The organism is Methylomarinovum tepidoasis (assembly GCF_030294985.1).
Classification (GTDB): domain Bacteria; phylum Pseudomonadota; class Gammaproteobacteria; order Methylococcales; family Methylothermaceae; genus Methylohalobius; species Methylohalobius tepidoasis.
The window spans coordinates 945,001-1,001,023 of the sequence record NZ_AP024718.1; the positions used below are offsets into that span (position 1 = coordinate 945,001).

General features: G+C 63.3%; 52 protein-coding genes, 1 tRNA gene, 2 rRNA genes and 1 pseudogene (2 of these 56 running past the window's edge). 35 read left to right on the forward strand and 21 right to left on the reverse strand.

Translation table 11 applies throughout. The annotated features are described in order from the left end of the window. Positions 1-2,005, forward strand: a 23S ribosomal RNA gene (locus tag MIN45_RS04825) (it extends 900 nt beyond the left edge of the window). Between the two features lie 64 nt (positions 2,006-2,069). Further along, positions 2,070-2,184 (forward strand): 5S ribosomal RNA (rrf, locus tag MIN45_RS04830). 68 nt (positions 2,185-2,252) lie between these two features. Here the strand turns inward: rrf and MIN45_RS04835 are convergent. Beyond that, complete coding sequence (locus tag MIN45_RS04835; RefSeq protein WP_286293716.1) at positions 2,253-3,056, reverse strand: response regulator; 804 nt, start codon at positions 3,054-3,056, stop codon at positions 2,253-2,255. A 683-nt stretch (positions 3,057-3,739) separates the two neighbouring features. On the opposite strand from MIN45_RS04835, the gene ppnN reads away from it, so the two are divergent. Together ppnN and MIN45_RS04845 are read left to right on the forward strand one after the other, a co-directional pair. Further along, positions 3,740-5,113 carry a nucleotide 5'-monophosphate nucleosidase PpnN gene (ppnN, locus tag MIN45_RS04840; protein WP_286293717.1) on the forward strand — a complete coding sequence of 458 codons (1,374 nt, stop codon included), beginning with the start codon at positions 3,740-3,742 and terminating at the stop codon, positions 5,111-5,113. A 1-nt stretch (position 5,114) separates the two neighbouring features. Beyond that, positions 5,115-5,378, forward strand: coding sequence for a WGR domain-containing protein (locus MIN45_RS04845; RefSeq protein WP_286293718.1), 264 nt, complete (start codon positions 5,115-5,117; stop codon positions 5,376-5,378). On the opposite strand, the gene MIN45_RS04850 is transcribed toward MIN45_RS04845, so the two are convergent. Further along, the gene (locus tag MIN45_RS04850; protein WP_286293719.1) at positions 5,357-6,040 is read right to left on the reverse strand and encodes an SOS response-associated peptidase; all 684 of its coding nucleotides are present in this window, start codon (positions 6,038-6,040) and stop codon (positions 5,357-5,359) included. The genes MIN45_RS04845 and MIN45_RS04850 overlap by 22 nt on opposite strands. Positions 6,041-6,057: 17 nt before the next feature. On the opposite strand from MIN45_RS04850, the gene MIN45_RS04855 reads away from it, so the two are divergent. From MIN45_RS04855 to MIN45_RS04920, 14 genes are all read left to right on the forward strand, one after another. Then, complete coding sequence (locus tag MIN45_RS04855; RefSeq protein ID WP_286293720.1) at positions 6,058-6,906, forward strand: EcsC family protein; 849 nt, start codon at positions 6,058-6,060, stop codon at positions 6,904-6,906. 301 nt (positions 6,907-7,207) lie between these two features. After that, on the forward strand, positions 7,208-7,717 hold the full coding sequence (locus MIN45_RS04860; RefSeq protein WP_286293721.1) for a DUF6444 domain-containing protein: 510 nt from the start codon (positions 7,208-7,210) through the stop codon (positions 7,715-7,717). 21 nt (positions 7,718-7,738) lie between these two features. Beyond that, the gene (gene dhaK / locus MIN45_RS04865; RefSeq protein WP_286293722.1) at positions 7,739-8,725 is read left to right on the forward strand and encodes a dihydroxyacetone kinase subunit DhaK; all 987 of its coding nucleotides are present in this window, start codon (positions 7,739-7,741) and stop codon (positions 8,723-8,725) included. 281 nt (positions 8,726-9,006) lie between these two features. Continuing rightward, the gene (locus tag MIN45_RS04870) at positions 9,007-9,996 is read left to right on the forward strand and encodes an IS481 family transposase (RefSeq protein WP_286293723.1); all 990 of its coding nucleotides are present in this window, start codon (positions 9,007-9,009) and stop codon (positions 9,994-9,996) included. Positions 9,997-10,210: 214 nt separating this feature from the next. Beyond that, on the forward strand, positions 10,211-11,548 hold the full coding sequence (locus MIN45_RS04875; protein WP_286293724.1) for a V-type ATP synthase subunit B: 1,338 nt from the start codon (positions 10,211-10,213) through the stop codon (positions 11,546-11,548). 1 nt (position 11,549) lies between these two features. Next, positions 11,550-12,158, forward strand: a complete 609-nt coding sequence (locus tag MIN45_RS04880; protein ID WP_286293725.1) for a V-type ATP synthase subunit D — start codon at positions 11,550-11,552, stop codon at positions 12,156-12,158. Beyond that, the gene (locus tag MIN45_RS04885; protein WP_286293726.1) at positions 12,155-13,921 is read left to right on the forward strand and encodes a V-type ATP synthase subunit I; all 1,767 of its coding nucleotides are present in this window, start codon (positions 12,155-12,157) and stop codon (positions 13,919-13,921) included. The genes MIN45_RS04880 and MIN45_RS04885 overlap by 4 nt, the downstream gene beginning before the upstream one ends. 11 nt (positions 13,922-13,932) lie before the next feature. After that, complete coding sequence (locus MIN45_RS04890; protein ID WP_286293727.1) at positions 13,933-14,379, forward strand: ATP synthase subunit C; 447 nt, start codon at positions 13,933-13,935, stop codon at positions 14,377-14,379. Beyond that, positions 14,376-15,038, forward strand: a complete 663-nt coding sequence (locus MIN45_RS04895; RefSeq protein WP_286293728.1) for a hypothetical protein — start codon at positions 14,376-14,378, stop codon at positions 15,036-15,038. The genes MIN45_RS04890 and MIN45_RS04895 overlap by 4 nt, the downstream gene beginning before the upstream one ends. A gap of 6 nt (positions 15,039-15,044) precedes the next feature. Continuing rightward, on the forward strand, positions 15,045-15,710 hold the full coding sequence (locus MIN45_RS04900) for a DUF2764 family protein (protein WP_286293729.1): 666 nt from the start codon (positions 15,045-15,047) through the stop codon (positions 15,708-15,710). Further along, positions 15,700-17,514, forward strand: coding sequence for a V-type ATP synthase subunit A (locus MIN45_RS04905; RefSeq protein ID WP_286293730.1), 1,815 nt, complete (start codon positions 15,700-15,702; stop codon positions 17,512-17,514). Before MIN45_RS04900 ends, MIN45_RS04905 begins: the two co-directional genes overlap by 11 nt. Beyond that, positions 17,511-18,413, forward strand: coding sequence for a polyphosphate kinase 2 family protein (locus tag MIN45_RS04910; RefSeq protein WP_286293731.1), 903 nt, complete (start codon positions 17,511-17,513; stop codon positions 18,411-18,413). The genes MIN45_RS04905 and MIN45_RS04910 overlap by 4 nt, the downstream gene beginning before the upstream one ends. 21 nt (positions 18,414-18,434) lie before the next feature. Continuing rightward, positions 18,435-20,819, forward strand: coding sequence for a phosphoketolase family protein (locus MIN45_RS04915; protein WP_286293732.1), 2,385 nt, complete (start codon positions 18,435-18,437; stop codon positions 20,817-20,819). A gap of 1 nt (position 20,820) precedes the next feature. Further along, the gene (locus tag MIN45_RS04920; protein ID WP_286293733.1) at positions 20,821-23,286 is read left to right on the forward strand and encodes a glycogen/starch/alpha-glucan phosphorylase; all 2,466 of its coding nucleotides are present in this window, start codon (positions 20,821-20,823) and stop codon (positions 23,284-23,286) included. 13 nt (positions 23,287-23,299) lie between these two features. Here the strand turns inward: MIN45_RS04920 and dhaL are convergent, their stop codons facing one another. Continuing rightward, positions 23,300-23,947, reverse strand: coding sequence for a dihydroxyacetone kinase subunit DhaL (gene dhaL, locus MIN45_RS04925; protein ID WP_286293734.1), 648 nt, complete (start codon positions 23,945-23,947; stop codon positions 23,300-23,302). Positions 23,948-24,024: 77 nt separating this feature from the next. Here dhaL and MIN45_RS04930 point away from each other — a divergent pair, with 77 nt between their 5' ends. From MIN45_RS04930 to MIN45_RS12395, 3 genes and pseudogenes are all read left to right on the forward strand, one after another. Next, positions 24,025-24,246, forward strand: a complete 222-nt coding sequence (locus tag MIN45_RS04930) for a hypothetical protein (RefSeq protein WP_286293735.1) — start codon at positions 24,025-24,027, stop codon at positions 24,244-24,246. Positions 24,247-24,630: 384 nt separating this feature from the next. Further along, positions 24,631-24,738: pseudogene (locus MIN45_RS12390) on the forward strand (C-terminal helicase domain-containing protein); the annotation flags it as partial. A gap of 24 nt (positions 24,739-24,762) precedes the next feature. Next, positions 24,763-24,927: a hypothetical protein gene (locus tag MIN45_RS12395; protein WP_337250358.1), complete on the forward strand. Its 165-nt coding sequence runs from the start codon at positions 24,763-24,765 to the stop codon at positions 24,925-24,927. 1 nt (position 24,928) lies between these two features. Here MIN45_RS12395 and MIN45_RS04940 read toward each other — a convergent pair whose 3' ends face one another. Continuing rightward, the gene (locus tag MIN45_RS04940) at positions 24,929-25,543 is read right to left on the reverse strand and encodes a potassium channel family protein (RefSeq protein WP_286293736.1); all 615 of its coding nucleotides are present in this window, start codon (positions 25,541-25,543) and stop codon (positions 24,929-24,931) included. Positions 25,544-25,698: 155 nt separating this feature from the next. Between MIN45_RS04940 and MIN45_RS04945 the strand changes: the two genes are divergently transcribed. Then, entirely contained in the window at positions 25,699-26,148 is a 450-nt protein-coding gene (locus MIN45_RS04945; RefSeq protein ID WP_286293737.1) for a cysteine rich repeat-containing protein, read from the forward strand. Positions 26,149-26,160: 12 nt separating this feature from the next. Then, entirely contained in the window at positions 26,161-26,577 is a 417-nt protein-coding gene (locus MIN45_RS04950) for a glycine zipper family protein (protein ID WP_286293738.1), read from the forward strand. A gap of 40 nt (positions 26,578-26,617) precedes the next feature. Here MIN45_RS04950 and MIN45_RS04955 read toward each other — a convergent pair whose 3' ends face one another. From MIN45_RS04955 to MIN45_RS04980, 6 genes are all read right to left on the reverse strand, one after another. Continuing rightward, complete coding sequence (locus MIN45_RS04955; protein ID WP_286293739.1) at positions 26,618-28,192, reverse strand: efflux transporter outer membrane subunit; 1,575 nt, start codon at positions 28,190-28,192, stop codon at positions 26,618-26,620. Then, positions 28,189-31,368, reverse strand: coding sequence for an efflux RND transporter permease subunit (locus MIN45_RS04960; protein ID WP_286293740.1), 3,180 nt, complete (start codon positions 31,366-31,368; stop codon positions 28,189-28,191). Before MIN45_RS04960 ends, MIN45_RS04955 begins: the two co-directional genes overlap by 4 nt. Next, positions 31,365-32,519 (reverse strand): efflux RND transporter periplasmic adaptor subunit, encoded by a 1,155-nt coding sequence (locus tag MIN45_RS04965; protein WP_286293741.1) that lies wholly within the window; start codon positions 32,517-32,519, stop codon positions 31,365-31,367. Before MIN45_RS04965 ends, MIN45_RS04960 begins: the two co-directional genes overlap by 4 nt. A gap of 78 nt (positions 32,520-32,597) precedes the next feature. Continuing rightward, entirely contained in the window at positions 32,598-33,170 is a 573-nt protein-coding gene (locus MIN45_RS04970) for a hypothetical protein (RefSeq protein ID WP_286293743.1), read from the reverse strand. Between the two features lie 245 nt (positions 33,171-33,415). Further along, positions 33,416-33,506, reverse strand: a tRNA-Ser gene (locus MIN45_RS04975). Positions 33,507-33,525: 19 nt separating this feature from the next. Further along, on the reverse strand, positions 33,526-34,434 hold the full coding sequence (locus MIN45_RS04980) for a histone deacetylase family protein (protein ID WP_286293744.1): 909 nt from the start codon (positions 34,432-34,434) through the stop codon (positions 33,526-33,528). Between the two features lie 66 nt (positions 34,435-34,500). On the opposite strand from MIN45_RS04980, the gene MIN45_RS04985 reads away from it, so the two are divergent. Genes MIN45_RS04985 through MIN45_RS05000 form a run of 4 tightly spaced genes read left to right on the forward strand, consistent with a single transcriptional unit; the run spans position 34,501 to position 38,449 of the window. After that, positions 34,501-34,995, forward strand: coding sequence for an aminoacyl-tRNA deacylase (locus MIN45_RS04985; RefSeq protein ID WP_286293747.1), 495 nt, complete (start codon positions 34,501-34,503; stop codon positions 34,993-34,995). After that, a complete protein-coding gene (locus MIN45_RS04990) occupies positions 34,992-35,783 on the forward strand; it encodes an RnfABCDGE type electron transport complex subunit D (protein WP_286293749.1) in 792 nt (263 codons plus the stop codon). Before MIN45_RS04985 ends, MIN45_RS04990 begins: the two co-directional genes overlap by 4 nt. Positions 35,784-35,786: 3 nt before the next feature. Beyond that, positions 35,787-37,115, forward strand: a complete 1,329-nt coding sequence (locus MIN45_RS04995; protein WP_286293751.1) for a DUF2330 domain-containing protein — start codon at positions 35,787-35,789, stop codon at positions 37,113-37,115. Beyond that, positions 37,103-38,449: a deoxyguanosinetriphosphate triphosphohydrolase gene (locus MIN45_RS05000; RefSeq protein WP_286293752.1), complete on the forward strand. Its 1,347-nt coding sequence runs from the start codon at positions 37,103-37,105 to the stop codon at positions 38,447-38,449. The genes MIN45_RS04995 and MIN45_RS05000 overlap by 13 nt, the downstream gene beginning before the upstream one ends. A 27-nt stretch (positions 38,450-38,476) precedes the next feature. Here MIN45_RS05000 and MIN45_RS05005 read toward each other — a convergent pair whose 3' ends face one another. From MIN45_RS05005 to MIN45_RS05020, 4 genes are read right to left on the reverse strand one after another with little or no spacing between them, the layout of a single operon-like run. Further along, on the reverse strand, positions 38,477-39,277 hold the full coding sequence (locus MIN45_RS05005; RefSeq protein ID WP_286293754.1) for a retropepsin-like aspartic protease family protein: 801 nt from the start codon (positions 39,275-39,277) through the stop codon (positions 38,477-38,479). 47 nt (positions 39,278-39,324) lie between these two features. Then, on the reverse strand, positions 39,325-41,208 hold the full coding sequence (locus MIN45_RS05010; protein ID WP_286293756.1) for an ATP-binding cassette domain-containing protein: 1,884 nt from the start codon (positions 41,206-41,208) through the stop codon (positions 39,325-39,327). Beyond that, positions 41,205-41,624 carry a type II toxin-antitoxin system VapC family toxin gene (locus tag MIN45_RS05015; RefSeq protein ID WP_286293758.1) on the reverse strand — a complete coding sequence of 140 codons (420 nt, stop codon included), beginning with the start codon at positions 41,622-41,624 and terminating at the stop codon, positions 41,205-41,207. Before MIN45_RS05015 ends, MIN45_RS05010 begins: the two co-directional genes overlap by 4 nt. Beyond that, positions 41,621-41,854 (reverse strand): hypothetical protein, encoded by a 234-nt coding sequence (locus MIN45_RS05020; protein ID WP_286293760.1) that lies wholly within the window; start codon positions 41,852-41,854, stop codon positions 41,621-41,623. Before MIN45_RS05020 ends, MIN45_RS05015 begins: the two co-directional genes overlap by 4 nt. A 129-nt stretch (positions 41,855-41,983) precedes the next feature. Here MIN45_RS05020 and MIN45_RS05025 point away from each other — a divergent pair, with 129 nt between their 5' ends. The 7 genes from MIN45_RS05025 to MIN45_RS05055 all read left to right on the forward strand — a co-directional run bounded on the left by MIN45_RS05025 (position 41,984) and on the right by MIN45_RS05055 (position 47,653). Beyond that, positions 41,984-43,363 (forward strand): cation:proton antiporter domain-containing protein, encoded by a 1,380-nt coding sequence (locus MIN45_RS05025; protein WP_286293778.1) that lies wholly within the window; start codon positions 41,984-41,986, stop codon positions 43,361-43,363. A gap of 29 nt (positions 43,364-43,392) precedes the next feature. Then, positions 43,393-43,953 carry a Uma2 family endonuclease gene (locus MIN45_RS05030; protein ID WP_286293779.1) on the forward strand — a complete coding sequence of 187 codons (561 nt, stop codon included), beginning with the start codon at positions 43,393-43,395 and terminating at the stop codon, positions 43,951-43,953. A gap of 40 nt (positions 43,954-43,993) precedes the next feature. After that, positions 43,994-44,767, forward strand: a complete 774-nt coding sequence (locus tag MIN45_RS05035; RefSeq protein ID WP_286293780.1) for an alkaline phytoceramidase — start codon at positions 43,994-43,996, stop codon at positions 44,765-44,767. A 156-nt stretch (positions 44,768-44,923) separates the two neighbouring features. Next, on the forward strand, positions 44,924-45,937 hold the full coding sequence (gene nagZ, locus MIN45_RS05040) for a beta-N-acetylhexosaminidase (protein WP_286293781.1): 1,014 nt from the start codon (positions 44,924-44,926) through the stop codon (positions 45,935-45,937). Positions 45,938-45,963: 26 nt separating this feature from the next. Further along, a complete protein-coding gene (locus MIN45_RS05045; protein ID WP_286293782.1) occupies positions 45,964-46,371 on the forward strand; it encodes a hypothetical protein in 408 nt (135 codons plus the stop codon). Further along, positions 46,368-46,916 (forward strand): hypoxanthine-guanine phosphoribosyltransferase, encoded by a 549-nt coding sequence (locus tag MIN45_RS05050; protein WP_286293783.1) that lies wholly within the window; start codon positions 46,368-46,370, stop codon positions 46,914-46,916. Before MIN45_RS05045 ends, MIN45_RS05050 begins: the two co-directional genes overlap by 4 nt. A gap of 2 nt (positions 46,917-46,918) precedes the next feature. Continuing rightward, a complete protein-coding gene (locus MIN45_RS05055) occupies positions 46,919-47,653 on the forward strand; it encodes an S-methyl-5'-thioinosine phosphorylase (protein WP_286293784.1) in 735 nt (244 codons plus the stop codon). Between the two features lie 3 nt (positions 47,654-47,656). Here the strand turns inward: MIN45_RS05055 and MIN45_RS05060 are convergent, their stop codons facing one another. The 4 genes from MIN45_RS05060 to MIN45_RS05075 all read right to left on the reverse strand — a co-directional run bounded on the left by MIN45_RS05060 (position 47,657) and on the right by MIN45_RS05075 (position 52,687). Further along, entirely contained in the window at positions 47,657-48,169 is a 513-nt protein-coding gene (locus MIN45_RS05060) for a CsiV family protein (RefSeq protein WP_286293785.1), read from the reverse strand. Positions 48,170-48,174: 5 nt separating this feature from the next. Continuing rightward, a complete protein-coding gene (locus MIN45_RS05065) occupies positions 48,175-48,588 on the reverse strand; it encodes a hypothetical protein (protein WP_286293786.1) in 414 nt (137 codons plus the stop codon). Positions 48,589-48,649: 61 nt separating this feature from the next. Then, complete coding sequence (gene mfd, locus MIN45_RS05070) at positions 48,650-52,105, reverse strand: transcription-repair coupling factor (RefSeq protein WP_286293787.1); 3,456 nt, start codon at positions 52,103-52,105, stop codon at positions 48,650-48,652. Positions 52,106-52,189: 84 nt separating this feature from the next. Next, complete coding sequence (locus tag MIN45_RS05075) at positions 52,190-52,687, reverse strand: hypothetical protein (RefSeq protein WP_286293788.1); 498 nt, start codon at positions 52,685-52,687, stop codon at positions 52,190-52,192. 77 nt (positions 52,688-52,764) lie between these two features. On the opposite strand from MIN45_RS05075, the gene MIN45_RS05080 reads away from it, so the two are divergent. Next, the gene (locus MIN45_RS05080) at positions 52,765-53,112 is read left to right on the forward strand and encodes an H-NS histone family protein (RefSeq protein WP_286293789.1); all 348 of its coding nucleotides are present in this window, start codon (positions 52,765-52,767) and stop codon (positions 53,110-53,112) included. Between the two features lie 6 nt (positions 53,113-53,118). Here the strand turns inward: MIN45_RS05080 and MIN45_RS05085 are convergent, their stop codons facing one another. The 3 genes in view from MIN45_RS05085 to recN are tightly spaced (each overlapping or abutting the next) and all read right to left on the reverse strand, a layout consistent with a single transcriptional unit that may run on beyond the window. Next, positions 53,119-54,006 (reverse strand): carbon-nitrogen hydrolase, encoded by an 888-nt coding sequence (locus tag MIN45_RS05085; protein WP_286293790.1) that lies wholly within the window; start codon positions 54,004-54,006, stop codon positions 53,119-53,121. Beyond that, entirely contained in the window at positions 53,999-55,042 is a 1,044-nt protein-coding gene (locus tag MIN45_RS05090; RefSeq protein WP_286293791.1) for an agmatine deiminase family protein, read from the reverse strand. Before MIN45_RS05090 ends, MIN45_RS05085 begins: the two co-directional genes overlap by 8 nt. Next, positions 55,030-56,023: the 3' portion of a DNA repair protein RecN gene (recN, locus tag MIN45_RS05095; RefSeq protein WP_286293793.1), read on the reverse strand. It continues 674 nt past the right edge of the window; the window shows 994 of its 1,668 coding nt (coding positions 675-1,668); its start codon lies beyond the right edge, outside the window; it ends in the stop codon at positions 55,030-55,032. Before recN ends, MIN45_RS05090 begins: the two co-directional genes overlap by 13 nt.

Below are 56,023 nucleotides of genomic sequence, written 5' to 3' on the forward strand. Positions count from 1 at the left end.
GAGGCAAACTCCGAATACCGGAAAGTGATGCACGGGAGACAGACGGCGGGTGATAAGGTCCGTCGTCGAGAGGGAAACAGCCCAGACCGCCAGCTAAGGTCCCTAAATCACCGCTAAGTGGGAAACGATGTGGGAAGGCCCAGACAGCCAGGAGGTTGGCTTAGAAGCAGCCACCCTTTAAAGAAAGCGTAATAGCTCACTGGTCGAGTCGGCCCGCGCGGAAGATGTAACGGGGCTCAAGCGGTGTACCGAAGCTGCGGATCTGCCCTTCGGGGCAGGTGGTAGGGGAGCGTTCCGTAAGCCTGCGAAGGTGTGTCGAAAGGCATGCTGGAGGTATCGGAAGTGCGAATGCTGACATGAGTAACGTTAAAGGGGGTGAAAAACCCCCTCGCCGAAAGCCCAAGGTTTCCTGCGCAACGCTAATCGGCGCAGGGTTAGTCGGCACCTAAGGCGAGGCCGAAAGGCGTAGTCGATGGAAAACCGGTTAATATTCCGGTACCTGCCGTGACTGCGATGGGGTGACGGAGAAGGCTAGGCGCAGCCGGGTGACGGACGTCCCGGTCCAAGCGTGTAGGGGGTGGCTCCAGGCAAATCCGGAGCCACGTCAACCCCGAGACGTGATGGGGAGCCCCTTTAGGGGCGAACTGGCCGATGCCATGCTTCCAAGAAAACCCTCTAAGCTTCAGGTCACGGGAGGCCGTACCGCAAACCGACACTGGTGGGCGGGGCGAGAAGCCCAAGGCGCTTGAGAGAACCCGGGTGAAGGAACTAGGCAAAATGGCACCGTAACTTCGGGAGAAGGTGTGCCCGCGTCAGGTGTAGGCCCTCGCGGCCGAAGCCGAGGCGGGTTGCAGTGACCAGGGGGCTGCGACTGTTTACCAAAAACACAGCACTCTGCAAACGCGCAAGCGGACGTATAGGGTGTGACGCCTGCCCGGTGCCGGAAGGTTAAGGGATCCGGTCATCCTTCGGGAGAAGCCGGTGAACGAAGCCCCGGTAAACGGCGGCCGTAACTATAACGGTCCTAAGGTAGCGAAATTCCTTGTCGGGTAAGTTCCGACCTGCACGAATGGCGTAACGATGGCCCCACTGTCTCCACCCGGGACTCAGTGAAGTTGAAATCGCTGTGAAGATGCAGTGTACCCGCAGCAAGACGGAAAGACCCCGTGAACCTTTACTACAGCTTTACGCTGGATGCTGGGCTTGCCTGTGTAGGATAGGTGGGAGGCTGTGAAGCCAGGGCGCCAGCCCTGGTGGAGCCGCCCTTGAAATACCACCCTGGCAAGTCTGGTGTTCTAACCCAGGGAAGTCATCCTTCCCGGGGACAGCGTATGGCGGGTAGTTTGACTGGGGCGGTCTCCTCCTAAAGGGTAACGGAGGAGCACGAAGGTACCCTCAGCGCGGTCGGAAATCGCGCGGTGAGTGCAAGGGCACAAGGGTGCTTGACTGCGAGACCGACGGGTCGAGCAGGTGCGAAAGCAGGTCCTAGTGATCCGGTGGTTCTTCGTGGAAGGGCCATCGCTCAACGGATAAAAGGTACTCCGGGGATAACAGGCTGATACCACCCAAGAGTTCATATCGACGGTGGTGTTTGGCACCTCGATGTCGGCTCATCTCATCCTGGGGCTGAAGCCGGTCCCAAGGGTATGGCTGTTCGCCATTTAAAGAGGTACGCGAGCTGGGTTCAGAACGTCGTGAGACAGTTCGGTCCCTATCTGCTGTGGGCGTTGGAGACTTGAGGGGAGCTGCTCCTAGTACGAGAGGACCGGAGTGGACGGACCTCTGGTGGTCCGGTTGTCACGCCAGTGGCACAGCCGGGTAGCTAAGTCCGGACGGGATAACCGCTGAAAGCATCTAAGCGGGAAGCCTCCCCCAAGATGAGGTCTCCCAGGACCCTTTGAGGTCCCTGAAGGGCCGTTCAAGACCAGGACGTTGATAGGCCGGGTGTGGAAGCCCAGCAATGGGTGAAGCTGACCGGTACTAATTGCCCGTGAGGCTTGACCCTATAACACCAAAGGGGTCTGGGACGTCGATCCAAAACACGTGTACAGTTTTGCCAACCCGTTTTGCCTGGCGGCCATAGAGCGCTGGAACCACCCGATCCCATCCCGAACTCGGCAGTGAAACAGCGCTTCGCCGATGATAGTGGAGCAACCGCTCCGTGAAAGTAGGACACCGCCAGGCCCCAAACACCAAAAACCCCCATCCAATACCCTGGATGGGGGTTTTGTTTTTTGTTCTGTCCCTCCCTGTCATACCTGGGCTTCCAGACAGCGGTACAGGATTTCCTTGACGTTTGCCGGCTCGAACGGTTTATCGCAGATGGCGGATACACCTGCCTGTTGTACTGCGCCCAGGCGGGTCTGGTTCTGCTCGCTGGTGACCATGATGATCGGTAGGAACGGATTGTCGAGCTGTTCGCGGATGAACTGGGTCAGTGCCATGCCATCCATATGGGGCATGTTGTAATCGGTCACCACCAAATCGAATTCCTGCTCTGCCAGCAGTTGCACCGCCTGCCGGCCGTCTTCGGCTTCGGTGATGTTGTCCAGTCCCATGTCGTTGAGTACGCGCACAATGTGGCGGCGTGCCAGACGACTGTCGTCAACCACCAGTACCCGCAGCTGTTCGACGTCGTAATTCTCCAGCTCGATTTCGGACGGTTCCAGATACTGCAGCGTCGCCATCAGCGCCCGGTGAAGGTCATTGCGGTCGAAGGGCTTGGGTAAAATGGCGACCACGCCAGCCTGACGGATTGGATCGAGTTCGCTTAACCGGGTCTCGCTGGAAACCAGCATGAACGGAAGGTTCTGATAACGGGGCTCGGTGCGCAGCCGAGTGAGCAGTTCCACAGCGGTCATGTCCGGCAAATACATACTGCTGACCACCAGGTCCGGCGTGTAATGCTCCAGCTGGGCCATGGCATCGTTGCCGCTGGCCACCCAGTCCACCTTCTCCACCCCCTCGTCATGCAGTTGGTCACGAATGATCTTGGCCTGGGTGTTCGAGGGTTCGATCAACAACAGGGTGAGGTCTTCGATCGCCAGGGATTCCACGTTTCGCTCCTTTTCGATGGTCCGATTCTTCTAAGCATAGCCGCCTGTGATGAATTTGCCTCCTGCCCCACTCGCTGTGAACCAGCAACCGGAATGGCTGTGGGGTGGTATCGGTTCGCGTAAAATACTCTGAGAAACAACGTTGGGCTGGGTCGGGATGGGGGCTCCTCGGTCCGCTTCTCATCTCACTAGGGGGCAAAAGTATGACCGTTGGGAATATCTGCAACCGCGAAGTGGGGAATGCTGGGTGACCTGGCCCGACTCGTGAAGCGGGAACAGCGGTGCGAAATCCGCACACCGTGAAAATTATGCACAGCTCGCCGGAAGTGCCTATCCTGCGTTTGTCAAGCCTGGACCGGACACCGGATGTCTTCCGTAACTTATTGATATGAAAGCGACTATCTGAGCTGGTCAAATTTTTTACAATTTGAAGAAAGGCAAGGAAATACGAGGTCTGGCGGCGATTTTCAGCAACTTGTTCACAAAGTTATCCACAGATTCTGTGGAAAATCATGTGGCCTTCGGTGCTGACCTCATCATCCCGTTATCCACAACCCAGATTTCAGCGAACATCAACCCTATTGTTTTATATGTTTTTGATTTAAAAAGATAATTCAATCTTGCACACCGTTTGCCGACAATTTCCTCCCCGATTTTCCACAAAGTTATCCACAGGTTGTTCCATGTCCGACATCGTCAACGGCCCCATTCAGATCACTCCCGACGGCGCCCTTGAAATCCTGTCCAAAAAGGAAGTGTCGCTGCTGCTCGACAGCGCTCACAGCGAATTGTTCGAAACCTTCCGCAAATGCGCCCTGGCGGTGCTCAACTGCGGTACCCATCTCGACGATTCCAAGGCGGTGTTCGAGCGTTACCGCGATTTCGCCATCCATATCCGCCAGCAAGAGCGCGGCATCAAGCTGGAGCTGGTCAACGCGCCGGCATCGGCATTCGTGGACGGCCAGATGATTCGCGGGATCCGCGAACATCTGTTCGCTGTGTTGCGCGACATCGTCTATACCAGTCAGCAGATCGTCGAAAGCGGGGCGTTCGATCTGAATTGTCCCGGTGACATCACCGATGCGGTGTTCCACATTCTCCGCAACGCCCAGGTGCTCATTCCCCACCGCCCGCCTGATCTGGTGGTGTGTTGGGGCGGTCATGCCATCAGTCCGGCGGAGTACGACTACAGCAAGCAGGTAGGTTACGAACTGGGCCTGCGTGGGATGCACATCTGTACCGGCTGCGGTCCGGGAGCGATGAAGGGGCCGATGAAGGGGGCGACCATCGGTCATGCCAAGCAGCGTCTCTACGACGGCCGTTATCTGGGGATTTCAGAGCCGGGCATCATCGCCGCCGAGCCGCCCAATCCTATCGTCAACCAGCTGGTCATCATGCCCGATATCGAAAAACGCCTGGAGGCCTTCGTCCGGGTTGGGCATGGGATCGTGGTCTTCCCAGGCGGTGTCGGCACGTTCGAGGAAATCCTCTATCTGCTCGGTATCTTGCTGCATCCGGCCAACGACGATCTCCCCTTTCCTCTGTTGTTCACCGGACCGGAAACCAGCCGGGCCTATTTCGAGCGTATCGACGCCTTTCTGGTCCAGGTGTTGGGTGAGAGGGTGCGGACACGTTACCGCATCGTGGTCGGGGATCCGGTCGCTGTGGCCCGGGAGATGCGCGAAGGACTACAGGCGGTGCACCGCTACCGGCTCAAGGTGCACGATGCCTATTACTTCAATTGGCGCCTGGTGATCGACCCGGCTTTCCAGAAACCCTTCCTCCCTACCCATGAAAACGTGGCCAAGTTGCGCCTGAGCCTGGATTTGCCGCCCCACGAGCTGGCTGCCGAGCTGCGCCGGGCCTTCTCCGCCATCGTCGCCGCCAATGTCAAGGAACTCGGCATCATCGAGGTGGAACGCCACGGTCCATTCGAGATTCGCGGTGACCGCCGCATCCTGGGGCCGCTTCAGCGGCTGCTGGATGATCTGGTGGCACAGAGGCGCATGAAGCTGGCCGAGCACTACGAGCCCACCTACCGCCTGATTCCCTTGTGAAATGGACACCGACGCCTGGGTCAAGCTGCGCTGGGAAAAGGAAAGTCGTTATTACGAAGCCCATTTGCACCAGGACCTGTGGGGCGAATGGATCGTGACCCGGGTCTGGGGTCGGCGCGGTGGCCGTTTGGGCCGTGTCCTGCATGTGCCCTGTCTGTCCCGGGCCGATGGCATGAAACTGCTGCGGCAGATCGACCGCACCCGTCAGCGCCACGGTTACCGCTGCGTGCGTATCGACGGGCCTTATTCGGTAAACAGCGGCTGAGTCGGCTCCTGCGGCGCCAGACAGCGAGGATCGTCGTGGCGGGGATTGTTGACGTAGGTGCTGACGGGATAGGCGCGCAACAGCCCGTCCCGGCAGGGTTTCAGCAGCGTCTGGGGATCAGGGTGGGACGGATCGAGCCAAGCGTCCCAGTGTTCGGGTTCCAGTACCACCGGCATGCGGTGGTGCAGCGGCTTGAGGGTTTCGTTGGCGTCGGTGGTGATGATGACACAGGAGCGCACGCTTTCTTCCGTTTCCGGATTGTGCCAATCCTCCCACAGGCCGGCGAAAGCGATCAGGCGACTATCGCGGGGGACGACGGCGTAAGGCTGTTTGCGCCGGCCGCTTCGGGCCCATTCGTAGAAGCCGCTGGCCGGAATCAGGCAGCGCCGCCGCCTCAGAGCGGCCCGGAAGGCGGGACGCTCGTGGAGATTCTCGGCGCGGGCGTTGATGAGCCGCTGGCCGATCTGGGCATCCTTGGCCCAGAAGGGGATCAGCCCCCAGCGTGCCAGTTCGGCGAGGCGTCCGGGTGCGTCACGGCGCACCTGGGGAATCGGCTGCGACGGGGCGATATTGTAACGCGGCTGCCAATCGATGGTATTGGCAGTGGCGAAAGTCCGGCGTATTTCCTCGCCGGAAGCGGTCAAAAAGAAACGGCCACACATCGATGTAACAAGACCTGATGAAAGCGTTGATCGTTGCACCTGACGACACCGCCCTGCAATGGCAGCGGGCGCCCTTGGCCGCGGCTGATTACCAGCGGCTGCTCACCGCCGTGCGCCGACTGGAAAGCCCGGGGTTGGCGGCACGCCTGTCCAATTATATCGGCATGCCCGTGGAAAAGGCGCTGGCGAGCCTGCCCGAAACCTGGGTCAAGCCGGTCACGCGCCTGACCCAGGAGGCCCTGGGAAAAGCCCTGGATGCCGCCCTGTTGACCCTGCCCGCAGGGGCGGTGCCGCGGCCGGCTCCCAAACTGAGCCACAGGTTACTGGCCGGTCTCAGCGGCGCGGTGGGTGGCAGCTTCGGTATCGCCAGCCTGGCCGTGGAGTTGCCGGTATCGGCCACGCTGATGCTTCGTGCCATCGCCGCGACTGCCCACGAGCATGGGGAAGACCTGGACGATCCCCGGGTCCGCCTGGCCTGCCTCGAAGTGTTCGCCCTGGGCGGAAGCAGCCGCAGCGACGACAATGCCGAAATCGGGTATTACGCAGTCCGGGCCTTCCTCTCCAAAACCCTGGAGGAATCGGCCAAACATATCGTCAAGAAAGGTCTGGCCAAAGAGGGGGCGCCGGCGTTGGTAAAGTTCATGAGCGCGGTCGCCCAGCGTTTCAGCGTTCAGGTTTCACAGAAACTGGCGGTACAGTCCCTGCCGTTGCTGGGAGCGGCGAGCGGTGCGACGGTCAACGTCATCTTCATGGAGCACTTCCAGAAAACCGCCCAGGCCCACTTTACTCTCCGTCGTCTGGAGCGTATCTACGGACGGGAACGGATTCAAGTGGCATACCGGCAGGTAGCGTCCACCATTCAGTGAAGCCGTTTCGTTACCATTCGTTGCACCAGGCCAAGTCTGGCCACCGGCTGGAACCGGGTGTTGCGCGGTCGAGGAGCGATTCTGCTTGCAAAGCATAAACAAGGGGTATGCAGCAGGCCGCGTGATGAAGTCTCGAAAGTACGGAATGCGGAGCCAAGGCGATCGAGCGATAGGAACCTGCTCTGAGGGACCCGATGGAGGGAAACGGCAGGTCGGAGCATGGGGCTGTCAAAGGGGCAGATGCCTGGGATACCTGTTCTCGGTCTTGCCAAGTGACTGAAGATCCAAGAGAATGCCGGGTATGGAAGGAGTTGACCTAGACCTGAGCCGCCCACCTCCCTTGCCCGAGACGGTGGAAGAATGCCGCCGGGTGATCGAAGCCCTTTGGCGGACGCTGGGAGAATTTCAGCAGCTCAAGGCGCGGGTGGACGAATTGGAGGAACAGCTGGCCTTGGAGGCAGACAATTTCTCCCGGCCCCTCTCGCAAGACAGTCCCAAACAGCACGCCGAGCGTAAGGGCAGGGCGCAAGAAAGGGCCCCAGGCGGGGCGCTCCAGGCACGAATGGGCCCCGCCTCCCTATGTCATCTGGTGCAGCTCTGCTTCTTCAGCCAGTCACATTGCGGCGACCGCTTCCGCCCCATGATCCTGTCGCTGGTCGAAACTTGCAAGCGGCTCAAGATCGGCGTCTATCAGAGGCTGCGGACCATCTGCGCCCAAGGCATGGCTAAAGATGAGGCCACGTTCCGCCTTCCCCTTCCGAAAAATCGGCTGCTGGCGGGGGCAGATTCGTGGACGGTAACCTTTGAATAAACCTAAGGGAGGCGACGCAATATGAAAAAATTCATCAACCACGTCGATACCCTGCTCGACGAGAGCTTGCGGGGCTTCGCCAAGGCCCATGCCGATCTGGTGGAAGTCAGCTTCAATCCGCGTTTCGTGCGCCGCAGGGCGGTGACGCCGGGCAAGGTGGCGCTGATCTCCGGAGGTGGCGCCGGCCACGAACCGCTCCACACCGGCTTCGTCGGCAAGGGGATGCTCGATGCCGCCTGTCCAGGGCAGATCTTCACCTCGCCCACCCCGGACCAGATGCTCGCCGCCGCCGGGGCGGTCGCCGGTGACCAGGGGGTGCTGTTCATCGTCAAGAACTATGCCGGCGACGTGATGAACTTCGAGATGGCGGCGGAAATGCTCGACTGTCCCACCCGCACGGTGCTGGTGCAGGACGACATCGCTCTACCCAAGGAACACGACATCGGCCGCCGCGGCGTGGCCGGCACCACCATTGTCGAGAAGATCGTCGGCGCCGCCGCCGAGGAAGGCCGCTCCCTCGACGATCTCAAGGCCCTGGGCGACCGGGTGGCGGAAAACACCGCCAGCATCGGTGTGGCCCTAAGCGGCTGTCACGTACCGGCCCTGGGCGGCCCCACCTTCGAGCTGCCGCCGGACAAAATCGAATTCGGCGTCGGCATCCACGGCGAGCATGGCCGCGAGATTACCGAATTCGCCAGCGCCACCGAGATCGTCAAGCGCATGGCGGAGGCCATCGACGAGGAACTGCAGCCGAAGCGGGGCGACAGGGTCCTGCTCCACGTCAATGGTCTCGGCGCCACCACCCTGATGGAGCTGTACCTGGTCTATGAAGTGGCCCACGAGTTCTGGTGCCAGGAAGGCGTGGAAATCACCCGCTCCCTGGTAGGCAACTATACCACCGCCCTGGACATGGCCGGTTGTTCCATCACCCTCACCCGCCTTGACGACGAGATGATCCGCCTGTGGGATGCGCCGGTGCACACCGCAGCGCTGCGCTGGGGGTGCTGAAGCAAGCGAGAATGTGGCTATACTTCCAATGGCGACTTTCGGGATCGTGTGGGATGTCCGCTTGGATGGCGTGCTTTGAAATATAGGAATAGGCAGAATGATAGGGTAGATTCTGTCTATTTCACTGTTAGAAGCAATATGTGGCTAAGATGTTGGGTCCCGTGTGATCATATTCCCAAGAGGAGCTATCCTTTGTTCCGTGCTTGGGATGTTCTGAGCGAGCTGATGGCAGAGTCCCAGGCCGGAAAGACGACTCAAGCTTGACGGACGAGGAGGAAGTCATGGTCATCCGTCTCCACAAGAAAGCCCGCACCACGCCCGAGATCCGCCGGGAGATCCAGAACTCCAAGCTGCCGGCCACGGTTCTGGCCAGGAAATACGAGGTTCATCGTCATACCATCCGCAAGTGGCGCCAGCGCGATTCGGTCGAGGACGCCTCGCACCGGCCCCATCGCATCCATGCCACCCTGACCCCGCAGCAGGAAGCGATCGTCGTCTGTCTGCGCGAAACCCTGCTGTTGCCCCTGGATGACCTGCTGGCGGTCGTTCATCGCTTCATCTATCCCGAGATGTCCCGCTCGGCCCTGGACCGGCTGCTGCGTCGCCATGGCCTCTCCAATCTCAAAGAACTGATCGCTGCCAAGGAAGGAGAGAACGCCCCCTCCAAGGGCAAAAAGAAGGGTTTCAAGGACTACGAGCCCGGGTTTGTCCACATCGACATCAAGTACCTGCCCAAGATGCCCGACGAGAGCCGGGGTCGTTATCTTTTCGTCGCCATCGACCGGGCCACCCGCTGGGTCTACCTGGAAATCCATCCCACCAAGGAAGCCAGGGTCGCCGCCGCCTTCCTCGAGCGCCTGATCGCCAAGGCCCCCTTCACAATCACCAAGGTCCTGACCGACAACGGCAAGGAGTTCACCGACCGCTTCTGCGCCACCGGGGAGCGCGAACCGACCGGCCGACACCTTTTCGACCAGGTCTGCCAACGCCATGGCATCGAGCACCGCCTCATCCCGCCCAAACACCCCCAGACCAACGGCATGGTAGAACGCTTCAACGGTCGGATCGCCGAAATCCTCAAAACCACTCGCTTCCAAAGCAGCCAGGATCTGGATCGGGCCCTGATGCAGTATGCCAGCGTCTACAACCATCAGATCCCCCAGAAGGCCCTGGGACACATCTCACCAGTACAGGCCCTCAAAGACTGGCAGAAGAAGCGGCCGGAGCTCTTCAAAAAACGTGTATATAATCTCACGGGGCTTGACATCTAACAATAGCGTAAACTCGGACTGGCAAAAGCTGCGCCGCTTCGCTATGCAGCTTTTGCCATCCGGTTACGCTTGGCGTAAGCGGAGCTGAGCGGCGGGGAGGAAGGTGGTAGGTTGAGAAGCACTTGCCCTTGGCGGGGATCCCCCCATTCTGGACACTGAGTTTTAAGTCTAGTAGATTTGGCCGCAACGCCATTGCTACCCCGAGGCTCAAAGCATGACCGAAGCCCTCCGCACGCTGCTGCGCAGCACCCGGGTCGTCGAGATCGTCGGCGACATCATCCGTGTCAAGGCCCAAGGGGTCGCCTTCGGTGAGATGGCGGTGGTGGAGAACGTCGATGGCGAAAAATCCCTGGCCCGGGTGGTGGACCTGGAAGGCGATCTGGTCAGCTTGCAGGTCTACGCCGGTGGCAAGGGATTGTCTACCGACGCCAGCGTCAGTTTCCTCGGTCACCCGCCGGACGTGGTCTATTCCGAGCACATCCTCGGCCGCATCTTCCGCGGCTCCGGCGAACCGATCGACAAAGGGCCCGACCTCTCCATGGAGCCGCGCATCCCCCTGGAGGGGCCGACGGTCAACCCGGTCATGCGGGTGCTCCCCACCAGGATGATCGAAACCCAGGTGCCGATGATCGACCTGTTCAACTGCCTGGTGGAGAGCCAGAAAATCCCCATCTTCTCGGTCGCCGGCGAGCCCTACAACGAGCTGCTGGCCCGGATCGGTTTCCAGGCCGATGCCGACGTGGTGGTGTTCGGCGGTATGGGGCTGGTGTTCGACGACTTCCATTTCTTCCGCACCGCCTTCGAGAATCACGGGATCTTCCACCGCACGGTGATGTTCGTCAACCAGGCTTCCGATCCGTTGGTGGAACGGCTGACGATCCCTGACATGGCGTTGGCGGTGGCGGAAAAAATGGCGGTGGAGGAGAACAAGCGGGTGCTGGTGCTGCTCACCGACATGACCGCTTACGCCGATGCCATGAAGGAGTTGGGTATCGCCCAGGAACGCATTCCGGCGATCCGTGGCTACATGGGCGACCTCTACACCCAACTGGCGCGCCGCTACGAAAAGGCCTGCGACTTCAAAGGCGCCGGCTCGGTCACCATCCTCTCGGTCACCACCATGCCCGGTGGCGACGTCACCCATCCGGTGCCCGACAATACCGGCTACATCACCGAAGGTCAGTTCTACCTTCACGATCAGGTCATCGACCCTTTCGGTTCCCTGTCGCGCCTCAAGCAGCACGTGATCGGCAAGGCCACCCGCGAGGACCACGGCCAGATCATGAACACCATGATCCGCCTCTACGCCGGTGCGGTGGAGGCGGAGAAGAAACAGTCGATGGCCTTCGAGCTGTCGTCCTTCGACGAGAAACTGCTCAAGTTCGGCACACTGTTCCGTAAACGGTTCATGGATATCCGCGTTTCCCTGCCTCTGATCGAAGCCCTCGATCTATGTTGGCAGACCCTGGCGGAATGCTTCGAACCCGACGAGCTGGTGATGAAACGCGATCTGATCGACAAATATTACCCCCGCACCGAGGAAAACGCCTGAAATGGCCGAGCTCAAGCTCAGCAAACAGGCCCTGACCCAGCAGCAGGAACAGCTCAAGCTCTACCATCGCCTGCTCCCTTCCCTCGACCTCAAACGCCGTCAGCTCAGCATCGAGGTGAAAAAGGCCGAAGCCGAGCACGCCGCCATCCATCAGGAGCTGGAGGCTTTGCAACGCCACATCGGCGAGGAGCTGCCCATGCTGGCCCATCCCGACTTCAAGTTGCAGGCGCTGGTCACCCTGGCGGGCTTCGAGGTGGGGGAGCAGAACATCGTCGGGGTCCGCCTGCCGGTGCTCGAGCGCCTTGAATGCCGGGTGGCCGACTATTCGCGCCTGGCCACCCCACCGTGGGTGGACGTGCTGGTGGAACGCCTGAAGCAGGCGGTGGAACTGCAGCTGAAGCTCGACATCGCCGCCCGCCGCCTCGACATCCTGCGCCGGCAGGTGCGCAAGGTGACCCAGCGGGTCAACCTGTTCGAAAAGATCCTGATCCCCACCGCCAAGGAGAACATCAAGCGCATCCGTCTCTATCTCGACGAAGCCGACCGTTCGGCGGTCATCATCTCCAAACTCGCCAAACGCAAGCAACTGGCCAGGAGGGAAACCTTGTGAGCATCGTCGCCCTCAACAAAGTGACGCTTCTGGGGTTGAGCGACGACAAAATGCCCCTGCTCACCGATCTCCAGGCCATGGGCTGTGTCGAAATCATCCCCCTGCGCCCCGGCGAAGAGAACGGCGAAACCGGCCATCCCGCCCCCCACATGGCCGAAGCGCTACAGTTTCTGCGCGACTGTCCCAACCGCCGCCGCCAGGTGCGCGAGGCCGCCGACTTCGACCCCGAGGAGGTGGTGCGGCGGGTGCTGGAAGTGCGCCGGCGCCTTCACGACCTGGAAACCGAACGCGATGACCTCATCAAACGTCTGCAACTATGGGAGCCCTGGGGTGACTTCGAGTTCGCCCCGCTGGAGGAGATGGACGGCTGGCGTCTGTGGTTCTATGTGGTACCCCATGCCGACCTGCCCAGGATCCAGGCGCTGCCGTACCCTCAGGAAGTGGTGCGCCGCGATCAGCGTTTCAGTTACGTAGTGCTGATCGCCAGGGAGGCGCCGCAAATGCCGGTTCCCCGGGTGCGTCTGGGGAACCGCTCCCGCCGCCAGCTGCTCTCCCGTCTCGACGAAGTGGAGCTGGCCATCGAGGATACCCAGGCGGAGCGCGCCTGGCTGACCCGGTGGTACGAGTTGTTGCGTCGCAGCGTCGCCCGTCTGCAGGACCGGGCCGCCCTGGAGACTGCCAGTGCCCGCCTGCTGGAAAACCGCCCGGTCGTCGCCTTGCAGGGCTGGATGCCTGCGGAACGCTCGCCGGACCTGCGCAGCTACGCCCGTAAGCGCCGCCTCGCCCTGGGGCTGGAAGAACCGGCACCGGACGACGCTCCCCCGACCTTGCTGCGCAATCCCCCTTGGCTGCGGGTGGGTGAGGATCTGGTCAACTTCTACATGACCCCCGGTTACCGTACCTGGGATCCTTCGGCCGTGGTGTTTTTTTCCTTCGCGGTCTTTTTCGCCATGATCCTGGCCGATGCCGGCTATGCCGCCCTGCTGGGGCTGGGACTGTGGCTCTGGTGGAAACGTCTGGGCTCCAGCGCCACGGGCCGCCGATACCGCCCGTTGGGCCTGACCATCGTGATTTTCTCCCTGGCCTATGGGGTGTTGGTGGGCAGCTACTTCGGCCTGTCGCCGCCGCCCGCTTCCCTGCCCGCCAGGCTCCATCTGCTGGACATGAGCGATACCGGCCTGATGATGGCGATCTCGATACTCATCGGCTGCCTGCACATCGTCTTCGCCAGCACCATGGACGCCCTGCGCCATCCCCGGCTGGTGGACGGTCTGGCGTCGGTGGGTTGGGCGCTGGTGGTGAGCGGCGGTCTGGTGCTGGTGTTGGGACGGGGGTTCGGCCTGCCGCTGCCGCCGCCGCTGGCCGGGGTGCTGGCCGCCGCCGGTCTGGTATTGGTGATGCTCTACTCGGCGCCCCACGATCCCTTTCCTGGTCGCCTGCTGTCAGGCTTGAAGGGGCTGACCGCCGTCACCGCCGCCTTCGGCGACGTCCTGAGTTACCTGCGCCTGTTCGCTTTGGGGTTGGCGAGCGGCTCCCTGGCGGCTCAGTTCAACCAGATGGCGCATGGCTTGATCGAGTCCATGCCCGGTACCGGCCTGGTGATCGCGCTGCTGGTGGTGTTGCTGGGGCACGGGGTGAATTTGGCTCTGGGGCTGGCGAGCGGCTTGATTCACGGGTTGCGCCTCAACGTCATCGAATTCTTCAAATGGGGCTTGAAGGAGGAAGGCCGTCTGTTCCAGCCCCTGAAACGAACCGAAACCTAAGAGGTGGATTTATGGATTCATTGATCGTCACCCTCGGCTGGGTCGGCATGTACGCCCCCCTGGCTCTGGGGGCCATCGGCAGCATGGTGGGCTGCGCCCGTGCCGGCATGAGCGCTTGCGGCGCTCTGCTGGAAGTGGAGGGGGGGTACGGCCGTTACATCGGCGTCGCCGCCATGCCCTCGTCCCAGAGCATCTACGGCATCGTCGTCACCATGGCGCTGCGCCGCGAGCTCACGGTGGACAATTCCCCCGGCATCTTCGGCCTCGGCCTGCTGGTGGGGCTGGCGCTGATGTTGAGCGCCTTCGCCCAGGGGGACGCCTGCGCCGCCTCCATCAACGCTTCCAAGAACAAGCTGGAGATTTTCGGCATCTCCCTGGCGCCGGCAGCCCTGGTGGAGGGCTTCGCCGTGTTCGCCTTCGTGTTCGCCCTGGTTCTTTCCGCCGGAATTCCGACATGAGCAGCGCAACGACACCGAAACCCCAGGGGGTTCAGGACCTCATCGACCGCATTCGTGACGAAGGCGTCCGGGCTGCCCGCGAGGAAGCCGAGCGCATCGTCAAAGAAGCGGAACGCAAAGCCGCCACCCTGGTGGCCGAAGCCCGCAGGGAAGCCGACGAGCTGCGCGCCAAGGCCCACGAGGACATCGAGGCCGAACGGGCCGCCGCCCAGGAGGCTCTGAAGCTGTCGGCCCGCGATACCATCCTGCAGCTGGAGCGCGAAGTCGTCAGCGCCTTCGAACGCTTCGTCCGCCGCCTGGTTACCCGGGCTACCTGCGATGAGTGTTTCATCCGCGACCTGGTGCTGGTGCTCGCCGGGAGAGCGGTGGAGGAATTCATCCACGACAAGGAGATCCAGATCTTCATCTCCGAAGCGATCCTCACCGGCAAATCCGACGAAAAACTGCGGGAAATCGGCAAACAGACCATCCTCAGCCTCTCCAGCGACATGCTCCGGGAAGGGGTGGAGCTGATTCCTGCCTCCGACATACAAGCTGGCGCCCGGGTGCGGCTGGTGGACGAGCAGTTGGAAATCGACCTGAGCGACGAGGCGGTGGCCCGCCTGCTGGGGGAGCGGCTGTTGCCGCGCTTCCGCAACATCCTGGAAGGGATCGAATAGTTTCCGATGGCGACGGCGTACCACACCGTTCTTGGCAGTCTCCCCCATCTGCCCCATTTCCAGCGGGCCGAACGCCTGCCTCTTACCCGCTTGCGGCTGGAACAGCGTGTCGGCATGTTGCCGGAGGCGCAGGCCCGCCAGATCTGGCAGGCGGAAGCCCTGGTCAGTCTGCGCCAGGCCGTCGCCCGCCACGCCTCCGGCGGCGACTGGCTGCGGCGCTGGCGTCGGACCCTGCCGGCCATCACCGAGCCCCGGCTGCGGGAGTACGTCGAATACCGCCGCGATCAACAATTGATTCTCGCCGCCCTGCGGCTGCGTCACCAGGGCTTGGGCCCGGAAACCGAGGCGGAAATATGGTCCATCAGCCCCCGGGGGCGCAAAATCCAGGACCACTGGCACGACGGCGATTTCCGCCTGGCCGCCCTGTATCCGTGGCTGGTGGAGGCCCGCAGCCTGCTGGAACGACAGGACGCCCGGGAACTGGAGCGTCTGCTCATGGATGCCTGCTGGCAGAAACTGAACCGCATCGGTGACTCTCAGCCGCTGGGATTCGGCAAAGTGGTCGCCTTCGTTTTTCAATGGGACATCGTCAACGCCTGGCTGGCGCATGATCCCGTCCAGGCCAGCGAGCGTTTCAAGCAATTGATGGGAGAGATCCAACATGCCCAATAATCCCTCTTCCGGGCGTGTCGCCCGTATCGTCGGGGTGCGTGAGAGTCTGGTGCTGATCGAGGTGGACGAGGACACTCCGATCGTCAAAAACGAAATGGGCCACATCTGCGTCGGCGACGAACGCCTCAAGGCCGAGGTGCTCAGGGTGCGCGGCCGCATCGCCGACATGCAGGTGTTCGAGGATACCCGTGGGGTGCGTGTCGGCGACCGGGTGGAACTGAGCGGGGAAATGCTGTCGGCGACCCTCGGTCCCGGCCTGCTCGGGCAGGTATTCGACGGCCTGCTCAATCCCCTGCACGAACTGGCCGAAAAATACGGTTTCTTCCTGCCCCGCGGGGTGACCGTGCCAGCTCTCGATCCCGACAAAAAATGGGCCTTCACGCCCGTGGTGGAGACCGGCCGGCGGGTGTCGCCCGGGGGCATCATCGGCACCATTCCCGAAGGCCCGTTCCAGCACCGCATCATGATTCCCTTCAACGAACCGGAACCGGTGGAAATCACCTGGATCCGCGGGGGAACCTTTCCCGTCGATACCCCCATCGCCCGCTATCGCCGTCGCGGCGACGGCAAGGAAATCGAGTTGACGATGACGCAGCGCTGGCCGGTACGCCGTCCCATTCCGGAGCCGCTGATGCGCCGCGGCTTTTCCGAACGCCTCTATCCCGAGCGACCGCTGACCACCGCCACCCGCATCATCGACACGTTCTTCCCCATCGCCCAGGGGGGCACCGCTTGCATCCCCGGTCCCTTCGGCGCCGGCAAGACCGTGCTCCAGAGCCTCATCGCCCGCTATTCCGACGTGGACATCGTCATCATCGTCGCCTGTGGCGAGCGTGCCGGCGAGGTGGTGGAGACCATCACCGAGTATCCCAACACCAAGGACCCGCGTACCGGCGCCACCCTGATGGACCGCACCATCATCATCTGCAACACTTCGTCGATGCCGGTGGCGGCCCGCGAGGCTTCCATCTATAGCGGACTGTGTCTGGGGGAATACTTCCGCCAGATGGGCTACCGCACCTTGATGATCGCCGATTCCACCTCCCGCTGGGCCCAGGCGATGCGCGAGATCTCCGGGCGCATGGAGGAGATTCCCGGCGAGGAGGGCTTCCCCGCCTACCTGGACTCGGCGATCAAAAGCGTCTACGAACGCGCCGGCGTGATCCGCGGCGCCCACGGCGAGGTCGGTTCCCTCACCATGATCGGCACCGTGTCGCCGGCGGGGGGTAATTTCGAGGAGCCGGTGACCCAGGCCACCCTGGGGACGGTGAAAACCTTCCTGGGATTGTCCGCCGACCGCGCCTACAAGCGTTTCTATCCCGCCATCGATCCGCTGATTTCCTGGTCGCGCTATCTGGATCAACTCGCCGACTGGTACCGCGAGCATCTGGACCCGCTGTGGGTGGAGGACGTCAAACGCCTTCAGGACCTGCTCCGGCAGGGGGACGACATCTATCAGATCATGCAGGTCACCGGCGAAGAGGGCATTTCGCTCGAGGACTTCGTCACCTGGCAGAAAGCGGTGCTGGTGGATATGGTCTATTTGCAGCAGGATGCCTTCGATCCGGTCGATGTCTACATGCCCCGGGAGCGCCAGCTGGAAAGCTTCCGTCTCCTCAAGCGCATCGTCGACACCCAATACGACTTCGCCGACAAGGAAACGGCGCGGGAATGCTTCGTCAAGCTCACCGCCCTGTACAAGAACTGGAACTACAGCCCGGGCGAAAGCCCGGAATATCAGCGCTACCGCCAGGAGATCGAAGATCTGGTCTCCCGCTACGCCCTGGAGGCGAAGGCATCATGATCCGCAAAAAACTCCTGCGGCTGTTCCTGGCCGAACCGGGCGAAAAAATTCGCCTCAAGGACTATCCCACCGGATGGGACCAGATCGAGGGACTCGAACCGTTGGGCAAGGAGGTGGTCAGGGAACGCGCTGCGGAGGTGCTGGAGCGGAACCGCCGGGAGCTGGCGGAAATGCAGGGGCGATTGTACGCCGACAACCGTTATTCCCTCCTGATCATCTTCCAGGCCATGGACGCCGCCGGCAAGGACGGCACCATCAAGCACGTGATGTCCGGGGTCAATCCTCAGGGCTGCCAGGTATTCAGTTTCAAACATCCTTCCGCCGAGGAACTGGATCACACCTTCCTGTGGCGCTACATGAAGTGTCTGCCGGAGCGCGGGCGTATCGGCATCTTCAACCGCTCCCACTACGAAGACGTGCTGGTAGTCAAGGTCCACCCGGAACTGCTGGAGGCGCAGCGCCTGCCGGTCGCCAAATTCGGCAAACGTTTCTGGGAAGCCCGCTACGAAGACATCAACGCCTTCGAGCGTCATTTGGCCCGCAACGGCACCGTGATTTTGAAATTTTTCCTCCACCTGTCCAAGGAAGAGCAAAAAAAACGCTTCCTCGAACGCCTCACCCGCCCGGAGAAACACTGGAAATTCTCCGCCTCCGACCTGGCGGAACGACGTCACTGGGACGATTACATGAAGGCCTACGAGCGGGCCATCCGCGCCACCAGCACCGCCTGGGCGCCCTGGTACATCGTTCCCGCCGACCACAAATGGGCCACCCGCGCCATCGTCGCCGACATCATCGTCTCGAGCCTGAAGCGTCTCGACCTCCGTTATCCCGAACCTGACCCCGAGCAGCTGGCGGCCCTGGAAGCGGCGCGCCGGGAACTGGAAAACGAATCCTGAAAAACCTGAAGGAGCCTCCCCATGAGCGACATCACCCCGGAAACCGTCCTCGACGGTCAGGAACTCGAACGCCTCGATGCCTACTGGCTCGCCTGCAACTACCTGGCCGCCGGCATGATCTACCTCAAGGACAACCCGCTGCTCAAAGAGCCCCTCAAGCCCGAACACGTCAAGCAGCGCCTGCTGGGTCACTGGGGGGCCAGCCCGGGGTTGGCGTTCATGTACGTCCATCTCAACCGTCTCATCGTCAGGCACGACGTCGATGCCATCTTCCTCGCCGGTCCCGGCCACGGTGCCCCCGGGGTGCTGGCGCCGGTGTATCTGGAAGGCACCTATTCGGAAATCTATCCGGACCGGAGTGAGGACGAGGAAGGCATGCGCCGCTTCTTCAAGCAGTTCTCCTTCCCCGGCGGCATCGGCAGCCACTGCACCCCGGAGACGCCGGGGTCGATCCACGAAGGGGGCGAACTGGGCTACAGCCTGTCCCACGCGGTGGGGGCGGCCTTCGACAATCCGGATCTGCTGGTGGCGGTGGCGGTCGGTGACGGTGAGGCGGAAACCGGCCCCCTGGCCACCGGCTGGCACGGCAACAAGTTCATCAATCCGGCCCGGGACGGGGCGGTGCTGCCGATCCTCCATCTCAACGGCTACAAGATCAACAATCCCACCCTGCTGGCGCGTCTGCCGCACGAGGAACTGGAGTCCCTGTTGCGCGGCTACGGGTGGACGCCCCATTTCGTCGAGGGCGACGATCCCATGAGCGTCCACCGCCAAATGGCCGCCACTCTGGAAAACTGCTATCTGGAGATCCGCCGCATCCAGGAGGAGGCTCGCCAGGCCGGTGCCGCCAAGGCCACCCGCGCCCGTTGGCCGATGATCGTGCTGCGCACCCCCAAGGGCTGGACCGGCCCCAAGGAGGTGGACGGTCACAAGGTGGAAGGCTTCTGGCGTGCCCACCAGGTTCCCCTGGCGGAGATTCACCGGATTCCGGCGCATCTGGAGATGCTGGAGCGCTGGTTGCGCAGCTACAAGCCCGAAGAACTGTTCGACGAGAACGGCAGGCTCAGGCCGGAGCTGAAAACGTTGGCCCCCAAGGGCTCCCGGCGCATGAGCGCCAACCTCCATGCCAACGGCGGTCTGCTGCGCCGCGACCTGCGCCTGCCGGATTTTCGCAGCTATGGCGTCGGGGTGCCCGAACCGGGCAAGCTTCGGGCGCTGAACACCAAACCCCTGGGGGAGTTGCTGCGTGACACCCTGCGCCGCAATCCCGGCAACTTCCGCGTCTTCGGGCCTGACGAAACCACTTCCAACAAGCTCGACGCCGTCTACCAGGCCAGCAAGAAACTGTGGCTGGAGGAATACCTGCCCGAGGACGCCGACGGCACCGAAATCGCTCCCGACGGCCGCGTGCTGGAGATGCTGTCCGAACACAATCTGGAGGGTTGGTATGAAGGCTACGTCCTCACTGGCCGTCACGGCTTCTTCGCCACCTACGAGGCCTTCGTCCACGTCATCGATTCCATGTTCAACCAGCACGCCAAGTGGTTGTCCATCTGCCGGGAAATCCCCTGGCGGGCGCCGGTATCGTCCATCAACTTGCTGATCACTTCCACGGTCTGGCGCCAGGACCACAACGGCTTCACCCATCAGGATCCCGGTTTTCTCGACGTGGTGGTCAACAAGAAACCGGACGTGACCCGCATCTATCTGCCGCCGGACGTCAACTGCCTGCTCTCGGTGGCCGATCATTGCCTGCGCAGCCGCGACATGATCAATGTCATCGTCTGCGACAAGCAGAATCATCTCCAGTACCTCGACATGGACGCCGCCATCCGCCATTGCACCAAGGGGATCGGCATCTGGGACTGGGCCAGCAACGACCAGGACGGCGAGCCGGACGTGGTCATGGCGGGCTGCGGCGACATTCCCACCAAGGAGGCTCTGGCCGCCACCGCCCTGTTGCGCGAGCATTTCCCGGATCTCAGGATCCGCTTCATCAACGTGGTGGATCTGTTCAAGCTCACTCCGCAAAGCGAGCATCCCCACGGCCTGTCCGACCGCGACTTCGACAGCCTGTTCACCGTGGACAAGCCCATCATCTTCAATTTCCACGGCTATCCCTGGTTGATCCACCGCCTCGCCTACCGCCGCGCCAACCACAGGAACCTGCACGTGCGCGGCTACAAGGAAAAGGGCAACATCAACACCCCGATGGAGCTGGCGATCAACAACGAGATCGACCGCTTCAGCCTGGCCATCGATGTCATCGACCGGGTGCCACGCCTGAGCGTGGCCGGCGCCCACGTCAAGGAGAAGCTGCGGGACAGGCAGATCGAATGCCGCAGTTACGCCTACGAGCACGGCGTCGATCTGCCCGAGGTGGACAACTGGCAGTGGCCGTATTGACATGGCCAGGGCAAAGGAAAATCTGCGCACCGGCCTGTCGCGCAAGGAATTGAACAAGGCCTTCGAGGACCATCTGATCTACACCCTGGGGCGGCTGCCGGAGGTCGCCACCCCGTTCGATTACTACCAGGCCGCCGCTTATGTGACCCGTGACCGCATGATGGACCGCTGGATCCACAGCGCCCGCACGGCCAAACACCAGCAGGCGCGCACGGTGTGCTATCTGTCGGCGGAATTCCTGTTGGGGCCGCACCTGGGCAACAACCTCCTCAACCTAGGGATCCTCGATCAGGTGCGCGAATCGGCCGCCGATCAGAACGTGGATTTCGAGGCCATTCTTGCCGAGGAGGTGGAGCCGGGGCTGGGCAATGGCGGGCTGGGGCGGCTGGCGGCCTGTTATATGGATTCACTGGCCACCCTGCGGATTCCTGCCATCGGTTACGGCATCCGCTACGAATTCGGCATGTTTGAACAGGTCATCCGCGATGGCTGGCAGGTGGAGAAAAGCGACAACTGGCTGCGCAACGGCAATCCCTGGGAATTGCAGCGCCCCAAGCTGCGCTTCCCGGTGCGTTTCGGCGGCCATACCGAGTCCTACCAGGATGATCAAGGCCGTTACCGGGTACGTTGGGTGCCGGAAGAGGTGGTGGTCGGGGTGGCCTACGACACCCCGATCCTTGGTTATGGCGGCAAGCACGCCAACATGCTGCGGCTGTGGAAGGCCGAGGCCTGCGAGACGTTCGACTTTCAGGCGTTCAACGTCGGTGACTACTATCAGGCGGTGGAGGCCCAGATGGCGGCCGAAAACCTCACCAAGGTGCTCTATCCCAACGACGAGCCGGAGGTGGGCAAGGAACTGCGCCTCAGGCAGCAGTATTTCTTCGTTTCCTGCGCCCTGCAGGACATGCTGCGCATTCACACCCTCATCAGCGGCGACCTGACCGACTTCCACGCCAAATTCACCGTCCAGCTCAACGACACCCATCCGGCCATCGCCGTCGCCGAACTGATGCGCCTGCTTCTCGACGATCACGGCATGGGTTGGGAACAGGCCTGGGACATCACCCGCCGTACCTTCGCTTACACCAACCATACCCTGCTGCCGGAGGCGCTGGAGACCTGGCCGGTGGAACTGTTCGAGCGCCTGCTGCCGCGCCTGCTGGAAATCATCTACGAAATCAACCGCCGTTTCCTCGACGAGGTGCGCATCCATTTCATCGACGATCCCGAACGGGTCCGGCGCCTGTCCCTCATCGACGAAGATGGCGGCCGCCGCATCCGTATGGCGAACCTGGCCTGTGTCGGCAGTTACGCCATCAACGGTGTCGCCAGGCTGCACACCGAGCTGCTCAAATCCACGGTGTTGAAGGATTTCCACGATCTGTGGCCGGAGAAGTTCAGCAACAAGACCAATGGCGTCAGCCCCAGGCGTTTCCTGGCCCTGAGCAATCCGGCCCTGGCCGGGCTGCTGGACGAGGCGGTCGAAGGGGACTGGCGCTACGATCTGGACAGGCTGCGCCAGCTGGAAGCGCTGGCGGACGATGCGGCCTTCCAGGAACGTTGGCAGGCGGCCCAGGACGCCGCCAAGGCCGGCCTGGCCCGCCTGATCGCCCGGCGCGTCGGTGTCACGGTCGATCCGGCTTCCCTGTTCGACGTCCAGGTCAAACGCATCCACGAGTACAAGCGCCAGCACCTCAACGTCCTCCACGTCCTCACGCTCTATCACCGCCTCAAGCACGATCCCGGCCTCGATCTGGTGCCGCGCACCTTCATTTTCGGCGGCAAGGCCGCCCCCGGCTATCACATGGCCAAACTCATCATCAAACTGATCAACGCCGTGGCCGAGGTGGTCAATCACGATCCTGACGTCGCCGGCCGCCTCAAGGTGGTGTTTTTCCCCAACTTCAACGTCAGCAGCGCCCAGCATATCTATCCGGCGGCCGACCTGTCGGAGCAGATCTCCACCGCCGGCATGGAGGCTTCCGGCACCGGCAACATGAAGTTCATGCTGAACGGCGCCCTGACCATCGGCACCCTCGATGGCGCCAACGTGGAAATCCGCGAGGAAGCGGGGCCGGACAATTTCTTCCTCTTCGGCCTGACGGTGGAACAGCTCGGCCAGTTGCGCGCCGCCGGCTACCGCCCCTGGGAATGCTGGCGCGACGATCCCGAGCTGGGCGCGGTGCTCGACCTCATCGACAGCGGCCTGTTTTCCCACGGCGACCGCGAACTGTTCAAGCCCATCACCGACAGCCTGCGCCATTGCGATCCCTTCTTCCTCATGGCCGACTACCGCACCTACGTGGATACCCAGAATGAGGTCTCCCACGCCTTCGGTGACCGCCGCCACTGGCGGCGGATGTCGATCCTCAACACCGCCCGGGTCGGCAAGTTCTCCTCCGATCGGGCTATCCGGGAATACTGCGAGGACATCTGGAAGGTGTCCCCCTTGGAGGGGCAGCGGTGATGGCGGCGGTCGTTCAGTGCCGGGCGCTTTTCTCCGCCAGCTTGTCCGCGATCGTGCAGATCATCAGCTGGCTGGTCCGCGCCCCGGCATCGACGATGCCGCGGGCGCGTTCGCCCAGATAGGAGGCCCGTCCCTTGGTGGCCAGCATGTCGCGGGTCGATTCCATCCCTTCGGTGGCCACCGCTTTGACTTCTTCCAATACTTGGTCGAGGTCCTTGCCTTCCCCGGCGGCCCGTTTCAGATAGGCAGCCACGGGCACCAGGGTGTCCAGCATGGTCTTTTCCCCCACGTCGGAACGGCCGCGCTGTTTCATGGCTTCGACCCCGGCCTCGAAGGCCTCGGCGAAGGCGGCGAGATCCATCGCCTTGCCCTTCAGCTGTTTCGCCAGGGTCATGAACAGGGTGGCGTAGAGAGAGCCGGAGGCGCCGCCGATCTGGCTCATGATGGTCATGGCCATCTTTTGCAGCGCCTGACTCCAGTCGTCCAGCGCGGCCAGCTCGTCGCTTTGCGCCAGCAGGGCTCTGAGGCCCCGCTGCAGGTTGGTGACGTGGTCGCCGTCGCCCAGGGTCCTGTCCAGTTCGGTGACTTCCTCGGCATGGGCGTCGATGGCCGCCAGCGCGGCCTGGATGAGTTCCGGAAGCACGGCAGGGGTTGCGGGCATGGATGTCCTCCTGTCTCGGTTGTGGGAGAATTGAAGGGATTCGGTGGTCAAACGACCGGTCACACTTTGTCATCATCATGCCATTGAACCTGACATATACCAAGATCCGCCGGCTCTGTGACGATCTTTATTTCGAGCGCGGGCGGGCCTACTACCAACAGGGCCGGGTCGTTTCCCTCGAGGTCGAGCGGGAAGAGGACACTCTGATCGTGTTCCGCGCCCAGGCGATTCCTACTACGGCAGCCGTTACCATTTCCCCGATTACGTCAAGCCGGAGGACCGCCCCATCGTTCACCTGATCGACGCGCTGCGGGAGGAATTCTCCCTGCCGCTGCTGAAGGGCCGTCTGGGCTATCTGGCGTTGCGGCAGATGATCGACACCGGCCGTTGTTTCGTCGGGGATGCCGGCCAACCACTGCGTTTGACCGAGGATGTCCGCCCGGTGCGGTTCCAGTGGCGCCCGGTGCCCGGCGGCAAGATTCTGGAGGCGGTCGCCGAACCGAAAGCCCGGGTGATTCCCACCGACCCGCCATTATGGCTCGACCCGGAACGGGGCGAGGCAGGACCGCTGGCGCAGGTACCCCGGCCGGAACTTCTGACCGCCCCCTTCCTGCCAGAGACCGTCACCGTTCCCCTAGGGGAACAGCGTTTTCTGACCCTGCGGGCCGAGAAGCTGCGGCCGTATTTCCCTCAAGGCCGGTGTCGGCCTCAATCTCACCGAGGCCGACACCGTCATCCTCTACGATCCCTGGTGGAACCCCGCGGTCGAAGCCCAGGCCACCGACCGCGCCCACCGCATCGGCCAGGACAAGCCGGTGTTCGTCTACAAGCTCCTCACCGAAGGGACGGTGGAGGAACGCATCCTCAAGCTACAGGCCCGCAAGCAGGCGCTGGCGCAGGGGATCTACGGCAGGAAGGGCAAAGCCGCCCCCGCGCTGACGGCGGAAGACCTGCAGGTGTTGCTGGCGCCGCTGGGGTGATTCAAGGGCGTTCATCGCGGCTTTCCTGGGCGATGTACAACCCCACCAGCCGGGCCACCAGAATGGTCAGATAGAGCTGGCCGCACAGGGCCTCCAGTGTGACCAGGACGGCGGCGGGGCGGCTGACGGGGCTGATGTCGCCGTAACCCAGGGTGGTGAGGGTGACGATGCTGAAGTAAAGCAGCGAGGAAAAGTAACGTCCGTTGAGCGCCGGCAGGCCGTGGAAGGCCTGGGGATCGACAGTGGCGATGAGGGCGTAGGCGAAAGTGAAGGTGATGGCGATCAACAGATAGACGTTGACCGCGCCATACAGCATTTCGGCGCCGATGGAGCCGCGGTGGGTGAAGATGTGGTGCAGGAGTACCAGCGTGACGTGGAAAAAGAAAGCGACGCCACAGACCAGCGAAATCTGTGCCAGAACATCCAGCGGCCACCACTGCCAAGCCAGCCGGGTGATCACCATCGAGGTGCCGGTGATGACGCCGATCCAAAGACGGAGACGACCTTCGGAGACGGCGACGGCCCCCCCCAGTAGGGTGATTGTCAGAAACAGAGGCAGCAGCAGGCGTCCCAGATGGTGGTCATCGATCAGCGGATAAATGGCGATCAGTGCCAACAGGGTCCCGAGAAGAAAGGGATAATAAAGGGCGCTTCTGTGGAAGCGTAGAAAAAAACTTGTCATCGTCGAAGGTCGGTGGATTTTCTGGACAGCATCGAACCTATCATGCCACCATAGCCAGGAATGACAACACCGGAAGGTAAGGAGGAGAAATGAAAGCGAAACCTGTGCTCGCCGCGCTGTTGGCGCTGGCTTTGGGGGGATGTGCCAGCGGTGGCGGTGGCTTCGGCAATGAACGGTTGGATGCGGCTGCATCTCAGCCGGGCCCGGCAGGAACCTTCCTGCGGGGCTGCGAGACGGAGGTGAAGGAGTTCTGCCCCCAGGTGACCCCTGGGGAGGGACGGCTGGTGGCGTGCATCCTCGCTCACGAGGACAAGATTTCCCCCACCTGTGAGCTTGCCCTGTACCAGGCGGCGGATCAGCTGGAACGGATCGTCGCGGCGCTGGGCTATATCGCCCATCAGTGTGAGGATGATCTGGTGAAATTCTGTTCTCATGTGGAACCCGGCGAGGGAAGGTTGCTGAACTGTCTGGAGCGGCATGATGCCGAAATCAGCCAGCGCTGCCAGCGGGCTTTGAGTGATGTGAGTATGAAGCGATAGAGGAGTTTTCCGATGATCAAGATACGGTTGATGACGGGAGCGGGGTTGCTGATTCTGATGAGCGGTGCCTGGGCACAGGTCGTGGTGCCCCAGCGGGGACAGACCCCAGAGCAGATCGCCAAGGACCAGGCTGAGTGTCAGGCTTTGGCCCAGAAGCAGGCGGCAGCGATGCAGCAGCAGAGTACGCCGCAGGAGGGGCAGGTTCTGCGCGGTGGAGCCCGGGGGGCGGCCGCCGGGGCGGCCATCGGCGCCATTGCGGGGAATGCCGGCAAGGGCGCGGCGATTGGCGCGGTGGGCGGCGCCATGAAAGGGATGTTCCGGCGTCGCGACCAGCAGCTGCAGCAACAATCGGCGGCGGCCAATTCCCAGAACGCCTACAGCCAGGCCTTCGCCAACTGCATGGCAGGCCGGGGATACTCGGTACAGTGAACGCGATCGGCGCCCGGTTCCATGACCGGGCGCCGTGGTCTTACCAGTCCGGCCAACGCCAGCGAGTTGGCTTTTCCTTCCGGGGCTCTCCCGTCTCCAACAAGCCCTTCCAGTTCGTCCGCTGTGCCATTTCCCGCTTGACCTCTTCCGGCACGGCTGTCTCCAGGTCGCGCTCCTGCCAGCCACCCCCCAGCGCTTTGTAAAGCGCGATCAGATTGACAGCCACGTCGCCACGGATCCGGGTCAGATCGTCCTGGGCCGTCAGCAGGCTGCGCCGGGAATCAAGCACACGCTGATAGCTTACCAGACCCTCGCGGTACTGGAGCAGGGACAGATCCACCGAGCGGCGGGCGGCTTCGTAGCTGAGACGCCGCCTTTCCTGTTCCACCCGTGCCTTGACGAAGGCGGCGATAGCGTCCTCAGCCTCGCGGGCGGCTTCCAGCACGGTGTTGCGATAGTCGGCGATCAGCGCTTGGAAGCGGGCGTCCTCGGCACGGACTTGGTTGCGGATGCGGCCGTAGTTGAACACGTCCCAGCTGAGGCTGGGGCCGACGAAGTACTGGAAGCTTTTGGCGGTGAACAGATCGGCCAGTTTGCTGCTGCCGCCGGAGGCGAACGTGAGGGCCGCGTCGCTCGCCCGCAGGTTGATTGAGCCCAGGAGGGAAAAATGGGGATAGAGATCGGCTTTGGTGACGCCGATCAGGGCGCTCTGGGTCGCCAGCCGCCGCTCCACCCGGCGCACGTCCGGCCGTCGCCGCAGCAGGTCCGCCGGCACCCCGATCACCACTTCCACCGGTGGGGATGGAATCGGGTGGAACGCCATCAGCAGACTGTCCACTTCCCCCGGGGGGCGTCCCAGTAGTACCGCCAGGGCGTTCTTGGCCTGGCGCAACGCCGCTTCCAGGGGCGGAATGGAGGCTTCGGTGGTGTGCAGCAGGCTTTCGGCCTGGAGGTAATCCAGTTCGGTGATGGCCCCGCCTTTATAGAGGGCATCGGCGATATTCAGGGTCCGGCGCTGGATTTCCAGGTTTTCGTGGGCGACGCGGATGCGCGATTCCAGGGTGCGGATCAGCACGTAGGTACGGGCCACCTCGGCGGTGAGGGATACCAGCAGATCCTCGTAATCGGCCACCGAGGCGTCGAGATTGGCCTCCGCCGCTTCCACCCCGCGGCGGAATTTACCCCACAGGTCCAGCTCCCAGCCCACGTCGAAGCCGATGCCGGTGGTGGTAAAGCGACGGTCGATGGCTGGCGTGGTGTTGGGGGCGTGCTCGCTGATCTGCTGGCGGCTCAGGTCACCGGTGATGCGCTGGTGCTGGGGATACAGCAGCCCTGAGGCGATGCCCAGCTGGGCGCGGGCCTCCAGAATACGGATGGCGGTGGCTTGAAGGCTGAGATTCTGACGCCGCGCCAGGAGCACCAGCTCATCCAGCACCGGATCGCCGAACACCTGCCACCATTCACTCAGATCGGTCTCGGTACGCTTCAGGGCAGGGTCGGAGATGTCGATCCAGGTATCGGCGACGGGTGCTTCCGGCGTGTGATAATCCGGACCCACGAGCATGCAGCCGTCCAGGAGGGCTGCGATGGCGACAGTCAGGGCGATGCGCTTCATGCCGTCACCTCCCGGTCATCTTCACGAACACTGTAGAACAAGGCGTACAGTACCGGCACCACGATGAGGATCAGCACCGTGGCCACACCGAGGCCGAAGACGATGGTGACCGCCATGGAGACGAAGAAGGCGTCGGTGAACAGCGGGATCATCCCCAGCATGGTGGTGCTCGACGACATGCTCACCGGAATGAGACGGCTGACGCCGGCATTGATGACGGCACGGAAAGGGCTGTGGCCTTGGCCGAGCTGGGCGTCGATCTCGTCGATGAGGATGATGGCGGACTTGATCAGCATCCCCGACAGACTCATCAGCCCCAGCAGGGCCATGAAACCGAAGGGTTGGCCAAACAGCAGCAGGCCCAGGGTGACGCCGATCAGGGACAACGGCACCGTCAGCCAGATGATGAGGGTCTTCTTGATGGAATTGAACAGCACCAGCACGATCAGCACCATCAGACCGAAGAAGATGGGGATGGATTTGGCCAGATTGGCAGTGGCGCGGGCCGAATCTTCCGCTTCGCCGCCCCAGGCCAGATAGTAGCCGGGTTTGTTCTTGAGGGGCCAAAGGGCGTTGTTGACCACCGGCAGGGTGTTGGCGTCCCATTTTTCCTCGTTGACCGGATGGCCGAGAACGGCGGCGGCATCGACCCCCAGGGCCTTTTCTATTTTGGCCTTGACCTTGGCCAGCACCTCGCTGGGCAGCGAGCCGCTGCGGGGATCGGCGTGGATACGGATCATGGTGCGGCGGTCGCGGCGCCAGATGTGGGCGTCCTCGAATTCGAGCGGGAAGGCGCTGACCACCTGCCCCAGGGGGATCATGCCCTGGGCTGCCGGACTCCAGATGGGGATGGCGCCGAGGCTGTCGAGATCGGCCCGTTCCCGTTCGGGGGCACGGGCGACGATGGGGATCAGCTCGTCCCCCTCGCGATAGACGCCCACCTGCAACCCTTCGAAATTGGTTCTCAGGGCTTCGGCCACATCGGGGCGTTCGACGCCGGCGCGGCGGGCCTGGGATTCGGCCAGTTGCGGCCGTACCACCTTGACCGGTTCCATCCACTCGTTGCGCACCGCTTTGGCGGTGGGTTCGGCCCGCAGGATGGCTTCGGCTTTTTGGGCCAAACGGCGGAGTTCCGCAGGGTCCTTGCCGGAGATGCGGAGCTGAATCTTGCCGCCGGTGGAGGGGCCGAGGACGAACAGGCGCACGTTGACGATGGCGTCGGGGAAGCGTTCCTCCAGGGCTTTCTGCACTTTGGGGGCTAACGTTTCGATACGCTTGTAGTCGTCCACGTCCACCAGGATCTGGCCGTAACTGGGATACTGGTTCTCCGGGGTGTAAGTGAGCAGGAAGCGCACCTGACCGCCACCGATCTGGGTGGTCAGATGGGTGACCCCTTCCTGTTGTTTCAGAAAGGCTTCGGCATGGGTGAGGCGACGGCCGGTTTCCTGGATGTCGGTTCCCTCCGGAAACCAGAAATCGATGTAGAACTGGGGCCGGGTGGAGTCGGGGAAGAAGCTTTTCTTGACCTGGCCGAAGCCGATCAGGGACAGTCCGAACAACGCCAGCACCACCGCTACCAGAATCCAGCGGAAGCGGATGCATAGGCTCAGGAAGCGCTTGTAGACTCCGTAGAAACCCCGGTCGTACTCATCTCCGCCGTCCCCTTCCTGTCCCCCTTCAGCCGGCTGTGGCTTGGGCAGGAAGGTGTGACACAACAGTGGGGTGCAGGTGACGGCAGTGAGCCAGCTCAGGCTCAGGGAAATCAGGATGACCGAAAACAGGGAGCGGCAGTATTCGCCGGTGGAGTCGTCGGAGGTGCCGATGGCGGCGAAGGCGGTGATCGCCACCGCCGTTCCTCCCAGCATGGGAATGGCATTCTGCCCCACTACGGCGCAGGCGGCGTCGTAACTGGATTCGCCCCGTTTCATGCGCATGCGGATGCCATCGGTGACCACAATGGCGTTGTCCACCAGCATCCCCAGGGCGATGATGAGGGCGCCGAGGGAAATCCGCTCCAGGGTGATGTCGAAGTATTTCATCAGAATGAAGGTGGCCATGATGGTGACCACCAGCACTGCGCCGATGATCAGACCGCTTCGCAACCCCATGAACAGCAGCAGGATGCCGACCACGATGGCCACCGCCTCAATGAGGTTGGTCATGAAAGCGCTCAGCGCGGTGGTGACCGACTTGGCCTGGTTGGAGATCTCGTGCAGCTCCATGCCCACCGGCCGCATCGGCTCCAGTGCCTTCAGGCGTTCCTCGATGGATTGCGCCATGGTGATGACGTTGCCGCCCTGGACCGTCGAGATGCCCAGGGCAATCGCGGGCTGGCCATTGTAGCGCACCAGGGCGACGGGTGGTTCCTGGTAACCGCGATGGATGGTGGCCACGTCGCGCAGATAGATCAGCCGGTCGGATTTGCGGCTTCCGGGGGTGATGAGCAAGTCGCCGAAGTCCTGTTCGGAGCGGAACGCCCCGGTGGGATTGAGGGGGATGAACTCATCCCCCAGATACAGATGGCCGGCATCGGCCACCAGGTTCTTGGCGGCCAGGGCGCGGTAGATGTCGTCGGGGGCGATGCCCAGCTTGGTCATCCTGTCCCGTTGCATCTCGACGTAGATGGTTTCCTTGCGCTGGCCGTAGAGAGTGATGCGCTTGACGTCGGTGGCCTTGAGCAGCTCCCGCTGCAGCAGTTTGGCGTATTCGTACAGTTCCTTGGGGGAATAGCCCTCGCCGGTGATGGCGTAGTACATTCCGTAGACGTCACCGAAGTCATCGTTGACCAGCGGCTCGCCGGCGCCGGGTGGCAGCTGACGGCGGGCGTCGTTCACCTTGCGGCGCAGTTCGTCCCAGACCTGGGGCAGGCTGGCCTTGTCGTACTGGTCCTTGATGTGGACCTTGATCCATGACAGATCACGGGAAGAATTGGATTCGACCCACTCGAGTTGGCCCAACTGCTGGACCGCCTTTTCGATGACATTGGTGACCTCTTCCTCCACCTCGCGGGCCGAGGCGCCCGGGTAGGGGGTGAGGATCACCGCATCCTTGATGGTGAATTCCGGATCCTCCAGGCGGCTGAGGGAATTGTAGGATTGCCAGCCTACCACCACCGCCAGCACTATCATCACCCACGTGATGAGGCTTTTGCGAATACTCAGTTCCGCCAGATTCATGCCGCGTTCTCCTTGGGGGCGTCCTTGTAGGGGCGGACCTTCATACCCTCCTGCAACCGGCTGACTCCGCTGACGACGATGGTTTCATCCACTTTGAGGCCGTCCACGATTTCGATTCGGTCGCTGTCCGTGAGACGGCCGGTGTGGACGACCCGCTTGTGGACCTGATGGGTTTCAGGATCGACGACCCAGACGCAACTGCGTCCGTCGGGATCGCTGAACAGGGCGGCGGTGGGGATGACGATCTCGGTGTCGAGCGCGGCATCGTGGGGCAGTTCGATCACCACCGTGGCGGTCATGCCCGGCAGGATGCGGATTTCCTGCGGCGCGGGGGTGGCCAGCACCACCCGGTAGGTCTGGGTCAGGGGGTCCGCTTGGGTGGCGAACTCCTTGATGGTCAGGGGATAGCGCTTGTCCGATGTGGCGAATTGGGCGTAGAGCTTCGGTTTGGCCTTGCGCAGGGGCATCACCATCAGTTCAGGCAGGTCGAGGAGGATTTCGATCTCGCTGAAATTCTGCAGGTGGACGATGGGCTGTTTGGCGACCACAAACTCGAAGTTGTCCACATACTTGCGGCCGACGATGCCGTCGAAGGGCGCCTTCAGGAATGTGTAGGCCAGTTGTTCGCGGGCTTCGGCCACTGCCGCCTCGGCGGATTTGACCTCGGCGCGAGCCATTTCCATGGCGGCTTTCTTGAGGTTGAGCAGCGATTCGCTGACCGCGCCAGGTTCGGCCTGACGGATTTTTACATAGCGCCGATATTCGGTGGTGTCGTACTGGAGCTTGGCCTTTGCCTTGGCCAATTGCCCCAAAGCGTTGCGAAGCCGGCTCTGATAGTCCCGGGAATCGAGACGGGCGATCAACTGCCCTTTCCGTACCTGTTGCCCCTCCTTGACCGCAAATTCGATGATCAGGCCGGGCACTCGGAAGGCCAGATCGGCACGCGTGGCGGCGCGGACCTCGCCGCTCATGCGCACCGTCCTTTGCGCCAAGGGACCGCCGACGGTGAACAGCTTCGCCGGTCGTTCCGGTGGCAGCGGCGCTGTTTCCGGTGTCCCGCCACCACAGCCGCTCAGCAGAATCAGGCAAATGACAAACGACCATGAGCGGCGCATCCAGCTTAGGGTGAACGAGGGGCTTTCTTCGTGCATGGCATATCTCGACGAGGCAGGGGATTTGAAGGAAAGAAGGCGGAAGGATCGTCCCTTCCGCCTTCGGTGCCGGTGATTCTAAAGCATTATTTGAACGGAACGAAGATCACCCGCCGGTTCCGGGCGCGGCCTTCTTCGGCATCGTTCGGGGCGATGGGATTGCTTTAGGGCGATGGGCGCCTGGATCGCCGCATCGATCGCATGCCCGAAGGGGGGCACCCCACTGGCGCAGGAAACGGAATCGATCGCATGGGCGAACGTGTTCTTGTCGTAAGGACCTGGTTTGAGGACCAGCTTGGTGAATTGCCAGTCGGTGCAATTGAGCGAGCCGAAGGTGCGCAGGCCGGCTGTCAGTTGCATCGAGGCGGGCAGGGCCTGATTCAGGCGGCGGAGGATCTCTTTCTCCACGTCGAACTCCGAAGCCGGCGGTGTGGCTTGAAACCCTGGGCCCTGATAATTTTCCGCGACCGAGGAGGAAGCGTCCATCAAAACGTGGAAAGTACGGGGCTTTTGCGTATAGCTGCCTGCCCGCAGGCGCTCACTGAGATAAGGCACGGAAACTGGTTGAAAGGTCGGTGGCGTCGAGGCGCAGCCGGACAGCAGCCCCAGGTCGAACATCCCCCAGATAACGTTACGACCGCTCTGGTGCATCGCTTCCCCCTTAAGTAACAGATGGAATGCTCGTCGGGCATTATATGCCAGGCCGTCGCCGGGGAGAAACGGGAGATTCAGGTGGCATAGGCGCACAAGGCGGTCTGCAGGTGAATTTACCGAAATTAGTCGAAGGGTACATGGGGCACAAAAAACCCCAATTGGTTCAGGCAACCAACGAGGTTTCTTTCTTCCGAGGTACGAAAAACCCCCGTTGGTTGCTTTAACCGACGAGGGCTCAACTCTGGCGGAGAGGGAGGGATTCGAACCCTCGATACCCGGTTAGGGTATACACGAGTTCCAGTCGTGCGCCTTCGACCACTCGGCCACCTCTCCGAGAAAGCTGAATATTCTATCAGCCCCGAAGCAGGGTTTCCACATGGACGGCGACACTGCCGGCCAGGGCTTGCAGATGATAGCCGCCTTCCAGGGCGGAGACGACGGGGACCTGGAAATCCAGCAGGCGACGGGTGATCCAGCGGTAATCGGTTTCCTCCAGTTCCAGCATTCCCAAAGGATCGAGGCGGTGGGCGTCGAAGCCGGCGGAAACCAGGATCAGTTTCGGGCGGAAACGGGCGAGGGCGGGCAGAATGCGCTTCTCCACCGCGCGGCGGAAGGCTGGGCCGTCGGTGCCGGCGGGCAGGGGGACGTTAACGATGTTGCCGACGCCGGTCTCCGTCTCCGCCCCGGTGCCGGGATACCAGGGATACTGGTGGGTGGAGCAGTACAGCACCCTCGGCTCCCGCTCGAAGGCGGCCTGGGTGCCGTTGCCGTGGTGGACGTCGAAATCGACGATGGCGACCCTTTCCAGCCCTTGGCTCAGGGCATGGCGGGCGGCGATGGCGACGTTGTTGAACAGGCAGAAACCCATGGCCCTGCGGGGTTCGGCGTGGTGTCCGGGCGGGCGGACGGCGCAGAAGGCGCTTTGGGCCTGACCGCCATGCACGGCATCGACCGCGGCGCACACGGCGCCTGCGGCCCGCCGGGTCGCCTCTCCGGAGCCGGGGGAGACCACGGTGTCCGGGTCGAGCCAGACGTGTCCCTGTTTGGGAATGCTGGCGAACACGGTTTCGATGTGGTCGTCGGTGTGGACCAGCCGCAGCAGGGCGTCGTCGGCCCGCGGGGCCTCGCGGCGGAGCAACGCCTGAAACCGGGGGGCATCCAGTGCTCGCAGAATCGCTTCCAGCCGGGCGCGGCGCTCCGGGTGGCCGGGACCGGTGTCGTGTTCCAGACAGGCGGGGTGGGTGTAGAGCAGGCAGGTCATGGCATCGGCTCCCGGAAAGCCCTATCATGATTTTCCGCATTGTAACCAGTCACGGGGGAGAAGCGAATGAGCGAGGTGTCGTCGCCGGTGAGCGACCTGTTGGAACGGGAAGGCATCGACTATGAATGGGTGGAGATTCCGCTGGATCCGGAGCGCAAGCCGATCCGCAGCCTGGAGGAGCTGGTCGCGGCCCGCGGCCTGAGTCCGGCGCAGATCGTCCGCAGCCTGGTGTTCCGCACCGGCAGCGGCGGCTTCGTGCTGCTGGCCGCCCCTGCCACCGCGCGGGCCGACTGGGGCAAGCTGCGCAAGCACACGGGCGAACGCCGCCTGACCATGGCAGAATCCGAACAGGTGCTGCAGGCCACCGGCTATCCCGTCGGCGCGGTGCCGCCCGTCGCCCTGCCCGGGGATCTCAGGGTTCTGGTGGACGAGGGCATTTTCGCCCACGAACGGGTGTTCATCGGCGCCGGGGTGCTGGGCTGGTCGCTGTCGCTGCGCAGCGCCGATCTGCGCCGCCTGCTGGCGCGGGCGGAGCTGGGGGCTTTCACCAAGTCGGCATGAACGATCCGCGCCATCTGCAGATTCTGATTCTGGCCGGACTGCTGTTCTATGGCCTGGGATGGCGCGATTTTCCGGGTCCGCTTTGGATCTACGCCGTCTATCCGCTGACGGCGCTCACGGTTCAGGGGCTTTTCTGCCGCGCCCTGGGGCTGCCCTTCGACTTCCGCAGCCCGCTGATCTCGTCGCTGTCGCTGGGATTGTTGCTGCACACCCAGGGGGTGCAGTGGGCGGTGGCGGCGGCGGCCGTCGCCATCGCCGGCAAGTTTCTGCTCCGCATCGACGGCCGCCACGTCTTCAACCCCGCCAATCTGGGAATCGTGGCCGCGATTTCGTTGACCGACCAAGCCTGGGTGTCGCCAGGGCAGTGGGGGCTGGGGGTGTTTCTGGCCCTGGCGGCGGTGCTGGGCGGGCTGATGGTGCTGCGCCGCACCCGCAGGAGCGATGCCACCTGGGCGTTTCTGGCCGCCTGGGTCGCCCTGGTGTTCGGCCGCGCCCTGTGGCTCGGCGATCCCCCGGCCATCCCCTGGCTGCAGCTGCAGAACGTCGCCCTGCTGATCTTCGCCTTCTTCATGCTCTCCGATCCCATGACCCTGCCGGACCGGCGCGCCGCCCGCATCGCCTTCGCGGTGATCGTGGCGGTGGCCGGTTATGTGTTTCAATATCATCTGTACATCGACGAGGGCCTGTTCTACGCTCTGGCTCTGGCCGCGCCGCTGGTGCCGCTGCTCAACCGCCGGCTGCCGGGCGCGCGCTATCTCTGGCCCCGGAACGTTCCCTCCAGGAGGTGACCCATGCGTATCCTGCTGCTGTTTCTGCTGTCGCTGCCGACCTTGGCCCAGGCTTTCTGCGGCTTCTATGTGGCCCGCGCCGGGACCGACCTGTTCAACCGTTCCTCCAAGGTGGTGTTGGTGCGCGACGGCGAGCGCACGGTGCTGACCATGGCCAACGACTTCCAGGGCGACGTCAAGGATTTCGCCGTGGTGGTGCCGGTGCCCACCTTCATCGGGCGGGAACAGATCCACGTGGGTTCCACCGCGGTGATCGACCATTTGGATGCCTACACCGCCCCGCGCCTGGTGGAGTATTTCGATCCCAATCCCTGCCAGCGGCTCTACCGCCTGGAGATGAAAGCCATGAGTGCGGCGGCGGACAGGGGCGCGGCGGCCCGCGCCAAGGCCCTGGGGGTGACCATCGAGGCCCGCTACACCGTAGGCGAATACGACATCCTGATCCTGTCGGCCAAGGAGAGCGCCGGCCTGATCACCTGGCTCAAGGAGAACGGTTACCGTCTGCCGCAGGGGGCGGAACCGGTGGTGGGCAGCTACATCAAGCAGGGAATGCGGTTCTTCGTCGCCAGGGTCAACCTGGCCGAATTCGAAAAGACCGGCTTCAACTACCTGCGCCCCCTGCAGGTGGCCTACGAGAGCCCCAAGTTCATGCTGCCGATCCGCCTGGGGACCCTCAACGCCCGCGGCAGACAGGAGCTGTTCCTCTGGACCCTGACCCGAAGCGGTCGGGTGGAGACCGCCAACTATCCGACGGTGAAGATTCCTTCCGGGCAGGAAATCCCGCTGTACGTCAAGGACCGTTTCGCCGACTTCTACCGCGACCTGTTCGCCCGTCAGGTGGAAAAGCACGGCGGCCGGGCGGTGTTCACCGAATACGCCTGGGACATGGGCTGGTGCGATCCCTGCGCCGCCCAGCCCCTGAGCCGCAGCGAGCTGCGCGAGCTGGGCGTGATGTGGCTGGCGGAAGAACAGCCCGTCCGCCCCCTGCCGCGCGCCAAGCCCCAGGTCATGCCGCGGCCGGTGGACGTCTTCGTCACCCGCCTGCACCTGCAATACGACGCCCAGACCTTCCCCGACGACCTGCGCCTGCACCAGACCGGCGACCGCGGCAACTTCCAGGCCCGCTACGTGCTGCGCCACCCCTGGGATGGCAGCGACGACTGCCCCGAGGCCAGGCGCTACCGCGGCGAGATCCTGCCCCAGCGGCTGCGCCGGCAGGCGGAGAATCTCCACGCGCTGACCGGCTGGCCGCTGGCGGAGATCTACCGGGAGATGGGGCTGAAAAACCCGCCTGAACCACAACCCTGGTGGAAACGCCTGTGGCCGAACTGAGGCGCATGGACTGGCGCCGGCTGCTGTCCACCCGGCGCCTGGGCAAAGCGCCCGCCGCCCCGGGCGGCCAGCCGCCGCGGACCGAGTTCGCCCGCGACTACGACCGCCTGATCTTCTCCTCCGCCTTCCGCCGCCTCCAGGACAAGACCCAGGTCTTTCCCCTGGCCAAGAGCGACTACGTCCGCACCCGCCTGACCCACAGCCTGGAGGTGGCCAGCGTCGGCCGCTCCCTGGGGATGGTGGCCGCCGAGGTGATCCGCCGCCGTGAGCCGGCCTTGCGGGACACGGTCGTGCCCCAGGACGTGGGCACCCTGGTGGCCGCCGCCTGCCTGGCCCACGATATCGGCAATCCGCCTTTCGGCCATGCCGGCGAGGACGCCATCCGCGAATGGTTCGCCGCCTGGCCGGGGCTGGCGCGGCTGGAAGAGGCCGAGCGCGCGGATCTGCTCGGTTTCGAGGGCAACGCCCAGGGCTTTCGCACCCTGACGGTGCTGCAGAACCCCGGCCAGCCCGGCGGCCTGCAGATGACCTGCGCCATGCTGGCGGTGATGGCCAAATATCCCCGCGCCTCGGTGGTCGATCCGGCGCAGGCGCGAGGGGCCGGGGGGCGTAAGTTCGGTTTCTTCCAGAGCGAGGCCGGGCTGTTCCGCGAGGTGGCCGAAACCGTCGGCCTGCTGCCCAGGCCCGGTGGCGGTCTGGCCTGGTACCGCCATCCCTTGACGTTTTTGCTGGAGGCCGCCGACGACATCTGCTACCACGTCATCGACATCGAGGACGGCTTCAAGGCCGGAGTGGTGGATTTCGACACCCTCTACCAATTGCATCGGCCTTTTCTCGAACAGCGCCACCGCCAGCGCCTCGAACGTCTGGACGACCCCGCCCAGCAGGCCAGCTATTGCCGCTCGGTCACCATCGACCGGGTGATCCGCCAGGCCGTGGCGGTGTTCGAACGTCATTATGAGTCGATCCTGACCGGCCGCTTCGACGCCCTGCTGCTCGACCACATCGAACAGGCCGCCGCTTTCGTCGTCTTCAAACGGGTGGCCGAATCCCGGGTCTATTACGCCCGCCCGGTGGTGGAGGTGAAAGCCTGCGGCTTCGAGGTCATCGCCGGCCTGCTCGACGCCTTCGTCCGCGCTATCGAGGACGCCGCCGCCGGCAGCCCCTCCTCCCGCAGCCGGACCCTGCTGCGGCTCATGCCCCGGCCCCTGGCCGATCCTGCCGCTCTGCCGCCCTATCAGCGCGCGTTGCTGGCCACCGACTTCATCGCCGGTATGACCGACTCCTATGCGGTGGAGCTGTATCAGCGGATTCGGGGGATTGCGTTGCCGTGACGCTTTTGAAACGGTGACAGTGCAGCGTCAGTGATCACTGTACGCTGTAATACAGCGTTTTATCCCTTCATGTACACTGCAAATTGACTTTTTGATCACTCTAACAGAAGGATGTTTCGATTGGGAATATTTCTGCGAAATAGCCAGGGCGGCACGATTGTCATTAATTTTTCTTCCTGTTGCGGTTGCAGGTGAGTCTATGGTTCTTCTTAAGCTTCTTTGTGCTTTGGGGGAAGTTGTGACAGTGGAAATAGGAATCTCTCCATTATATCCAGGATATTTCAGTGTTAATGTGTCGCCATTTTGGATCATGGTGAAATTTTTCACAAAATTCATTCCAACCAATACCTCGTCGATATGATCATTGATAATGGCGGGAATGTTATAGAGAACTGCGTTTCCTATCCGAATTTCCTTCAGTCGCGTTTGATAGTCCAATACTGTGCCACCTGCCGTGTGAGATATGATTGGTTTGCCTTTCGACAAGCCTGCCTGGATGGCTTTGATTTTAGGAATAGCTATTCTGCTAGCACCAGTGTCGATCATAAATTGCATTGGAACGCCATTAATATATGCTATGCCCCGATAATGCCCCCGATCGTCACGAGGTAGAATAACGCCACCTGGGATGGGTTTCGGTGTGTTTATCAAAAGTGGAATGTTACTATACAGATGGTTTCTAATGCCGTACCAAAGCAATCCCAGTATTGTCAGTGAATACAGGATGTGCTTAAGACGAAATGACTTTTTGTCACGAAAGCATCGTTGATTTTTCTTTGGTTGTTCCTTGAACCGCTCTCTGTAATAGTCTCTGTCATACAGTCCCATCGGCTTTCCAGTACCTGAGTCAATACAGGTTCAAGTATAGTCGTGCTTCAACCCTGCAAAGCTTCCTTCAGTCCCTCCAACTCGTCCCAGCGGGCGTATTTCTCCTCCAGGGTGCGCTGCAGGGACTGGAGTTCGGCCAGAACGCGGCTGACCTCGGCCGGATCGCCCTTGTAGAAATCGGGCCGGGCGATGCGGTCGTTGAGTGCCGCTTGTTCGGCTTCCAGACGTTCGATCTCTCCCGGCAGGCTTTCCAGTTCCCGCTGTTCCTTGTAACTGAGTTTGGTTTTGGCCCGCTTGGGGCGGGGTTTTTCGGGGCGCTTTTCGGCTTTCGGCGGAGGGGCCTGCGGGGTCGGGCGCTGGCGCAGGAAGTCTTCGTAGCCGCCGACGTACTCGCCGATTTTGCCGTCGCCCTCGAACACCAGGGTGGAGGTGACCACGTTGTCGAGGAAGGTACGGTCGTGGCTGACCAGGAGCAGGGTGCCGTCGAAGTCGAGAAGCAGGGCTTCAAGCAGTTCCAGGGTTTCCAGATCCAGGTCGTTGGTGGGCTCGTCGAGGACCAGGAGGTTGGCGGGTCGGGTGAACAGCCGGGCCAGCAGAAGCCGGCTCTGCTCGCCGCCGGAGAGGGATTTGACCGGCTGGCGGGCCCGTTCGGGGGTGAACAGGAAGTCGGCCAGATAGGACATCACGTGGCGGCGCCGGCCGCCGACGGTGACCCAGTCGTTGCCGTCGGCGACGGTGTCCACCACGGTTCGTTCTGGGTCGAGCTGGCTGCGCTGTTGGTCGAACCAGAGAATCTCCAGGTTGGTGCCGTGACGCACGGTGCCTGACTGGGGTTCCAGTTGTTTGAGCAGCAGTTTCAGCAGGGTGGACTTGCCGGCGCCGTTGGGACCGATGAGGCCGACGCGGTCGCCGCGCAGGAGGGTGGTGGAAAAGTCCCGGACGATGACCTGGTCGCCGTAGGCGTGGGTGAGGTTTTCGGCCTCGATCACGAGCTTGCCGGAGCGCTCGGCGGCTTCCAGCTTCAGATTGGCCTTGCCCTGCTGCTCACGGCGCCGGGCCCGTTCCTGGCGCAGTTGCTTCAGCGCCCGCACTCGGCCTTCGTTGCGGGTGCGGCGGGCCTTGATGCCCTGGCGGATCCAGGCTTCCTCCTGGGCCAGTTTCTTGTCGAATTCGGCGTTGCGGCGTTCTTCCTCGGCCAGGGCAGCGGCCTTCTTCTCCAGATAGGTGCGGTAGTCGCCGGGCCAGGAGGTCAGCTTGCCGCGGTCGAGATCGACGATGCGGGTGGCCAGTTTCTGCAGGAAGGTGCGGTCGTGGGTGACGAACAGCAGGCTGCCGGGGAATTGGCGCAGTTCGTCCTCGAGCCAGGCGATGGTGTCCAGATCGAGATGGTTGGTGGGCTCATCCAAAAGCAGCAGATCCGGTTCGCTCACCAGGGCGCGGGCCAGGCTCAGACGCCGCTGCCAGCCGCCGGAGAGGGAGGCGGCCGGGGTGTCTGGATCGAGACCCAGACGGGTCAGGGCCTGGTCGATCTTCTGCTGCAACTGCCAGCCTTCCCGGGCCTCCAGTTGGTGCTGGAGGTGTTCCAGGGCCTTCAGGTCCGGCGGCGCCTGCCGGGCCAGGTGGTGGTAGCGCTGCAGCAGGTCGCCGATTTCCCCCAGCCCCTGGGCGACCACGTCGTAGGCGCTCAGATCGGTATCGAGTCGGGGCGTCTGTTCCAGCAGGGCGACCTTGAGGCCGGGCCGGCGCCAGATCTCGCCGTCGTCCGCCTCGATCTGACCGGCGCACAGGCGCAGCAGGGTGGATTTGCCCTCGCCGTTGCGGCCGATGAGGCCGATGCGTTCGCCGGTTTCGATGGCCAGTTCGGCCCGGTCGAGCAGGGGATGGGCACCGTAGGCGAGGGAGACGTTCTTGATGGTCAGCAGGGTGGTCATACGGTGAAATCGGGTAGCAGGGTGATTCGGCCCAGGCCGCCTGCCTTGCGCCAGTAATGGGCATCGGCGGTGACCAGGGTGGCGCCGGTCTCCAGGGCGGTGGCGTGGTAGAGGGTGTCGAACAGGTGGTAGCGCAGCTCGACCGCTAGTCGTGTTGCCACACGGTACAGACTGGGGGTGTCGAGGGTGGGCCAGTCGAGAAGGTGAAGGGTTTCCACGTCACCCTGGGCGGTTTGCGGGCTGATGCGGCACAATACCGCCGCCACTTCGACCAGCCAGTGGCCGGGAAGGATCAGATCAAGCTCGCCACGTCCGACGGCCATGACCAAATCGGTCGCTTTCTCGGTGTGGGCCTCGCGCTCAGGATCGGCGAGCAACCACTTGATCAGCACGCTGGCATCGAGAACAACCTTCAAGGCCGCCCCTCTTCGCGCGCCTGGCGGATTTCCTCATCGGTGGCGGTGGGGCGGTCCTTGCGGGTACGGGTGAGTTCCTCGATGATCGCCTGCCGCCGCAGCTGGCGCTCCTTCTCCTCCACCGCCTGTTTCATCAGGCGGGCGATGATGGCGCTTTTGTTCTCGCCCGCGAAGGCTTTGTTGAAGGCTTCCTTGATCTCGTCGGGAACGGAGAAATTGACCGTGGCCATGATGCGCTCCACATGGTTGTTGAAATTTTCAACAATACTAGCACATCGAGAGGCATGAAATACGGGAAAGTTCGAAAGCGCACCGTCACCTGGGCCATACTGAAGGTGTTTTTGCTAAAGGGGATGCCGATGATCGAAACCGTGCTGGCGCTGGCGGCGATGCTCTACCTGGCCCTGCAGATCGAGGACAAGTTAGCGATTCCCGTGCCTTTGTCGCTGATCGCTCTGGCCTTCCTGCTCAATCACCTGTTTCCGGAGATCACCCGCTTCACCCCGGACCCCCAGTGGTTCGCCGCCCTGGTGCTGACCCTGCTGCCCATCCTGCTGATTTCCGACGCCTTGGAACTGAGCGTCGCCGAGCTGAAGAGGCACGCCTGGAGCCTGTTCTATCTGGCGGTGGTGGCCGTGGTCCTGTCGGTGGTGGCCGGTCTGTGGCTGCGGGATTTCCTGTTCGGTGAATACCATCTGGGCGTCGCGGCCACGGTGCTGTTGTTCGCCATGGTGCTGGCGACCGATCCGGTGTCGGTGGTGAGCGTCTTTTCCCGTTTCGAGATTCCCCACCGGCTGAAGATTCTGGCCGAGGGCGAGAGCCTGTTCAACGACGCCACCGCCCTGATCGTGTTCGTCTACATCGGCCTGCATCTGCTCCAGGGCGGGAAGCTGACCCTGGGCTACGTGACCGAGATCAGCCTGGTGGTCGGGTTGGGGTCGGTGGCGCTGGGCTTGGTGTTCGGTCTGATCGGTCTCGGGCTGCTCAAAACCACGGAAAACCGCATCGCCGAGATGATGGTCCTGCTCATGACCGGCTATGCCGCCTTCGATCTGGCCGAGCACTTCTACACCCTGCTGAACCTGCTCGGCGGCCACAGCCATTTGCATCTGTCGGGCATTCTGGCCTGCATCGTCGCCACCGTGACCGTCCATCACTGGATGAGCCGGGAGGAGCGCGAGGAGGAACGGCAGATCGAGGCCCAGCAGGCCTTGATCGAACGGCCCGGCGCCACCCGTGGTCTGATCGACACCGCCCTGAACGCCCTGCGGGTCACCCTGGAGGAAAGGGTCCGCCACCTGCGCAACAAGGAGGACATCCAGTTGCTGGGGCTAGTAAGCAACACTATCCTGTTCGTCGCCATGGCCGAACTGATCGAACTGGAGCTGCTGGCCCGCTACTGGCACGAAATTCTGGTCATGTTCGTGGCCACCACCGTGATCCGTGCCCTGATGATGGCCAAGTTCGCCTGGCTGACCCGGCAGACCCGGCGCATGACCGACGTCAACCTGCGCTGGTGGGGGGTGCTCACCTTCGCCGGCATCAAGGGCGGGCTGTCTATCGTCATGTTGTCGATGATTCCGCGGGAGTTTCCGTTTCTGGATCTGTTCAAGGCGGTGGTCATCGGCGTGGTGCTGCTGTCCACCTTCCTGTATTCCCTGATCCTGCTGGCGCTGATCAGCCGGAATGCGGCGGTGTTCCGACAGGAACTGGCGGCGGAAAGGCGTGATAGCATGTAACCGCTATATTTCGATATTTGGAGTCGCTCATGACCCAACAGGCCCGCATTCCCTATATTACCGTGGAAGACTATCTGGAAGGCGAACTGCATAGCGACATCCGCCACGAGTATGTCGCCGGCCAAGTGTTCGCCATGGTCGGCAGCACCCTCGGCCACAATCGGGTGGTCGGGAATATCGCCACCTTCCTGAATTCCCGTCTGCGTGGAACGCCCTGTTCCGCCTATGTGAGCGACGTCAAGGTTCGCATCGAGGCCGCCGACGCCTTCTACTACCCGGACGTGGTGGTCAGCTGCGAGGCGGCCGACCTCTCGGCCCTGTATCTGACCGAACCGGTGCTGGTGGTGGAAGTGCTGTCCCCTTCCACGGAGACCACCGACCGGCGCGAAAAGCGCCTCAACTACCAGAAGCTGCCGAGTCTGAAGGAATACGTGCTGGTGGCGCCGGACGCGGTCCAGGTGGAGGTGTACCGCCGCGGCCAGGCCGGCTGGGAGGAGGTGGAAATCTACGGCCCGGAGGATACGGCGGTGCGGCTGGTTTCCCTCGATCTGGCCATTCCCGTGGCAGAGATCTACACCGGGGTGCGCTAAAAAGTGTCAGCTGCTCCATACTTAGGCCGGGAGGATCCACATGACACGCTGGGATGTCGGGATATTGGCCGGACTCACCGTGCTGGCCCTGGGGATCGCTGTCTGGATCGGTCCCGTGTCCCAGGATCCCGCCTACCATCACTTCGCCGATACCCGCCCCTGCGGCCCGGTGCCCAACTGTCTCGACGTCCTGAGCAATCTGGCCTTTCTGCTGGCCGGGGCGGCGGGATTGAGACACCTGGACCGCTGGCCGGCCGACCTGCGTCCCGCCCTCGGGACGTTCTGGTGGGGCGTGCTGTTGGTGGCGCCGGGGTCGGCCTGGTATCACTGGGCCCCGGACGACGCCCGTCTGGTGTGGGACCGGCTGCCCATGAGCTTTGCCTTCATGGGGCTGTTCGCCGCCGTTCTCATCGACCGCCTCCGGATCGGGGGCCGGGTGCTTCCGGTTCTGGCGGCGCTGGGACCGGCGAGTGTCGGCATCTGGGTGCTAACCGGCGATCTGCGTTCGTACGGCCTGGTCCAGTTTCTGCCCATGGCCATGACGCTCGTCATCGTGTGCCGGCGTCCCCACGGCGCGATCCCGCAGACCGCCCTGATCTGGGCCCTGGGATGGTACGGGCTGGCCAAGCTGGCCGAGTGGCTCGATGGTGGAATCCTGAGGTGGACGGGACTCATCAGCGGCCATACCCTCAAGCATCTGCTGGCGGCGCTGGCCACCGCCAAACTGTGGCAGCCGGCAGACGTCGCCGCCGGCCGGGGTCAGGGCAGAGGCAGGTGGTCTGCTTCGAAAGACGCCGTCGATACCTCCCTGTAGGCTTCACGCCGGCTTCCCTGCCGACGAAGCTTCCGAAGCAGACCCACCTGCTATTCGATCATTCCGTTGCATGTTCGAATGATGTGGCCCCTACGGCCGTTGAATACCGGCTGGTTTCCGGGGAAAATTCTCCCTTTTGGCACTGCGGAAAACATCATGACCGAGATCGTCGCCGGCCCCTTCATGCTCGATCTGGAAGGGCCTGAGCTGACCGCCGAAGAACGGGAATGGCTAAGGCATCCCGGGGTCTGCGGCATCATCCTGTTCGCCCGCAACTACGTCGAGCCCGCCCAGATTCGGGACCTGATCGCCCGAGTCCGGCAGGCCGCAGGCCGGCCGTTGCTGATCGCCGTCGATCAGGAAGGCGGGCGGGTGCAGCGTTTCCAGCACGGTTTCACCCGGCTGCCGCCGGCAGCCCGTTATGGTGAGGTGTATGCGGACGATCCGGCCCGGGGGCTGGCGTTGGCGGAACAGGCCGGTTTTCTGATGGCGGCCGAGCTGCGGGCGGTGGGCGTGGATCTGAGCTTCGCTCCGGTGCTCGATGTGGACAGCGGCGTCAGCGAGGTCATCGGTGACCGCGCCTTTGCCACCGCAGCCGAGCCGGTAGCGGCGCTGGCAGGCGCCTTTGCCTGTGGCATGCGCCGGGCCGGCATGGCGGCGGTGGGCAAGCACTTTCCCGGTCACGGCGGGGTGGCGGCCGACTCTCACCACGAACTGCCACTGGATCGCCGCTCCCTGGCCCAATTGGAGGCCCGGGATCTGTTGCCCTTCCGGCGTCTGATTGAAGCGGGGCTGGAGGCGGTCATGTGCGCTCACGTGGCCTATCCGCAGATAGATCCCCTGCCGGCCGGATTTTCCCGTTTCTGGCTCCAAACCGTGCTGCGGCAGCGGCTGGGGTTCGGGGGCGCCGTTTTCAGCGACGACCTGGCAATGGCGGGCGCAGCCGGGATGGGCGACCTCCAGGCCCGCGCCGAGGCGGCCTTGGCGGCCGGCTGTGATATGCTGCTGGCATGCAATTGCCCGCAGGAGAGCATCGCCCTGCTCGACAGGGTCGCTTGGCGACCGGAGCCGGCCAGACAGCGGCGGCTGATGGCGCTGCGGGCCCGTCCGGTGACGCCGGACCCGGTCCGGCTCGAGGCGGCCCGCCGGCAGTTGGCGAGCCTGGCATGACGAATCACAAACCACGCGAGACTGCTATGAATCTGACCCATCTGACCACCGTTCAAAAAGCCCTCTGGAGCATCCTGATCGCCCAGATCGTGCTGATCGTCTTTTTCGGCGCCTTCAAGTTCGAAAAGATTACCCTGTTTCTGTACACCGGGGCCTGGATCGGCATCGGCGTGGCCTGGTACGTTCTGCGCGATTCGGAAGCCTGGACCCGGATCAAGGTCATCGCCTCGGTCTTCGGCATTCAGATTATCGCCTTCGTCTTTCTGGAACTGGCCCACATGAACGACCTGCTGCTGGAGGAGATCGGCTTCCTCTCCATCGGGGTCTGGACCGGCATCCTGCTGGGGACGTTGCTGGAAACCATCGACCGTCTGGAAAAGCGCCTTTTGTCCTGTGAGCATCGCGAGAAAGCCATGGAGGAAGGCGGGGAATGACTGTTCTGTCCCTGATCGAGGCGGTGCGCCGGCGGGCTGAGCGCCTTCATTCGGCTGCGGAAGTGGATGCCGCCATCACCCGCATGGCGACCACCATCACTGCCGACTGGGCCGATGCCAACCCGGTGGTGCTGTGCATCCTCAATGGCGCCATCGTAGTGACCGGCCGCCTTCTCCCCCGGCTCGATTTCCCCCTGGAACTGGACAGCGTCCACGTCACCCGTTACGGGCGTGAAACCTGCGGCGGTGATCTCCACTGGCTTCACACCCCCCGCACGGATCTGTGTGGCCGCAACGTGTTGCTGGTGGACGACGTTCTCGACGAAGGCATCACCCTGGCGGCGATCCGCGACTATTGCCTGGAGCACGGTGCCAGGGCGGTACGGATCGCCGTTCTGGTGGACAAGAAGCTGCCCAACCCCAAGCCGTGCCGGGCCGACTATGTGGGGCTGGTCTGCGATAACCGCTATATCTTCGGCTGCGGGATGGATTACCAGGGTTATTGGCGCAATCTGCCCGACATCTATGCCGTGAAGGAGAGATAGTCATGAAACTGGCGATCATCGGCGGCTCTGGCCTGGGCCGCATCGACGGGCTGCAGGAAAGCCGCCGCGAAGCCGTCACGACCCCCTACGGGGAACCCTCGGCGCCCTTGCGTTACGGAATTCTCGGCAATCTGGAGATCGTGTTTCTGCCGCGTCACGGCGAGGGCCACTCCCTGCCGCCTCACCGCATCAACTACCGCGCCAACATTGCCGCGCTCAAACAGGCCGGCGTCACCCACGTCATCGCCGTGGCCGCCGTCGGTGGCATCACCCAGGCGATGGTCCCTCAGGCCCTGGTGGTGCCGGACCAGATCATCGATTACACCTACGGTCGGGAGCACACCTTCTTCGACGGCCGGGACGGCAACGTCACCCACGTGGATTTCACCTATCCCTACAGCGATGCTCTGCGCTACGATCTGGTCGCCGCCGCCCGCTGTGCCGATATCGACGCCGTCGACGGCGGCTGTTACGGTTGCACCCAGGGCCCGCGCCTGGAAACTGCCGCCGAGATCGCCCGTATGGAACGGGACGGCTGTGACCTGGTGGGCATGACCGGCATGCCCGAGGCCGCCCTGGCGCGCGAAGCCGGGCTGGAATACGCCTGTCTCGCCGTGGTGGTCAACCGGGCCGCCGGCAAGGCCGAGGGCGTGGTGTCGATGGCGGAAATCGACGCCAATCTGGTGGCGGGAATGGAGAAGGTGCGGAAGGTGCTGGGGGTGTTGGTGGGGCTGTAGGTGTCAGGGCGACACCCGGATCAGTACCCCGAAGGCCGGGTGGTCCAGATAGTGGGTTTCGTTGAACTTGACCCGCCGTTTCTCCCGTAACGTATGCACGGTGCCATCCGGGGCCCGGTATTCCATGTCCACGATCACGTGCAGATATTCGCCCCGTTGCAGCCGCACCACGCCGTTGACGTTGGCGCCGTTGGTGACGTGATAGGGGGCGTTGATGCGGTTGGGCCAGGCGGGTTGACGCCAGGCCAGGTGCAGCAGGGGGGTGTAGCGGGTGGCGCGCCGCAGGCGGTCGTAGGCCGAGCGCAGCTCCGATTGATCGGGCGGGAGCGGATTGGGCTCGTGCAGGTCGCTGGGCCAGGGGATGGGTGGCTGGTCGCTGAGGTCTTCGTCGGTGTCGATGGGCTGGGAGAAGACCACCACCGCCACCTGATAGTGATTGGGGGCAGCGGCGGCGGTGAGGCTCACAAGCAGGAAGAGGCCGGCGAGGAACCAGCCTGGCGGGAGGATTCGGCGCATAGGCGTCAGGGAAGCTTGATGCCGCCTCCAGGCATGCCGCCGCCCGCACCGGGGAAACCGCCGCCCGGCATGTCGCCACCCGGCACCCCGCCCTTGGGGATGACCAGGGAGCTGGCCTGTTCCTGTTGCAGGCGGCGCAGTTCCTCCATGGTTTCCCGGATGCCCTTTTCGGCCGCCTCGCCGTATTTCTCCACCGCGTCTTTGAGGGTGTCCGCCTCGATCTCGAAGCTCAGCGGCAGGCTGCCCACCGGGGTCATGATGGTGGCCTGGCCGAGGAACATTTCCCTGCGGTTGGGATCGGTCATGCCCTCGGCGGTGACCGGGATCAGGCGCTTGATGGTGCCGGTCTTAAGGTCGGTGTAGGTTTCCTCCCGGTAGAGGTTGTCCGGGTTCATGCGGGCCTGGGATTCGTCTGCCATGTCTTTGTCCTGAAAAAGTTGTGCAAATTGTTTCTATCTTACCAGTTTCACCGTTCCGGATTCACGCGCTTTTCGGCGCCAGTTCTGCCAGGAGTTCGGTGACGAAGGCCAGGCGCCGGGCCGGTTCCTCCAGGTTTTCCTCAAAGCGCAGGGTCTGGGGGCCGTCGAGCCGGTAAGTTTGTGGCCGGGACTGGACCAGTCCCAGCAGCGCTTCCACGTCGATGCTGGGCTCTGCGGTGAATTGGATGCGGCCGCCTTTGGCGTTGGCGTCGATTTTGGTGACTCCTAAGCGTTCGGCCCGTTGCTTGAGCTCGGCGACGGTGAACAGGTTTTTGGCCGCCTGCGGCAGCAGGCCGAATCGGTCGATCATTTCCACCTGCAATGCTTCCAGCGCTTCGCCGGTTTCAGCGTTGGCGATGCGTTTGTACAGCACCAGGCGGGTGTGGACGTCGGGAACGTAGTCGTCGGGGATCAGGGCCGGGAGTTTCAGGTCCACCTCGACGTTGTCGGCTTCTTCCTCGAAGCTCAGTTCTCGGCCTTCCCTGAGGGCCTTGACCGCCTTTTCCAGCATTTCGGTGTAGAGGTTGAAGCCGATCTCCTGGATCTGGCCGCTCTGTTCGTCGCCGAGCAGCTCGCCGGCGCCGCGGATTTCCAGGTCGTGGGAGGAGATCAGGAAGCCGGCACCCAGGTCGCCGGAGGCCTGGATCGCCTCCAGGCGCTTGACGGCGTCCTTGGTCATCAGCTTCTTCGGCGGCACCAGCAGGTAGGCGTAGGCGCGGTGGTGGGAGCGGCCCACCCGCCCGCGCAGCTGGTGCAGTTGGGCCAGGCCGAACAGGTCGGCGCGATGGATGATGATGGTGTTGGCTGAGGGCACGTCGATGCCGCTCTCGATGATGGTGGTGCATAGCAGCACGTTGAAGCGCTGGTGGTAGAAGTCAAGCATGATCCGTTCCAGCTCGCGCTCGGGCATTTGGCCGTGGGCGATGCGGATGCGGGCCTCGGGCACCAGGCGCCCGATCTCCTCGGCGATGCGCGCCATGGATTCGATCTTGTTGTGGACGAAATAGACCTGGCCGCCGCGGCGGATCTCGCGCAGGATCGCCTCCTGCACCAGGCCGTCCACCCATTCGCTGACGAAGGTCTGGATCGGATGCCGCCCTTCCGGCGGGCTGGCGATGATGGAAATGTCCCTAAGACCCGACAGGGACATGTTGAGGGTACGGGGAATGGGGGTGGCGGTGAGAGTGAGCAGGTCCACTTCACTGCGCAGCTTTTTGAAGTGCTCCTTCTGGCGCACCCCGAAGCGCTGCTCCTCGTCTATGATGACCAGCCCCAGATTTTTGTATTTGACGCTTTTCTGCAGCAGTTTGTGGGTGCCGATGAGGATGTCCACCTTGCCGTCGGTCACGTCACGCAGGATCTGCTTCTGCTGCGTGGGGGTGACGAAACGCGACAGCGCCTCCACCCGCACCGGCCAGTCGGCGAAGCGGTCGCGGAAGTTTTGATAATGCTGCTGGGCCAGCAGCGTGGTGGGCACCAGCACCGCCACCTGTTTGCCGCTCTGGACCGCGACGAAGGCGGCGCGCATGGCCACCTCGGTCTTGCCGAAGCCGACGTCGCCGCACACCACCCGGTCCATGGGCCGGGGGGACTTGAGATCGGCGAGCACCGCCTCGATGGCGGCGCGCTGGTCCGGGGTTTCCTCGAAGGGGAACGCGGCGGCGAAGGCGCGGTAACCGGCCTCGTCCAGCTGATGGGCGAACCCCTGACGGGCGGCCCGCCGGGCGTGGATCTCCAGCAGTTCGGCGGCCACGTCGCGGACCCGCTCCTGGGCCTTTTTGCGGGCCTTTTTCCATTGTTCGCCGCCCAGCTTGTGCAGGGGGGCGTTTTCCACGTCGGCGCCGCTGTAACGGCTGATGAGGTGAAGGTTGGCCACCGGCACGTAGAGCTTGTCGCCGCCGGCGTATTCCAGGGTCAGAAATTCGGTTTCCACCCCGCCGGCCTCCAGCCGCTGCAGGCCCAGGTAACGGCCGACGCCGTGGTCGCGGTGGACCACCGGCGCGCCGACGGTCAGCTCGCTCAGATCGGCGATCAGGTTCTCGATGTCGCGGGCCGTATCGCGGCGGCGCTGGCGGGCGCGCTCCCCGTAGAGCCTGGCTTCGGGAATGACCGCCAGGGCCGGGTCCTCGCTCCACAGCCCTTGTTCCAGGGGGGCGAGGGTCAGGGCCAGGGGCGGGGTGCGGGCGAGGAAGTCAGCCCAGTCCGCGACGCTTTCCGGGCGCAGGCCGGATTGTTTCAGGATATCGAGCAGGGCTTCGCGGCGGCCGGGGCTTTCGGCGGTGAACAGCACCGGACCCTCGTGTTCGGCCAGAAACGCCTGCAGGCGGGTGGCCGGTTCCTTCTTCTGCGGTTCCAGGGCCACGTCCGGCAGCGGGGCGGTGGCGAAATCCACCTTGTCCACAGCCTCGGATTCGGGGAACAGGTCGATGCGGGGGTAGGTTTGGAAGCGGCGCCGCAAGTCCTCCGGCGGCAGGTAGAGGGTCTCCGGGGGCAGGGGCGGGCGGTCGAGGTCGCCGCGGCGCAGCTGATAGCGCTGTTCCACCTCGGTGAAGAATTCCGACGCTCTGGCCGGTGAAGCGGCCAGCACCAGGGTGGTGTCCTTCGGCAGATAGTCAAACAGGGTCGCCGTGGTTTCCAGAAACAGGGGCAGGTAAGCCTCGATGCCGGCGGGGAAGAAGCCGCTGCTGACGTCCTGGTACAGCGGATTGCCGGCGGGCAGGTCCGGAAAGGCGTTGCGGAAGGCGCGGCGGAAGCGCTTGACCGCCTCGCTGTCGGTGGGAAATTCCCGCGCCGGGAACAGCTCGAAGCGCTCGGTTCTGGCGATGGTGCGCTGGGTTTCCGGATCGAAGGTGCGGATGGACTCGATTTCGTCGTCGAACAGTTCGATCCGCAGCGGCGTGTCGCTGCCCATTGGGAACAGGTCGAGGATGGCGCCGCGGACGGCGAATTCCCCGTGCTGCTGCACCTGGGGGACGCACTGGTAGCCGGCTTGCTCCAGCCGTTCCCGCAGGGCCGCCAGATCGAGCCGCTCGCCGGTTTCGAGAGAGAGACTGCGGGCGAGGATGTGGTGCTGGGGGGCGAGGCGCTGCATCAGGGTGGCGATGGGGGTGACGAGCACCCCGTGCCGGGTCTTGGGCAGACGCACCAGGGTGCGCAGGCGTTCGGAGATGATCTCCGGAAGCGGGGAGAAGACGTCGTAGGGTAGGGTTTCCCAGTCCGGGAAATGCAGCACCGGCGCCCGCTCACCGAGGAAGAAGGCCAGCGCCTGCTCCAGGCGCTGGGCGCTGTGGCTGTCGGGGGTGACCACCAGGAACAGGGACGGATGGGCAGCGATCGCTCGGGCCAGCGCCAGCGCAGGGGCGGTGTCGTGAAGCCCGCGCCAATGAAGCGTGTGTCCGGGCGCGGTAGGCAGGGGCGGGTGTTGCCAGGAATGGAGGTTGCGGGTTTCTGCCGTCATGCGATTTCGAGAGGATGAAATTTCAGGATTGGACGTCGGGGAGTGCGATTATATCCACATCCCGTCATGGCGGTTGGACGGTGGTCAGCCCGAAGGACAGCCAGGACTGCATGCCGCCCCGGTACCACTTGATGCGCTCGGGGGAGATAACCGGCGGCGGGTGCCGAAATGACGTTCCACCAGAGGGGGCGGCTGCTGCTGGAACCGGGTCAGGGACAGATTGAGGGCGAGGGGCAGCGTGCCGCGTTCGCGCCAGAGCGGCAGGCGGACATCGAGGACGACGACGTCATCGCCGCCGGCGCGTATCGGCTGAATGTAATACGGCGGGCATGGCCATGAGGTTTTGTCGAAGGGGGGCGGGATGGTATGCGCCGGATCCTGGACTCTTTCGATGATGAAGGTTTTAGCCGCCGTTTTTATTCCGATGCGCTCGATGTTTTTGGTAAGCCCGACGCGAACGGCCTCGTTTTCCGTAGGTGTGGCCGCCAGAGAAACGCCGGAAAGTGAGAAGCCTGTGATTCCAAAAAAAAGCATGGGCCGCTTAACTTTGAAAAAGGTGCGTAGGGATTGCATGATGTTCATTTTTTGAAAGCAGGTTATAATTACCGGCGATGAAATCTTTAAATCATTCTTGAGGCAATCGATACATGGAAATGCCAGTGGAAAACATCGCGGAAAAACTCAAAGCGCTGTCTGCCGAGGAACTGCAGAAAATGATCGAAGAGGCGGAGAAAACCCTCGAGCAGAAACAACGGGAACAGCGCGAGGAAGTGAAGCGCAAAATTCGGGAGATGGCGGCTGCCGTAGGACTGGAGGTTTCCTTCCGGGTGAAGGGGAAAACCGAGGAAGCGCCGCGGGCTTCCCAGCGGAGAGGGAAGGTAGCTCCCAAATACCGCCATCCGGAAAATCCGGAATTGACCTGGAGCGGCCGGGGCCAGATGCCGCGCTGGTTGCGGGAGCTGGTGGATGCCGGCCACGACAAGGAAGCGTTCCGCATCCGCGACTGACCACGCTCAGTCATCCAGCCAGCGCCGGGCCAGGCCCTCGTAGGCGTCGATACGCCGGTCACGCAGATAGGGCCAGATCCGGCGTGTCTTTTCGGTGCGGGCAAGATCCACCCGGGCCGAAACGAGGGTTTCTTCGGTTTTGGCCCGGGCCAGATATTCCCCCTGAGGCCCGCAAATGAAACTGTGCCCCCAGAAATCGATGCCGGACGTCTGGCCGCTGGGATTCGGCTCCAGTCCGATGCGGTTGCAGCTGACCACCGGCAGGCCATTGGCCACCGCGTGGCTGCGCTGAATCAACCGCCAGGCTTCCAGCTGCCGGTGTTTCTCTTCTTCATCATCGCGTGGGTCCCAGCCGATGGCGGTGGGATAGATCAGAATGTCGGCGCCGGCCAGGGTCATCAGTCGCGCCGCCTCCGGATACCATTGATCCCAGCACACCAGTACGCCCAGTTTCCCCACTGAAGTCGGAATCGGTTTGAAACCGGTGTCGCCCGGCGTGAAATAGAATTTTTCGTGAAAGCCGGGGTCGTCTGGAATGTGCATTTTGCGGTATTTCCCGGCGATGTTCCCATCGCGCTCGAAGACCACGGCGGTATTGTGATAAAGCCCGGGCGCTCGTTTTTCGAACAGGGAAGCGACGATGACGATCTGCAATTCCGCCGCCAAGCGTCCCACGGTTTCGGTGCCAGGGCCGGGGATGGTTTCCGCCAGATCGAACCATTCCGGATTTTCGGTCTGGCAGAAATAGGGACCGTTGTGCAGTTCCGGCCAGATCACCAGATCGGCCTTTGCGGCGGCGGCTTTGCGGGTGGCGTCGCTCAGGCGGCGCAGATTCTCCTCGCGACTGCCGCAGCAGGCCTGCTGGACGGCGGCGATGCGGATCGTTTCAGGCATGATCGATTCCCAGGGCAAGCGGTTGCGGATAGTTCATGGTCATGCAGTGCAGACTGCCGTACTGCTGAATGAGGGCGCGGGCCGGGATGGGGATGATCTCCCGCTGCGGAAACAGCGCCTTCAGGCGGGAGACGGCTTCCTGGTCGGCCGGGTCGTCGTATTGTGGCACCAGCACCGCGCCGTCGATGATGAGGAAATTGGCGTAGGAGGCCGGCAGGCGGCGGTTTTCCCGGTTGTGAATCGGCTGCGGCAGCGGCAGGGGAATCAGCTCGTAGGGACGGCCGAAAGGGGTATGGAAGGTTCGCAGCTGGGCGGCCATGGCCTGCAGGGGTTCGTAGTGGAGATCGGCCGGATCGTCGCAGCCCTGATAGACGATGGTGTCGTGGTCGCAGAAGCGCGCCAGGGTATCGATGTGGCCGTCGGTGTCGTCGCCCTCCAGATGGCCGTGGTCGAGCCACAGAAACCGCCGCAGGCCCAGATGGGTGCGGAGCACGGCTTCGGCACGGCTTGGGTCGGGATTGCGGTTGGGATTCTGAATCGAGCTGCGGGTCGCCAGCAGGGTGCCGCGGCCGTCGGTTTCCACGCTGCCGCCCTCCAGCACCCAGCCGACGCGGCGGTAGGGGGCGGCGTCGAACACTCCCTGGCGGTAGAGCCGCTCCCCGAGGGCGTCGTCGAGACGGCTGGGATATTTGCCGCCCCAGCCGTTGAAGCGGAAGTCCGCCAGCGCCGGTTTCCCGTCGCGGAATACTGCCAGGGGAGCGGTGTCGCGCACCCAGACGTCCCGGTAGGGCGCCTGGACGAAGTGGACCCGCGCCCCGACCGGCTCGTCGCCCAGACGCTGGCGGATGTGGCGCTGGTGGAAGCCGTCCTCGCAGATGACGACCACGTCCTGATGGCGGCTGATGGCGACCACGGTGCGATGGTAGCTGTCCTCCACCTGTTCCAGCCAAGGGGCGAAATCCCCTTCCGGCGACGGCCAGGCGAGCAGGACGAAGCTTTGGGGCTCCCATTCGGCGGGCAGTCTCAGCGGTTCCACTGCAGCATCTCCTCGGCGTGGGCCAGGGTTTGGGGAGTAATTTCCAGGCCGCCGAGCATGCGGGCGATCTCCTCGCGGCGCTGTTTCCCGCGCAACAGGGTGACTTCGGTTTCGCTCCGGCCGCCACGCACCCGTTTGCGTACCTGCAGGTGGTGATGGGCCTGGGCCGCCACCTGGGGCAGATGGGTGACGCAGAGGATCTGGCGGTCACCGCCCAGCTCGCGCAGGCGGCGGCCGACGATCTGGGCCACTCCGCCACCGATGCCGGTATCCACCTCGTCGAACACCAGGGTCGGCACCGGGCGGGTTTCGTTGCAAGCCACCTGGATCGCCAGGCTCAGACGTGACAGTTCCCCGCCGGAGGCGACCTTGGCCAGCGGACGCGGCGGCAGCCCCGGATTGGTGGTGACCAGAAACGCGATCCAGTCCAGCCCTTCGGGACGGGGTTCGGCCTCCGGTTCGCTGCTCACATGGATGGAAAATTCCCCGTGGGGCATGCCCAGTTCCCGCATCAGCCCGGTGATCCGATCGCTCAACGCCGTGGCGTGACGCTGACGCCGGGCGCTCAGTTCCGCGGCCTTGCGGCGGTAGTCCTGCTCGAGGACCTGCAGTTGCGCCTCCAGTTCTGCGACCTGCTGCTCCTGGTGGGTGAGCGCGTGCAGTTCGGCGCGCATCGCCTCCAGGTGCGCCGGCAATTCCCCGGGTTTGACTTGGTGTTTGCGGGCCAGGTCGTGGAGCTGGCCGAGGCGGGCGTCGAGTTCGGCCAGCCGCTGCGGGTCGGCCTCCAGCCCGTCACGCTGCTGGCGCAGGCTGTGGCCGGCCTCGTCGAGCTGGATCTGGGCGCTGCGTAGCAGCTCCAGCGCTTCGCCCAGCTCCGGGGCCCATTGGCACAGGGTTTCCATCTCCCGCACCGCACGGTCCAACCGTTCCCCCACGGCGCCTTCGGCCTCGTAGAGTTCATAGACCTGCGCCTGCAAGGTG

What these genes read in the sequence shown, in the direction of transcription:
- ppnN (WP_286293717.1), top strand. Translation starts at nt 3,740, where the DNA reads ATGTCCGACATCGTCAACGGCCCCATTCAGATCACTCCCGACGGCGCC.
- MIN45_RS04845 (WP_286293718.1), top strand. Translation starts at nt 5,115, where the DNA reads ATGGACACCGACGCCTGGGTCAAGCTGCGCTGGGAAAAGGAAAGTCGT.
- MIN45_RS04850 (WP_286293719.1), bottom strand. Translation starts at nt 6,040, where the DNA reads ATGTGTGGCCGTTTCTTTTTGACCGCTTCCGGCGAGGAAATACGCCGG.
- MIN45_RS04855 (WP_286293720.1), top strand. Translation starts at nt 6,058, where the DNA reads ATGAAAGCGTTGATCGTTGCACCTGACGACACCGCCCTGCAATGGCAG.
- MIN45_RS04860 (WP_286293721.1), top strand. Translation starts at nt 7,208, where the DNA reads ATGGAAGGAGTTGACCTAGACCTGAGCCGCCCACCTCCCTTGCCCGAG.
- dhaK (WP_286293722.1), top strand. Translation starts at nt 7,739, where the DNA reads ATGAAAAAATTCATCAACCACGTCGATACCCTGCTCGACGAGAGCTTG.
- MIN45_RS04870 (WP_286293723.1), top strand. Translation starts at nt 9,007, where the DNA reads ATGGTCATCCGTCTCCACAAGAAAGCCCGCACCACGCCCGAGATCCGC.
- MIN45_RS04875 (WP_286293724.1), top strand. Translation starts at nt 10,211, where the DNA reads ATGACCGAAGCCCTCCGCACGCTGCTGCGCAGCACCCGGGTCGTCGAG.
- MIN45_RS04880 (WP_286293725.1), top strand. Translation starts at nt 11,550, where the DNA reads ATGGCCGAGCTCAAGCTCAGCAAACAGGCCCTGACCCAGCAGCAGGAA.
- MIN45_RS04890 (WP_286293727.1), top strand. Translation starts at nt 13,933, where the DNA reads ATGGATTCATTGATCGTCACCCTCGGCTGGGTCGGCATGTACGCCCCC.
- MIN45_RS04895 (WP_286293728.1), top strand. Translation starts at nt 14,376, where the DNA reads ATGAGCAGCGCAACGACACCGAAACCCCAGGGGGTTCAGGACCTCATC.
- MIN45_RS04900 (WP_286293729.1), top strand. Translation starts at nt 15,045, where the DNA reads ATGGCGACGGCGTACCACACCGTTCTTGGCAGTCTCCCCCATCTGCCC.
- MIN45_RS04905 (WP_286293730.1), top strand. Translation starts at nt 15,700, where the DNA reads ATGCCCAATAATCCCTCTTCCGGGCGTGTCGCCCGTATCGTCGGGGTG.
- MIN45_RS04910 (WP_286293731.1), top strand. Translation starts at nt 17,511, where the DNA reads ATGATCCGCAAAAAACTCCTGCGGCTGTTCCTGGCCGAACCGGGCGAA.
- MIN45_RS04915 (WP_286293732.1), top strand. Translation starts at nt 18,435, where the DNA reads ATGAGCGACATCACCCCGGAAACCGTCCTCGACGGTCAGGAACTCGAA.
- MIN45_RS04920 (WP_286293733.1), top strand. Translation starts at nt 20,821, where the DNA reads ATGGCCAGGGCAAAGGAAAATCTGCGCACCGGCCTGTCGCGCAAGGAA.
- dhaL (WP_286293734.1), bottom strand. Translation starts at nt 23,947, where the DNA reads ATGCCCGCAACCCCTGCCGTGCTTCCGGAACTCATCCAGGCCGCGCTG.
- MIN45_RS04930 (WP_286293735.1), top strand. Translation starts at nt 24,025, where the DNA reads ATGCCATTGAACCTGACATATACCAAGATCCGCCGGCTCTGTGACGAT.
- MIN45_RS04945 (WP_286293737.1), top strand. Translation starts at nt 25,699, where the DNA reads ATGAAAGCGAAACCTGTGCTCGCCGCGCTGTTGGCGCTGGCTTTGGGG.
- MIN45_RS04950 (WP_286293738.1), top strand. Translation starts at nt 26,161, where the DNA reads ATGATCAAGATACGGTTGATGACGGGAGCGGGGTTGCTGATTCTGATG.
- MIN45_RS04955 (WP_286293739.1), bottom strand. Translation starts at nt 28,192, where the DNA reads ATGAAGCGCATCGCCCTGACTGTCGCCATCGCAGCCCTCCTGGACGGC.
- MIN45_RS04960 (WP_286293740.1), bottom strand. Translation starts at nt 31,368, where the DNA reads ATGAATCTGGCGGAACTGAGTATTCGCAAAAGCCTCATCACGTGGGTG.
- MIN45_RS04965 (WP_286293741.1), bottom strand. Translation starts at nt 32,519, where the DNA reads ATGCACGAAGAAAGCCCCTCGTTCACCCTAAGCTGGATGCGCCGCTCA.
- MIN45_RS04970 (WP_286293743.1), bottom strand. Translation starts at nt 33,170, where the DNA reads ATGCACCAGAGCGGTCGTAACGTTATCTGGGGGATGTTCGACCTGGGG.
- MIN45_RS04980 (WP_286293744.1), bottom strand. Translation starts at nt 34,434, where the DNA reads ATGACCTGCCTGCTCTACACCCACCCCGCCTGTCTGGAACACGACACC.
- MIN45_RS04985 (WP_286293747.1), top strand. Translation starts at nt 34,501, where the DNA reads ATGAGCGAGGTGTCGTCGCCGGTGAGCGACCTGTTGGAACGGGAAGGC.
- MIN45_RS04990 (WP_286293749.1), top strand. Translation starts at nt 34,992, where the DNA reads ATGAACGATCCGCGCCATCTGCAGATTCTGATTCTGGCCGGACTGCTG.
- MIN45_RS04995 (WP_286293751.1), top strand. Translation starts at nt 35,787, where the DNA reads ATGCGTATCCTGCTGCTGTTTCTGCTGTCGCTGCCGACCTTGGCCCAG.
- MIN45_RS05005 (WP_286293754.1), bottom strand. Translation starts at nt 39,277, where the DNA reads ATGGGACTGTATGACAGAGACTATTACAGAGAGCGGTTCAAGGAACAA.
- MIN45_RS05010 (WP_286293756.1), bottom strand. Translation starts at nt 41,208, where the DNA reads ATGACCACCCTGCTGACCATCAAGAACGTCTCCCTCGCCTACGGTGCC.
- MIN45_RS05020 (WP_286293760.1), bottom strand. Translation starts at nt 41,854, where the DNA reads ATGGCCACGGTCAATTTCTCCGTTCCCGACGAGATCAAGGAAGCCTTC.
- MIN45_RS05025 (WP_286293778.1), top strand. Translation starts at nt 41,984, where the DNA reads ATGATCGAAACCGTGCTGGCGCTGGCGGCGATGCTCTACCTGGCCCTG.
- MIN45_RS05030 (WP_286293779.1), top strand. Translation starts at nt 43,393, where the DNA reads ATGACCCAACAGGCCCGCATTCCCTATATTACCGTGGAAGACTATCTG.
- MIN45_RS05035 (WP_286293780.1), top strand. Translation starts at nt 43,994, where the DNA reads ATGACACGCTGGGATGTCGGGATATTGGCCGGACTCACCGTGCTGGCC.
- nagZ (WP_286293781.1), top strand. Translation starts at nt 44,924, where the DNA reads ATGACCGAGATCGTCGCCGGCCCCTTCATGCTCGATCTGGAAGGGCCT.
- MIN45_RS05045 (WP_286293782.1), top strand. Translation starts at nt 45,964, where the DNA reads ATGAATCTGACCCATCTGACCACCGTTCAAAAAGCCCTCTGGAGCATC.
- MIN45_RS05050 (WP_286293783.1), top strand. Translation starts at nt 46,368, where the DNA reads ATGACTGTTCTGTCCCTGATCGAGGCGGTGCGCCGGCGGGCTGAGCGC.
- MIN45_RS05055 (WP_286293784.1), top strand. Translation starts at nt 46,919, where the DNA reads ATGAAACTGGCGATCATCGGCGGCTCTGGCCTGGGCCGCATCGACGGG.
- MIN45_RS05060 (WP_286293785.1), bottom strand. Translation starts at nt 48,169, where the DNA reads ATGCGCCGAATCCTCCCGCCAGGCTGGTTCCTCGCCGGCCTCTTCCTG.
- MIN45_RS05065 (WP_286293786.1), bottom strand. Translation starts at nt 48,588, where the DNA reads ATGGCAGACGAATCCCAGGCCCGCATGAACCCGGACAACCTCTACCGG.
- mfd (WP_286293787.1), bottom strand. Translation starts at nt 52,105, where the DNA reads ATGACGGCAGAAACCCGCAACCTCCATTCCTGGCAACACCCGCCCCTG.
- MIN45_RS05075 (WP_286293788.1), bottom strand. Translation starts at nt 52,687, where the DNA reads ATGAACATCATGCAATCCCTACGCACCTTTTTCAAAGTTAAGCGGCCC.
- MIN45_RS05085 (WP_286293790.1), bottom strand. Translation starts at nt 54,006, where the DNA reads ATGCCTGAAACGATCCGCATCGCCGCCGTCCAGCAGGCCTGCTGCGGC.